Here is a 50,378-nt window from a genome sequence, read left to right as displayed (position 1 = left end):
GGCCTGGCCCGGCGTGCTCTCTGCCTTCGTCCTCACCTTCGCCCACACCATGGGCGAGTTCGGAGTCGTGTTGATGGTCGGCGGCGCCATCCCCGGCGAAACCCGCACCATGGCCATCGCCATCTACGACCGCACCCAGGCCTTCGACACCACCGCCGCCGGCGCCATGGCCGCCCTGCTGCTCGCCGTCTCCATCGCCGCAATCGTCATCGCCTATGGCCTCACCGGCCATGTCGGCCGCCGCCGTGGCTGATCCCGCCGGCCTCACCGTCACCATCGCGCAGGATGGCCCGATTCCGCTCAACCTCAGCCTCACCTGCGCGCCGGGCGAGCTGCTGGCGCTGGTCGGCCCCTCGGGCGCCGGCAAGACCAGCCTGCTCCGCGCCGTCGCCGGTCTCCACCGCCCCGCCGCCGGCCAGATCCATTGCGCCGGCGAGCCCTGGTTCGACAGTGCCATCGGCATCGACCGCCCGCCCCACCGCCGCCGCGTCGGCCTCGTCTTCCAGTCCTATGCGCTGTTCCCGCACATGACCGCGCTGGCCAATATCGAGGCCGCGCTCGGCGACACCCCCGCCGCGCAGCGCCGGGACCGCGCCCACGCCCTGCTCGCCCTCGTCCACCTCGCCGGACTGGAAAACCGCCGCCCCGCCGAACTCTCCGGCGGCCAACAGCAACGCGTCGCACTGGCCCGGGCGCTGGCCCGCGATCCCCAGGTCCTGCTGCTCGACGAGCCCTTTTCGGCCGTGGACCGCCGCACCCGCCGCGCGCTGCGCGAAGAGCTGGCCAGCCTCCGCGCCACGCTGACCATCCCGATCCTGCTCGTCACCCATGATCTGGACGAAGCCGCCGCCATGGCCGACACCCTCGCCGTCCTCTATCACGGCCGCCTTCTCCAGCAAGGCCCCCCCGCCGAAGTCCTCGCCACCCCCGCCTCCCCCCAGGTCCGCGCCGCCCTCGACCTCCCCTGAATCACAGATCGCCCGCCGGTTACCCCAAACCCCAGGGCCCACACCGTTCGCACCTACCTCGCCGCCATGGCCGCCACCGATCTCGAAACCATGCGCCACGGCCTCACCCCCGAAGGCAAGATCAGCGCCCCCGTCTCCGGCGGCGTCCCCGTCGCCGACTTCTACCGCCACCTCGTCGCCGACACCGCCAGCGCCACCGTCCATCTCCACACCATATACGAGACCCAGGACAAACTCGCCGCCCCCTTCACCTACCACTGGGAACTCAAATCCGGCCCCCGCACCACCACCGACCTCGTCGACATCTTCGACTTCGCCCCCAACACAACCCAGATCACCCACCTCCAGATAATCTTCGACACCGCCAAAATCGGGAAGGCCTAAGAGGAAGAAGGAAGAAGCCTCCGGCGGCTGGGGGCGACGCCCCCAGCCGCCGGAAATGGCGCGATTTGGACGGCAATGGCTAACAATCTGCCTTTCAGTTATTGACCCCGACGCTGTCATCAGCCGTATCACGACGATTGCGGTCATGGGCGGAGCGTAGCGATACCAGTGCGTTAGGCAGCCAAAGCCTGCAGAGGCAGAGGCGCGGCTTCTAGGGCCCAGCGATCAATTCTATAATGATCAGATTGACATTTTTTCGTTAAATTTCTAATTTCGAGGTGATTGGATATGGCTATGCTTTATCGCCTCGAACTTGAGAACTTTTACTCTGTCCGCGACACGCAGGTACTCGACCTCTCGATTCCGCCCAATGTTCCAGAGGGGGGTAATCGCTTCGCAGCACTGTTTCCAGGCTCGCCTTACCGGGCGCCGAAGGTAGTTGCGATCTATGGTGCCAACGCATCAGGCAAGACTACCATACTCAAGGCCCTAAACTTCCTTTTCAGCTTCGCTAGGGAAAGTGTCCAGCGAACCGTCCCGGGCTTCGCCGGTCTTGAGCGCTTCAACGATACGGTATCCATGTCTCGCCCGATCCGCCTTGCAGTTGAGCTCGGCGGCATCATGGACCTCACCCCCGACGCCATGAAGCGGATCGAAGCAGGTGAAGTGCCGGCCTATGGCCTGCTTCGCTACGAGCTTGAAATCGAGGTGAAGGATGGTGCCGCTATCCGCGTCACCACTGAGGCGCTTCGCCAACGTCCCGACGGCAAGGGGAAGTGGCAGCGTGTCTTCGAGCGGGATGAGCAAGGCGATGTCAAGGGAAGCACCAGCTTTCCGATTACGGGCTACCGTCATCTTCTCAATACGTTGCAGCCGAACGTCTCGGTCATTTCCTCTTTCGCGATGTTTCAGCATCCGCTCCTTGTAGAGCAGTTGTCCCATGTGATTTCCAATCTTGGATGGGACATCACTCCGAATGATCGGGCGGTGGTCAATTTCCTCGCATCGAACAGCAGCCTCGTCGACGCCCTCAATGCCGATCTTCGCCGCATTGATATTGGGGTGGAAGCCATGCGCATCGATCATGGACCGGACGGGCCCTTTCCGATGTTCAAGCACGAGGGGCTCGAGCTTGAAATGCCATGGCAGCTCGAAAGCGGCGGGACGCGTGCCTTCATCCGCATCTTCCCCCTACTCTCGCTTACCCTCGCGCGGGGCGGGATCGCTATCATCGACGAGTTCGATCTCATGATCCACCCGCTTGTGCTCCCGGAAATCCTTGCCTGGTTTCACGGCACCGAGACGCGCAACCCGCGCAATGCGCAGCTCTGGATCACCTGCCACTCCGCTTCGCTGCTGGATGATCTGGCAAAGGAGGAAATCGTGTTTGCCGAGAAGGATAGCGGGGGCCGGACCTCGATCTACAGCCTCATGGACATCAAAGCGGTTCGGCGCGGCGACAATATTTACAGCAAATACCTCTCCGGTGCCTATGGCGCGGTCCCGCACATCGGATGAGCCGTCGCCGCCCGTTTCGGCCCCAGCGCGTTCCGATCTTCATCGGGTGCGAAGGCGAGAGCGAACGCGGCTATGTCGCGTTTCTTAGCCGTCTCGTCGAGGAGGCAGGGCTCGCAGTACATCTAGACCCAGTGGTGTTGCAGCCAGGCGGCGGTGATCCCCTCGCCATTGTTGAGCGTGCACGGAAGCGGCTATCCGAGGGCAGGCGCAAGCAGACAGCCTACGCGGCGAAATTCGTGATGCTCGACCGCGACAAATTGGGGCAAGCACCGGCTCGTGATGCGCAAGTCGCCGCTGTCGCTGCGGGCGCAGGACTGTCGCTAATCTGGCAAGACCCCTGCCACGAGGCAATGTTACTTCGTCACCTCGAAGCCTGTGCTACGCTGCGTCCGCGAACGACACCATTGGCAGAGTCCGCGCTCATTCAACGCTGGCCGGCCTATTCCAAGCCAATGGACGGAGCCGGGCTATCGCGGCGGCTTGACCACGCGGCATTGCTGCGCGCCATTGCCGTCGAACCGGAGCTCGCCTTGATGGTCAAGGCGATAGGGCTGGACACTTAATCACCTCGTGCTCGTGCTTCGATCATAAGCGGACATTGCTGCCGAACAGCGGCTATGACCACTTTCGGTACGCGCAAACGTCTCGCCACTTGACCGAAATGGCGGCGCAAAGCAGCCTCCCCCTACTTCGAAGTCGTAGACTTAATCGTCAGCTGCTCCAAATAAATCCTATATTCCGCGGATCATAGTAAAACTTCTCGATCGCCGGCTTGTCGTCCGGTCGCAGCACCAGCGCATAGCTCTGCTCATGAAACTGCACATCATGCTGGAACCCGCTCGCCACTTGGTCATGCAAAACCGGCCCGCGTTCAACGTGGCGCCGATCCACACACCCTTCCTTCGTCCCCGCAGCACCATTACCACACAACCCGCCACCCCGCCCTTGCGGATCAAGCCGCGCCGTGGCTGATTGGAACCATACGGCGCACCAAGCCCCGACCAAGCAAACACCGCCGCCACCCCGCGAGCAATCACGGAGAACCGCGATGACCGACTGGCCCGCCATCCCCTTCGAGCCCTGGAAGGCCAGTTGCACCGCCCTGCACCTGCAAACCCAGATCGTCGGCAAATATCGGCTCGCCCACACCCCATGGCTCAACCACTCATGGCACGCGACGCTGTACGTCACCGCCGATGGCCTCACCACCGGGCTGGTCCCGGACGGTCCCGGCATCACCGTCCAATTCGATCTGCAGCGCCAGCGCCTCGTCGCCTCCTCCTCCACCGGACAAAGCGAAAGCGTCGCGCTCGAACCCATGTCCGTCGCGGCCTTCGACCAGCGCTTCAAGGCCCTCATCACCGCGCTCGGCGGCTCACCCCGCTACCACGGCGCCCCCAACGAAGTCCCCGAAGCCATCCCCTTCACCGAGGACACCGCCCCCCGGCCATGGGATGGCGATGCCGTCGCCCGCTTCCACCGCGCGCTGGTCCGCATCGACGCCGTCTTCAGCCGCTTCCGCACCGGCTTTCTCGGCAAGGCCAGCCCGGTCCATCTGTTCTGGGGCAGCTTCGACCTCGCCGTCACCCGCTTCTCGGGCAAAGCAGCCCCGCCGCACCCCGGCGGCATCCCCAACCTGCCCGACGCCGTGACCCGCGAAGCATACAGCCACGAGGTCAGTTCCGCCGGCTTCTGGCCCGGCGGCGGCGGCATCGATGAACCCTGCTTCTATTCCTATGCCTACCCCACGCCGCCCGGCTTCGCCGATCAACCCGTCCGCCCGTCAGCGGCAAGGTTCGACAGCACCCTCGGCGAATTCGTGCTTCCCTATGAAGCCGTCCGCACCGCGCCGCAGCCCGCGGAGGTGCTGCTGGAATTTCTGCAATCCACCTTCGACGCAGCAGCAACACTCGGCCACTGGGACAGGAGCCTGACCTGCGAAATCGGCCGCAACGGCTTGCCGCGGCCTATTCCAAAGTCGGATATTTGATCCCCAGCTGCTCCAAATAAGTCCCATATTTCTTCGGCTGATAATAGAATTTCTCCATCGCCGGCCGATATTTCGCCATCAGTTCGTCGTTCAGCTCGATCGCCGGCTTGTCGTCCGGTCCCAGCACCGGCGCATAGCTCTGCTCGGCAAACTGAACGTCATGCTGAAAGGCCCGCGCCGCCTGCACCAGCGCCGGGTCCGTCACCAGGTCGAGCACCGTCTGCGCCACGACCTTCGCCCCCGCAAGCGCCCCCTTGTGCGCAATCGGCGTCGCCATCGCCATCGCCGACAAGGCATTATGCCCGATCAGATTGGGAATATTCGCCGGATAGGAAAACCGCACCGTCGGCGCATTCCACATCACATCGCCGATATCGTCCGAAGTCCCGTTGGCGGACGCATCGAAATCGTCCGGCCCCGAAAGCTTGCCCACCTCGCTCCGCAGCGGCTGCAGCTTGCGCCCGTTCTTCTCCTGCACGGCCTTCGCAAAAGCCTGGTCGTCAGCGCTCCACTGCGGCATCCCCACGGCCTGCATGTTCGCATAAAGCGCCTCCGCCAGCGGCTTGTTGTTATAGTTCGGCGCCGCATACCCCAATATCCGGTGGGAAACCTTGGTCCCCGTCGCCAGCGCCCCGGCCTGCGCAATCTCCTGCCCGATCTTGTAAAGCTCCTGTACGCCCGTGAACCTCTGCCCCCGGAAATAATACCAGACGCTCGCCTCGCCGGGCACCACATTGGGCTGCTCGCCGCCATTGGTGATCACCGAATGCGAGCGGTGCGAGGTCGGCAGATGCTCGCGGCGGAAATTCCACGCCACATCCATCACCTCCACCGCATCGAGCGCGCTGTTCCCCTCCCAGGGCTGCCCGCCCGCATGCGCCGTCTTGCCGGTAAAATTGAACTCCACCGAAACCAGCCCAGGCCGCAGCGGATCGCCCCACCCGGTCGAAAATTCATTCCCCACATGCCCGAACAACACCGCGTCCACCCGCCGGAACATCCCCGCGCGCACATAATGCGCCTTTGCTCCCAGCAGTTCCTCGGCCACGCCCGGCCACACCATCAGCCGCCCCGGCATCTTGTTTTTCGCCATCACCTCTTTCGCCGCAATTGCCGCCGCAATCATCATCGGAACGCCCGAATTATGCCCCTCGCCGTGCCCCGGCGCCCCCTTCACCATGGGCTTCAGCGTCGGAATCCCCGGATATTGGGATAGCCCGCGCGGACAATCCTCGTCGCTTCCCAGCGCAATCAGCGGGCCATCGCTGCCCCAGGTCGCCGTCCACGCCGTCGGAATCCCCGCCACACCGCGCGTGATCGTAAACCCATTTTTCTCAAGTATCCCCGTCAGATACTCCATCGTCAGATATTCTTGAAACCCCGGCTCGGCAAAGCTGAAAACAGAGTCCACCATCTCCTGCACCAGCTTCGCCTGCGCCTCGACCTTCGCCGACGCCTCCGCCTTCAGCGCCGCATCCGCCGCCGCAAATGCCGCCCCCGGCCACAACGCCACCGCCAGCGCCGCCGAACAGCCCAAAACCTTCATCATGACCGATCCCCCATATCCCGGCGGTCATCCTATCGGCAGCATTTGCCGCTGTCACCCGCCGCTCATCCCACCGAAAACCCCGCCGCCCCCAGCCCGTCCGCCTCCACCCGCACCGCCACACCGGGCCGCAGCGCTTCCGCCGCCGTCGCCGCCCCGGCCAGCACGATATCCCCCGGCTCCAGCGCACCGCCATTCGCCCCCGCCAGCCGCGCCGCCGCCACCAGCGCCTCCAGCGGATCGCCCAATATCGCCTCGCTGCTCCCCGCCTGCACCACCGCCCCGTCGAACAGCAGCCGCATCGGCATATGGTTCAGATCGCCGAAATCCGTCCGCCACGCCCCGATCACCAGCGCCGCCGAAGACGAATTGTCCGCCACCACATCGGCCAGGCTGAACTTGAACGCCGCATAGCGCGAGTCGATGATCTCCATCGCCGGCGCCACCGCCTCGATAGCCGCCCGCGCCTCGTCCACCGTCACCAGCCCGCCCAGCCGCCGGCCCAGCCGAAACACGATCTCCGGCTCCACCCGCGGGTGAATGAACCGCGCCATCTCCAGCGTGCCCCCGTCGGCCACCAGCATCGCATCGGTCAGCGTCCCCCAGATCAGGTCGTCCACCCCCATCTGGATCATCTTGGCCTTGCTGGTGAAGCCCAGCTTCATCCCCACCCGCCGCTCGCCGCGCGCATAGCGCCGCGCCATCAGCGCCTTCTGCACACGGTAGGCAGTATCCAGATCGAGCGCCTCGCCGAACTGCGGCACGGCCCGCGCCTCGCACGCCGCCCGGTCCAGCGCCCCGGCCGCCGCCATCACGTCAAAATTCATAGCGCCAAGCACACATTGCGCGTCTCCGAATAAAAATCGAATGAATGCCGCCCGCCCTCGCGCCCGATGCCCGACAGCCCCGAGCCGCCGAACGGCGTCCGCAAATCCCGCAAAAACCAGCAATTTACCCAGGTCAGCCCCACCTTCACCTGCCCCGCCACCCGCGCCGCCCGGCCGACATCGCGCGTCCAGATCGACGCCGCCAGCCCGAACTTCGTGTCATTGGCCAGCGCCACCGCCTCGTCCTCGCCGTCGAACGGCATCACATGGCAGACCGGCCCGAACACCTCCTCCTGCAAGATCCGCGCGGAATTGGAGAGCCCCGCCCACACCGTCGGCAACACATAAGCCCCGGCAAGATCCGGCACCCCGCCCCCGGTCAGCACCTCGGCCCCCTCGCCGCGCGCCACCTCGAAATAGCCCAGCACCCGCGTCCGGTGCGTCTCGGAGGTCAACGGCCCCATCGTCGTCGCCCGGTCGAGCGGATCGCCGATCACATACGCGTCCACCGCCCGCACCAGTGCCGCGACGAACTGCTCGTAAATCCCCCGCTCCACATACACCCGCTCGGTGCACAGACAGACCTGCCCGCTATTGAAGAACGAGGACCGCGCCACCCCCGCCACCGCCGCCTCGAAGTCGCAATCGGCAAAGACGATCGCCGGGTTCTTCCCCCCCAGCTCGAACGACACCGGCCGCACGCCCTTGGCGGCTTGGCGCATGATCGCCTCCCCGGTCGCCGTCTCCCCGGTAAAGCTGATCGCGTCCACTTGGCTGTGCGCGGTCATGAATCCGCCCGCCGACCCCTCGCCGAAGCCATGCACCAGGTTGAACACCCCGTCGGGCACGCCGACGCTTGCCATAACCTCGGCCAGCAACGTCGCCGTCGCCGGCGTCTCCTCGGACGGCTTGGCCACCACGGCATTGCCGCATGCCAGCGCCGGCGCCACCTTCCAGCTCATCGACAGCAGCGGCAGATTCCACGGGCAGATCGCCGCCACCACCCCCAGCGGCCGCCGGATCGAATAATTCACCGCCCCGCGTGGGTTCACCCCGCCGCCCGGCGTCTCGAAGCTCTCGCCCCCCTCAGCCCGCGCCATCGCCGCAAAGGCCCGGAAGTTCGCCGCCCCGCGCGCCACATCGAGCGCCTCGGCCACGGCGATGGGCCGCCCGGTATCCGCCACCTCGGCCGCCACGAACTCGTCCGCCCGCGCCTCGATGCCGTCGGCGATCCGCTCCATCATCCGCGCCCGCGCTTCGGCATGGGACTGCCCCCAGTCCCCGTCCATCGCCGCCCGCGCCGCCGACACCGCCGCGTCGACAATTTCCGCATCGGCCTCGCACACCTCGGCGATCACCGCGCCCGTCGCCGGATTCACATCCTCGAACCGCGCGCCGCCATCGACAAACCGCCCACCGATGAAGTTACGCAACACCGCCATCGTCAGAGCCGGAATTCGACCACCGCCGCCCCCGCGCCATAGGTGGCGCCATAACCATGCACGACGGCGCCCGAAAACCCGCCGGTCGCCCCGAACACCCATGCCAGATGCTTCATCCCGAAGTCGGCCTTCGCCGCCCCGGCATAGTCCCCCACCGCCGCCCGTGCCGCATCGGCTCCCTGCGTCAGCGCCTCCAGGAACGCACGGTTCGCCGCATCATCCGCCTCGTGCCGGACATGGTCGGTGGCGATATCGATGGTCCTGTCGAAATAGGCCCCGGACAGCCCGCCAACGGCCACCACGGCCACCCTTTTGCCCTGCGCGTCAGCGATCGCCGCCGCCATCGCCGCCAGCTTCTCGGTCGTCGCAAAGTCATGGTAGACATTGTTGGCTGCAATCACCACCGGCACCCGCTCCGGGTTGAGCAACGTGTCCGCCACGATCGTCCCGGTATCGATCGGAAAATCCTCATAATCCACCGGCTTGGCGCTCACCCCCACGCCCGCGCACCCCGCCACACAGGCCTCGGCCAGCGCCACATCGGCCCTGATGTCGAACGGCAGATCGCCAAACTCATACCAGTTCTCGTCGACATGCACGCCCACCGACCGCGCGCGCACCTGCCACAGCTCATCAAGCACCGCGATCCACTGCGTCGAATAGACCAGCAGCACATCGGGCTTCGATGCCACCAGTGCGTCGCGCGCCCGCCCGAACCCCGTCGCCAGCCCCGCCCAGGCCGGATTCTCCGGCTTCAGCATCGGCAACGGCGAGCCGCTCACCAGAAAGGCAGACACCACCGCCATATATCAGGCCCCCACCCGTTCGAGATTCCATTCCATCACCGCATTGCCGGTGCCGATCACCGTCCCATAGCCATGCAGCTCGGCCGGCGACTTGGGAAAGCCCATCGCCGACAGCATCCAGGGGAACGCCCCGGACTTCACCTCGGCAAAAGCCTCCTCCACCCAGTTCGGGAACAGCCGCATGACCTCGTCCACCTCGCCGCGGCGCAGCAGTTCGATGATCCGCATGTCCCATTTGTAGCCGACATAGCTCTGCGGATGCTCCCGAGTCATATCCTCGGGCAGCGCCGGCTCCTCATGGAAATGCCAGTGCGAAAAGGTGTTCGAGCACAAAAGCACCGCCCGTTTGCCGCTTTTCTCGATCGCCCGCCGCGTCGTCTCGCCCAGCGTCACCATCTCGTCGATGCCTTCGTCGAGCGTCAGGAAATAGGGCGAGTTGTTTGCCGAGATCCCCACCACCGGGATGTCCCACTGGGGCCGGATCATGTGCAGCGTGGTGATCGTCCCGTAATCGACCCGGAACCCCGGGTTGCGCATCATCCGCGAGTCCAGGCCCGCCGCCTGCGCCTCCGCACAGCACGCCTCGGCCAGTTCTACATCGACATTCAAGTCGAACTTGTAGCGAAACAAGTTCGGAAAGATCGGATCGACCGACTTCCCCGAAAGCTTCTCCACGCCCAGGAAATGATGCCCCACCAATGTCTGCCAATGCGGCGAATGCACGAGCAGCACATCGGGCTTCAGCTCGTCGAGAGACTTGCGCGCCCGCTCATAAGCCCAGCGCAACTGCTCCCACCCGCCCTCGGAACGCGGCTCGTTCTGCGGCGGGTTCTCGGCATAGACGAGATGCGGCGGATGCGGCGCAATGAAGCCGGCAACGATCTTACCTTCAGCCATATCGACCTCCTAAAAGATAGCCATCGGCCGCACCGGAGACCCCGTGGCCCCCTTGAACGGCACCGGCCCCACCGAAAAAGCAAACACCCAGGCCTTCTTCTCGATCAGCCCGGAAAACTTCATGTTCTCCATCACATAAATGCCGTTCTCAATCAGGAACTTCTGGTGATTCGCGGCAAACAGCCGCCCGCCCTTGTCCGGAATCGCCTCCACCGCCCAATTGTCGGAGCCGACCAGCACTACCTTCTTCTTCACCAGCCAGTCCCCCGCCGCCGGGGACAGCCCCGCCGTCCCCGAGTTGAACTTGGCATTGTCCTTTTTCCAGTACAGGTCCCAGCCGGTCCGGACGAACACCGCATCGCCCTCGCGGATATCGTCCAGCCCCAGCCCCTGCTTCTTCAGCGCCATCTCCAGATCGGCGACCTCGATCATGTCCCCCACGTCGAGCACGCGCGGCAAAATCGCCGTCGCCACATCGATAAGCACGCCGCGCGTGAAGATCGGCGGCACATTCTCCACCCCCAGCTTCTTGAAGCCATGGCCGTCGCCGATCTCGGACTGCTTGTGCCCATTGTAATAGCGAACCTCGCTGGTCCCGTCCTCGTCGCGCCACACAGTCCCCATGTGCATCAGCGAGTCGAACTGGGTGCCGTTCTGCCCAAGCTCCCCCGAAATATGGTCCTCGTTCCACACCAGCTTGTTCTCGCCCATCGGGCCGTAGGTGGGCGCCCCCGGAATCGTCAGCCGATAGGTCCGCTTGTACGGCGTCAGCGCGAACAGCGGCATGTCCTCCTCATAGGTCTGCGTCAGATCCACCACCGTCCCGGTCCGGATCAGCCCCGCCGCCTCCACCACCTTCGCCGGCGTCAGCCGATTGGCCGCGCCAATGACATCATCCTTGCCGAACTCCGACGGCCACCATTTCGGCCGCTCCAGCGATCCCTGCCCACTCGCCGGCACCGCCATCAGCACCCCAAGCGCCACCCCCAGCAAAAACCGCATGCCCGTCTCCCATATCCCCTAGCATAGTCCGGCCCCCGCCCCCGCATGGCAAGAGCGGGGCGGCGAAGCAGTCTCACAATATGAGAGGAAGTAAGAGGGCCTCCGGCGGGCAGGGCTTGCCCCCTGCACCCCATTTGATGGGTCCGTGACAAAGCAGCGGCGGTAGTCGCAGCAGGAGTGCCACTCTTCATGGGGTGCAGGGGGCAAGCCCCCTGCCCGCCGGAGGCAAAATTCCTGCCCTCACCCCCGCCCGCGATACCCCGGCACCCCCTGGTCCGGCAGCCACAGCCCCTCCGGCGGCGGCCCGGACTGCCAGAACACATCGATCGGGATCCCCCCGCGCGGGTACCAATAGCCGCCGATCCGCAGCCAGCGCGGCCGCATCTCGGTGGCCAGCCGCACGCCGATGCCGACGGTCACGTCCTCATGGAAGCCGGCATGGTTGCGGAACGAGCCGAGGAACAGCTTCAGCGATTTCGATTCGACGATGCGGGCGTCGGGCACATAGTCGATGACCAGGTGGGCGAAGTCCGGCGCCCCGGTCACCGGGCACAGCGAGGTGAATTCGGGCACGGCGAAGCGTACGAGGTAAACCAGCCCGGCGCGCGGGTTCGGCACATAGTCGAGCACGGCGTCGTCCGGTGATTCCGGCAGCGTCGTGCTCTTTCCCAGATGCAATGTCTCGCTCATCCGCCTATCCATCTGCTCAAGCGCTTCAACAGGTGGTGACATGGCGCGTCGTCGCACCTATGTCACCCCTCCAAAGCCCAATGCGTCATACGGGGAGTATCTCATGAACCTTCTGGTCAGCACCGAATGGCTCGCCGCCGAGCTCGGCAAGTCGGACCTGCGCGTCATCGATGCCAGCCTTTTCCTGCCGGCGCACAACCGCAACGCCCGCGCCGAGTTCGAGGCCGCCCACATCCCCGGCGCCGTGTTCTTCGACATCGAGGAAGTGTCGGATTCGTCCTCGCCCTTCCCGCACATGCTGCCCTCGGCCGAAAAATTCGCCAGCCGCATGCAGGCGCTGGGCCTCGGCGACGGCAGCCGCGTCGTCGTCTATGATAATTCCCCCATCAAGTCATCGGCCCGCGCCTGGTGGATGCTGACGCTGTTCGGCGCCCATCAGGTTGCCATCCTCGATGGCGGCTTCGCCAAGTGGCAGGCGGAAGGCCGCGCCATCGAGAGCGGCATTCCCGTGGTCCGCCACCGTCACTTCACCGTCTGGGCCGACAAGGCGCTGGTCCGCGACAAGGCGCAGATCACCGAGAATCTGCGCACCCATGCCGAGCAGGTCGTCGACGCCCGGCCGGAGGCCCGCTTCACCGGCGCCGAGCCGGAGGCGCGGCCGAACCTGCGCCGCGGTCATATCCCCGGTTCGCGCAACATTCCGATCGATCGGCTGTTCAACGAAGACGGCACCTGGCGCCCGCTCGACGATATCCGCGCCGAATTCACCAGCGCCGGTCTCGACCTGTCGAAGCCGATCGTCGCGACCTGCGGCTCGGGCATCACCGCCGCCGTGCTGGCCTTCGCCGGCGCCCTGCTTGGCCACCCCGGCGTCGCCATCTATGACGGCGCCTGGTCGGAATGGGGCGCCTCGCCGACCACCCCGATCGTCACCGGTCCCGCCGTCTGATGAGGATCGCAGCGGCATGACCAGCCGCCGGCCCCGCCCGGAGGCGACCGGCAGCCTGTCCACCCGCGTCATCACCGGCGGTCGCGGCGACGGCCTGCCCTTCGTCAACCCGCCGGTGGCGCGCGCCAGCACCATCCTCTTCCCCAATCTGGCCGCCCTCGATGCCGCCATCGCCGCCCCCGATGCCGGCCTTTATTACGGCCGGCGCGGCACCCCCACCCATTGGGCGCTCGAAGACGCGCTGGCCGGCCTCGAACCCGAGGCCAAGGGCTGCAAGCTCTACCCTTCCGGCGTCGCCGCCATCACCACGGCGCTGCTCAGCGTGCTCAAGGCCGGCGACGAACTGCTCATCACCGACAGCGCCTATGAGCCGTCGCGCCAGTTCGCCGACCAATTCCTCGCCCGCTTCGGCGTCACCACCCGCTACATCGATCCGCGCGCCGACCTCGACCCGCTGATCGGCCCGAGCACCCGCGCTGTCCTCCTCGAATCACCCGGGTCGCTGAGCTTCGAAATCCAGGACCTCCCGAAAATCGCCGCCACCGCCCGCGCCCATGGCCTCGTCACCCTCATCGACAACACCTGGGCCACGCCGCTGCGCCTGCAGCCGCTGGCGCTGGGCATCGACATCAGCATCCAGTCGCTGACCAAATATGTCGCCGGCCATTCGGACGTGATGATGGGCGCCGTCACCACCACCGCCGCCCATTGGCCCGCACTCTGCCGCACCCATTACCGCCTCGGCCACAGCGTCTCCGCCGACGATGCGGCGCTGGCGCTGCGCGGCCTGCGCACCCTCGCCGTCCGCCTTGATCGCCACGAGCAGAGCGCGCTGCAGATCGCCCGCTGGCTGGAGACGCACCCCGCTGTCTCGCAAGTTCTTCACCCGGCGCTGCCCAGCCACCCCGACCATGCGCTGTTCACCCGCGATTTCGCCGGCGCCACCGGCCTGTTCGCCGTCGCCCTCACCGCCGGCACCCGCGCCGACACCGCGCGCCTGCTCGACAATCTCCACCATTTCGGCCTCGGCTTCAGCTGGGGCGGGTTCGAATCGCTGGCGCTGCCGGTCGATTTCCACGGCAACCGTACCGCCACCGCCCCGGCCTTCGCCGGCCCGCTGATTCGCCTCAGCATCGGCCTCGAAGACCCGGCCGACCTCATCGCCGACCTCGAAGCCGGCCTCGCCCGCTACCTGGCTGCATAAAAAACGCCGGCCCGCAGCAGCAGGCCGGCGTCATCATGCCTCGAAATCGTGGACTCAGGCCAGCGCCGCCGCCCGCCGCCGCCGTAGGCTCGCGCCCACCAGGCCAAAGCCGGCGATCATCAGCGCCCAGCTCTCCGGCTCCGGCACCGCGCCGCCACCAGCACCGGGACCGGGCAGCGGCACCAGATCACCGCCATCGGTCAGCGCCAGCGTCGGCTGAAAGCCCAATGCCGTTGTCGTCGTGCCCGATCCAACGGTCACGCTCGAGCTTGCGGTGCCGGTCGCCGCCACGGTGTCGCTCAATATCCAGCTCTGCAGGCCGATGCCCCCAGTAGCGAAGCTGAAGGTGGCGCGATAGGTGCCACCCGCCGTAAAGCTGATCGGACGATAGTCGAACAATGCTTCCAGGTTGGTCATGTTGGTGCCGAACGGCGCATCAACCTCGACAATCCTGCCAAAAGGCAGCCCATTGGCCTGCAATTGCAGCGAGCCGATCGCGGTGCCCGTACCGGTCAGCGTGTCGACCTCGGCGATCGACAGGAATATCCGTTGGGCGAACGGCGCGTTCACCTGCTGGAACGCCGTAATCGCCCGGTCGGCAACGAAGCTGGTGCCCACGGTAAAATCGAAAGATGCCGAATAGAAGGGAAAGCCGCCGGCCACGGCCGACCCCACCCCGACCAGAGTTGAGCCATTGGCATATGTCTCGACCGGCGTGCGCTCGACCGTTGGCCAGGCCCCTCCGGTTGTCCGCTCTTCAACGGTTCCCACATCGAAGTTCGACCAGAAAATGGTCGCGTTTGCCGGTGCTGCGGCGACCATCGCCGCAGTCAGAAGAAGATAACGCATGACACCCTTTCAGATTGAACGCACCGCCCCATACGATCCGCTTAATCCGACGTTAACAACGCCTTTAGCGTCGGGCAACCCCGTAAGCCACGAATAATGTTCTCATTTGCGAAGTGAACAGGGCAGAATATGCTTCGGCCAAGCGCGCCATTGCCGTTCATACCAGCCATCGTGTCTGCGTCTGACACCGATCTGTCACAATTCCGTTGCCCCCATACACAAGCCTCGCCTATGGCCGCACCAGATCGAACGTCACCAAACCCTCGACCAGCCCTGACGGAAATTCCATGGCCCCTGGCTTCAGATACCTTGCCAGCGCCACGCTGTTGCTCGCCTCCCCGGCCCAGGCGCAGACGGTCGAAGAGCTGCAGCGCCAGATCGACGAGTTGAAGGCGATGGTTGCCGAACTCCGTGCTGAGCGCCAGCAAGCCCTCCAGGCCGCACCCCCCGCACACCCGGCACCCGCGGCCGCCCCGCAGGTCGCGGCAGCCCCCGCCCCGCCCCCCGTCAGGACCGTCAAAACCATCGAGACCGCCGACACCGCCCCTATCGTCCGCAGCAAGCGCTGGTTCGAGCGTCTGTCGCTGCGCGGCTATACCCAGCTCCGCGTCAACGAGATCGTCTCCGGAGACGCCACCGCCCCGCCCGGCCAGTCGCGGCTGCGCTCGGTGGCCGATGGCGGCATCACCGACGAGAATAATTTCAGCTTCCGCCGCGTCCGCCTCGTGCTGGAGGGCGACATCACCGACAATATCTCGCTCTATTTCCAGCCCGATTTCGCCACCAGCGTCTCCGGCCAGTCGGCCGGCGAACGCCGCGAAGGCTTCGGCCAGCTCCGCGACGCCTATGTCGATGTCTTCCTCGATGCCGACAAGCGTTTCCGTGTCCGCTTCGGCCAGTCGAAGGTCCCCTTCGGCTGGGAGAACCTCCAGTCCTCTTCGAACCGCGCCCCGCTCGACCGTTCGGACGCCGTCAACAGCGGCGTCATCGGCGAGCGCGATCTTGGCGTCGTCGCCTATTACACCCCGGCCCCGGTCCAACGGATCTGGGACCGGCTGGAGGCCGATGGCCAGAAACTTTTCGGCAATTACGGCGCCTTCGGTGTCGGCCTGTACAATGGCCAGGGCACCAACCGCACCGAGGCCAACAACAATCTGATGACTGTCGCCATGGCGACCTGGCCGTTCGAGATCGGCGATCAGGTCGTCGAGGTCGGCGGCTCGGTGATGTTCAACCGCTTCCAGCCCGAAACCCGCACCGGCCTCAGCCCGCTGTCGTACAAGGACAATCGCGCCGTCGTCCACGCCATCCTCTATCCCCAGCCGTTCGGCGTACAGGCCGAATGGACCTGGGGCACCGGCCCGGAATTCGATACCGCCACCCGGTCGATCCAGGAAAAGCCGCTCCAGGGCGGTTATGTCCAGGCCATGCTCCGCGTCCGCCAGTCACCGCTCGGTCCATTCATGCCCTATGCCCGCTGGCAGCATTTCCGCGGCGGCTGGAAGGCCGCGATCAACACGCCGCGCCTCGAAACCGACGATCTCGAATTGGGCATCGAGTTCCAGCCGATGAGCGCGCTGGAACTGACCCTCAGCTATGCCCGCGCCAGCCGCCGCGAAGCCGATGAACGCCGCAGCGGCCGCGCCGAAGGCGACCTGCTGCGCGCCCAGCTCCAGTGGAACTACTGAGCGGCGTCACCCCTGGAGATCGCGCTTGTAAACGTCCGCCTGCCGCTGCAGTCCCGCCTTGCCCGGCGCGCGCGTAAAATAACTGATATAGACCGGCACCGGTACCGGCAGCGGGAGGGTCTCGTCCACCCCTGCCCCCTCCAGCGGACCGGTGCCATCGAACAGCCATTCCGCCAGCCGTTCCGCATCAGCCACCCGCACGCACCCGGAGCTCAGCGCCCGCCGGGACAATTTGAACAGCCCCCGGTCGGGCGTATCGTGCAGATAGATGCCCAGATCGTTGGGCAGCATGAATTTCACCCGCCCCATCATGTTGCGCGGTCCCGGCCGCTGCCGCACCCGCAGCGGCACGGTCCCCGCCGCCACCGCTTTCCAGTCCACCGCCTTCGGATCGACCGGCACCGCATCGGGTTCCCAGCCGGACATGATCTCCATGTCCCGCGCCGCCACATGCTTGACGCCGTTGCGCAGCACGGCGCGCGCCACCACGTCACGCGCCAGATCCTCGGGCACGTTCCAATAAGGCCGCGCCACCACATGGCGAATTACTCCGGACATCAGCGGCGTCGCCTGCGACGCCTTGCCGACCACCACCACCATCGAGCCGACCTCGCGTCGCCCCTCATACATCCACAGCCGCGCCCCGGCCGCGTCGACCACCACATGCTTGCCCTCGGGCCGTGCCGGCAGCGCCCGCGCCCGTTCGAGGTTCAGCCGCCGCACCCGCGCCTCGGCGGGCGTCGCCGCCGGCGCCGCCGCCATCGCATCGGCCATCGCTTCGTAGAGCGGATGCCGCTGCTGCAGCGCCGCCAGATACCCCGCCAGGTCGTCCGCCTTCGCTGCCGCGCGGACCAGCGCGCCGGCCTCCAAAGACGTTACCGCCGCAGGATCGGTCACCACCGGTGCCACCCCCGCCGGCTCGTCGAGATCCCGCGCCCAGGCGAGAAAGGCCAGCACCAGCGCCGCATCGGCCCGCCGCAACGCCGCTTCGTCGCCGCCGGCCGCATCCGCCACCGCCGCCTCCAGACCCGGTGTCCGATAGGCGGCGGGATCGCGCCCATGCCGCCCGCTCGCCGAAAATGCCGTCAGCAAAAGTCCCGGCCGATCGCCCAGCGCCTCACGCCCGGTAAACACCGGCTCGAAGCGCGCCGGCCGTACGGCCTCGCGCCCCGCCGACACCGTCCGCACGCCTTCCCTCTCGGCCACCGGCTGGCACGCGGCCGTCATCAACAGTGCCGCTGCCCAGACAGCGTAACGGCGGCGCCCGAAGGCGCCGCCGATCCGTTCAACCGACATCAGGCTCAGCCGCGCTCGCCGGCCCGCTGCGTGTCGGAGCCCCAGCTGCCACCGCCGGAGCCACTCGTCCCCGTCGTGCCGCCCGAGCCCATCGTGCCGGACTGGCCGCCCGAACCCATGGTCCCGGACTGGCCGGTCGAACCCATGTTCCCGGACTGACCCGTGGTTCCCATCGTTCCGGACTGACCGGTCGTGCCCATGGTGCCGGACTGGCCCGTGGTGCCGGTGCCGCTGCGCGCGGTACCTGTCCCGGTCGTCGTGCCGGTTGTGCCCATCGTGCCTTGCACGGACGTGCCGGACCCGGTGGTCCCCGAACCGGTGGTGCCGGTCGTTCCGGTCGTGCCACGGGCGCCGGTCGAGCCGCTCATCCCGCTCCCGGTGGTCCCGGTCGTCCCCTGGGTGGTGCCGGAAGCCCCGGCACCGGCCCCGGCGCCACCTGACGTCTGCGCCACGGCCATCGAGCCCATCAGCAAGGCAGCGGCCGCGCCGCCAATCATCATCTTCGTCTTCATCGTCGTCCTCCTCAGACCGACATGGTCGAAGGATCAACGGAACGCGCGACGCCCGGTTCCCGACAAAAATACGCCAGGTTATGAACTAGTCGACGTCCTCGACATCGACCTTGTCGCCGGTCACCTTCTGCGAAAGCGCCGCTGCCATGAACGGATCGAGGTCGCCGTTCAGCACATCGTCGGGCGCCGTCGAGGTCACCCCGGTGCGCAGATCCTTCACCAATTGATAGGGTTGCAGCACATAGCTGCGGATCTGGTGTCCCCAGCCGATATCGCTCTTGCCGGCCTCCACATCCGCCGCCGCCGCTTCCCGGATCGCCAGCTCGCGCTCATAGAGCCGCGCCTTCAGCATCTTCATCGCGGTGGCCTTGTTCTTGTGCTGCGACCGCTCGTTCTGGCACGCCACGATCACCCCGGTCGGCACATGGGTGATGCGCACCGCCGAGTCGGTGGTGTTGATATGCTGCCCGCCGGCACCCGACGCCCGATAGGTATCGATCTTCAGGTCGCTTTCCTTGATGTCGATCTCGATATCGTCATCAATCTGCGGATACACCCACACGCTCGCGAAGCTCGTATGCCGCCGCGCCGCCGAATCATACGGGCTGATCCGCACCAGCCGGTGCACGCCGCTCTCGGTCTTGGCCCAGCCATAGGCCTGGCCGCCCTTGATCAGCATGGTGGCGTTCTTGATCCCGGCCTGCTCGCCGGAATTATAGTCGATCAGCTCCACCTTGTAGCCGCGCCCCTCGGCCCAGCGCTGGTACATGCGCTGCAGCATCTGCGCCCAGTCCTGGCTCTCGGTGCCACCGGCGCCCGAGTTGATCTCGATATAGGTGTCGTTCTCGTCCGCCTCGCCGGAGAGCAGCGCCGCCACCTTGTCGCGCTCGGCCCGCTCGGCCAGCGCCTTCAGGGCAGCGGTGCCTTCCACTGCCATATCCTCGTCGCCCTCGTCCTCGGCCATGCCGATCAACTCGGAGGTCTCGGATAGTTCGCGCTCGATCGCCCGCGTCGCCGAGATCGCCTCGTCCAGCCGCCGGCGCTCGGTCATCACCACCTGCGCCGCCTTCGGATTATCCCACAGCTTCGGGTCCTCGACCCGCGCGTTCAGTTCGTCGAGCCGCCGGAGTGCACGATCCCAGTCAAAGAAACCTCCTCAGCAGGTCGAGCGCCTGCTTGATCTGGAGGGCATGGCTTTCCGCCTCGGCACGCATCGAAACATCCTCAATCAAAACCGAACGGCGTTCCTAGTAGATACCGCCGCTATTATCCAGAAACTCCGCGTCGGACCGCACCCGCCCGCCGATCGCCCGCGTCGTCGTGCTCGCACCCACCCGCCGCGGCTCGCTCTCGGGCTTGAACGCCTCCCAGATCACCGCCGCCTTGGGCTCGTCGCCGGTCGGCCAGCCGCCGAACACCCGCTTGCCCGATCGCCGGTCCACCCGCACCATCCGCACGCCGGGCGGAATCACGAACGGCCGCTTCTCCACATCCTTCAGCGCCACCTTGGCAAAGTCCAGCCAGATCGGCCCGGCGGTATTGCCGCCCTGCACATAGCCGCCCAGATTGCGCGGCGTGTCATAGCCCAGGTACAGCCCGGCCACGAGGTCCTGCGTCCCGCCAACGAACCAGGCGTCCTTCGGCCCGCTGGTCGTCCCGGTCTTGCCGGCCAGCGGCCGATCGAGCACCCGCAGCCTTGTCGCCGTACCCCGCGTCACCACGCCTTCCATCAGATGCACGGTCTGATAGGCCGTGCGCGCGTCCATCACCTGCCGCACCGCACCGCCGGGACGCGGCATCGGCCCGCCGTCCCATTCCTCGGCCTGGCAGTTCGGGCACGAGCGCGTATCGCGCCGGTAGATCACCTTGCCGTCGCGGTCCTGCACCATGTCGATCAGGCTCGGGTCGAGCGCCCGGCCGGCATTGAAGATCTGGGCATAGGCATTGGTCAGCTTGAGCACCGTCGTCTCGCCCGCCCCCAGCGCCACCGCCAGGTTCGGCGCATAATCGCCCACCCCCAGCGCCTTGGCCTGCGCCACCACCTTGTCCATACCGGTATTGAAGCCCAGCCGCACGGTCATAAGATTGCGGCTCTGCTCCAGCCCCCAGCGCAGCGTCTGCGGCCCGGCATTGCGCCCGCCGAAATTGCGGAAGCATTTCTGCCCCAGCCGCCGCCCCTGATAGACACAGAACGGCCCGTCCACCACGATCGACGAGGGCGTGAAACCATTGTCCATCGCGGTCGCATAGACGATCGGCTTGAACGTCGATCCCGGCTGCCGCTGCGCCTGCGAGGCCCGGTTGAAGCTCTGCGCCCGTGCATCGAAGCCGCCGACCATCGCATAAATTCGCCCGCTATGCGGGTCCTCGGCAACGAACCCGCCCGATATCTCGGGCGCCTGCCGCAATGCCCAGGCACCCCCCGCCCGCGTCACCACGATCACATCACCCGGCTTCATCGCCTGCGCCGCGGACATTTCGGTCCCCGCCCGCTTCACTGCCGCATTCGATGCCGGCAGCCGCCCCTCGCTGCCATCCTCGAAACCGATGCGCAGCCCGCCGCCGTCGCGCGCCAGCACCACCGCCCGCCGCCACGTCGGATAGCCAACCGCCACCACGGCACCCGCCAGCCGCCCGGTCCAGCCCTCGCCCAGCTCGATCGTCGCCGCCGGCCCGCGCCAGGCCCGGCCGCGCTCGAACCGCGTCAGCCCGTCGCGCATCGCCGCCTCGGCCGCCTCCTGCATCGCCGGGTCGAGCGAGGTGCGAATCCACAGCCCGCCGCCATAGACGCTGTTGCGCCCGCCGCCGATCTGGGTGTCCGAATCCTCGCCGAAGCGCTCGATCAGCTGGCGCCGCACATCCTCGATGAAATAGTCGCCGCTGCGACGCGTCCGCGGCGCCCGGTTCGGCACCGCCACCAGCGGCTCGGCGGCGGCGGCCGCGCGCTGCGCCTCGGTGATATGCCCGTCCTCGCGCATCCGCCCCAGCACATAGGCCCGCCTGGCCAGCGCCCGGGCCTGCTGCGTCACCGGGCTGTAGGTCGAAGGTGCCTTGGGCAGGATCGCCAGATAGGCCATCTGCGCCAGGTCGAGGTCCTTGGCGGTCTTGCCGAAATAGGCCTGCGCCGCCGCCTCAACGCCATAGGCGTTGCGCCCGAGGAAAATCTGGTTGAGGTATATTTCGAGAATCTGCTGCTTGGAGAACACCGCCTCCAGCCGCCGCGCCACCACCAGTTCGCGCAGCTTGCGGGTCAGCGTCACCTCGTTGCCGACCAGGCTCTTGGCCAGCTGCTGGGTGATCGTCGAGGCGCCGATCGGCCGCTTGCCGCTGAACTTCGCCTCGATGTTGACGAACACCGCATTGACCAGCCCGGCATAATCGACCCCGCCATGGCTGAAGAAATTCTTGTCCTCGGCCGACACATAGGCCTGGGCCAGCAGCGGCGGGATTTCATCATAGGGCAGATAGATGCGCCGCTCGCGCATGTAGCTGGCCACCACCTCGCCGTTGACGTCACGCACCGTGGACGGCAGCGCCGGGGCAAAGCGCGCCAGCGCCGCCTCGTCGGGCAGGTCGGCCGTCACATCGGTCCACACCAGCCACGCCAGCCCGGCCACCACCAGCAGTCCGACACCCGAAAAGATCAGCCAACGCCGCATCACCCCGCTCTAGCCCGACCGGCGCCAAAAGGCCAAGCCCCGTGGATTTTCATTCGTCTCATCATTCGCCGAGCAGATGCCGCTCGATCGCCCGCGCAATCCCCTGCGCCACTGTCCGCTGCCCCTGCGTCGAGAACAGAAAGTCGCTGTCCTCGCCGTTCGAGACATAGCCGGTCTCCAGCAGCACCGACGGCACATCGGGCGCCTTCAGCACCCGGAAGCCGGCGAAATGATGAAACTGCGAGCGAAACCGTATCCGCGACGACAATTCCTCCTGGAGCATCTCGGCAAAGCTCACCGAGACATTGCCGGTCGCCCGCCGCGACAGTTCGATCATGATGTCGCCCACCTCCGGCGCATCGATGCCGAGGTTGAGCCCGCCGATGATGTCCGCCTTGTTCTCGCGCGCCGCCAGCTGCGCCGCCACCGCATCGGACGCCACCGCCGACAGCGTATAGACGCTGGCCCCCCTCGCTTCCTGGTTCAGCGCCGCATCGGCATGGATCGACACGAACAGGTCGGCGCGGGCGTCGCGGGCAATCTGCACCCGCCCGCCCAGCGGAATGAACCGGTCGTCCTCGCGCGTCAGCCGCACCCGCACCCGCCCGCGCGCCTTCAGCTGCCGGGCCGTCTCGCGCGCGATCGCCAGCGTCACCGCCTTCTCATAACCACCCCGGACCGAGATCGCCCCTACGTCCTTGCCGCCATGGCCGGCATCGAGCACCACCAGCGGGGTGCTGCCCGAGCGCGGCTTGACCCCCGGCCCCCGCCCCTGCCGCCGCAGCGGCGTCGGATCGGGCACAGGTTCGGCGGCCGGCGGCCGCGGCTGCACCGGCGTCGACGCATCGGGCAGCGCCGCCCCGGCCTCGGTCTGCGCGCCGCCCGTCGCCCCCGCCCCCGCTACCGCCACCGCTCCCGCCGGCACCACCGGCGCCCCGGCCGCCGCCGCCGCAACCACCGCCTCGGGCAGCTTGGGCGGCGCCGGTGCCGCCGCAGGTGCAGGGACCGACGCAGGTGGGGATGCCGCAACAGGCGCCGGCGCCAGCGCCACATCCAGCCGCCCCGGCGCCCGCCGCACGAACATCGGCCGCCGCCCGGCCTTCACGGCGTTGCCAAATTCCGCCGCCGTCGCCCGCCGCAGCGTCAGCACCAGCTGCCGCTCGCTCGCCTCCGCCGCCACCAGCACCACCGGCGCGCTCAGGTCCATCACCAGCCGCGCCACGCCCGGCTGAAACGCCGCCAGCCGTAGCTGCTGCACCGAGGCAACTCCGGCCACCGTCGTCGGCCCGCTCACCACCGCCGGCAGGTCGATCACCAGCCGGTCCGGCGCCGCCAGCGCCAGCGTCCAGCCGCCGGCCACCGGCCCGTCGGTGCGGATCGTCACCGTGCCGGGCACGATCGACACCTCGAGCAGCGCCGCCGCCCGAGCGGCCCCCACCAGCCAGAACGCCGCCAGCAGGAATGCGGCTAACGGGGCCAGAACCGTGGCGCGAAGCGTCACCGCCGCATCAGCACCGCCGCCCCGGCATAACGCGCGCTGCTCCCCAGCTCTTCCTCGATGCGGATCAGCTGGTTGTACTTGGCCAGCCGGTCGGACCGCGCCAGGCTGCCGGTCTTGATCTGGCCGCAGCCGCAGGCGACCGCCAGGTCGGCAATCGTCGAATCCTCGGTCTCGCCCGAGCGATGGCTCATCACCGTCCGATAGCCGGCGCGGTGGGCGATATCGACCGCCTCCAGCGTCTCGGACAGCGTACCGACCTGGTTGACCTTGACCAGCAGCGCATTGGCCAGCCCCTCGTCGATGCCGTCGCGCAGCCGCGCCGGATTGGTCACGAACAGATCGTCGCCGACCAGCTGCACCCGGTCGCCAAGCCGCTCGGTCAGCAGCTTCCAGCCCGCCCGGTCCTCCTCGTCCATCCCATCCTCGATCGACAGGATCGGATACTCGTCGGCCAGCTTGACCAGATACTCGGCCATCCCGGCGCCATCGAGCTTCAGCCCCTCGCCGGCCAGATGATAGATGCCGTCATGGCAGAATTCGGTCGCCGCCGCGTCGAGCGCCAGCCACACATCCTCGCCGGCCTTGAACCCGGCCTCGTCGATCGCCGCCATCACGAAGTCGAGCGCGGCGCGCGTACCGTTGAGGTCGGGGGCAAAGCCGCCCTCGTCGCCCACGGCGGTGGCCAGCCCGGCCGCCTTCAGCTTGGCCTTCAGCACATGGAAGATCTCCGCCCCCCAGCGCACCGCCTCGCGGATCGATCCGGCCTGCACCGGCATGATCATGAATTCCTGGATATCGATCGGGTTGTCGGCATGCGCGCCGCCGTTGATGATGTTCATCATCGGCACCGGCAGCAGGCTCGCCGACACCCCGCCGACATAGCGGTGCAGCGGCAGCCCGCGCGCATCGGCCGCCGCGCGCGCCACCGCAAGGCTGACGCCGAGGATCGCATTGGCCCCCAGCCGGCCCTTGTTGGCGGTCCCGTCCAGCTCGATCAGCGCCGCATCGACCTCGCCCTGCTCCTCGGCGTCCATGCCGGACAGCGCATCGAGGATCTCTCCATTGACGGCTTCCACCGCCTGCAGCACGCCCTTGCCGCCATAGCGCCGCTTGTCGCCATCGCGCTTCTCCACCGCTTCATGCGCCCCGGTCGACGCGCCGGACGGCACGGCGGCACGGCCGAGCGAGCCATCCTCCAGCACCACATCGACCTCCACCGTCGGGTTGCCCCGGCTGTCGATGATTTCGCGTCCGATGATGTCGATGATGGCGGTCATACTGGCTCCTGAATCTTCGGCGCATCCTCATGCAACCGGGGCACAATCGCCGTTTCCGATGGTTGCACACATGCGCGTCCCGGGCCATCTATCGGTTGCGACCCGCCGCCGCAACGCCCCCTAAGCTGTCGGAGACGATGATGACCGCCGATAACACCCCGCCAAACTCGATCGATACCCGTCGTCCGGCCGCCGGCTTCTTCGATGCTGCCGAGTCCCGCCTGCTCGATATCGCCACCGACACCAAGACCGGGCTGGTCCGCTCGATGGACGGCCTGGTCATCGCCGCCCACCGCATCGCCGCGGACATCGACACGCTCGCCGGCCCCTCGGTCGGCGACCTCGCCCGCTCCGCCGCCGATGTGCTCGGCAACATCCAGCGCGGCCTCGACGAAAAGTCGCTGAACGAGCTGATTGACGAAGGCCAGGACCTGATTCGCCGCCAGCCGGTGCTGGCGCTCGGCGTCGCCGTGGTCAGCGGCTATGCCATTGCCCGCCTTGCCCGCACCGTCGCCAACCCCGCGGACGACAACACATGAGCGATGAAACCAGGGCAGCCCCGAAGGAACCCTCGCTGGTCGGTCTGATCCTCGGCGTCATCACCGATATCCGCACGCTGTTCAGCACCGAGATTCAGCTCGCCACCGCCGAGGTCCGTTTCAATATCGGCCGCCTCGCCGTCGCCTTCGCCATCATCCTTGCCGGCGGCATCATCTTCGGCGTTGCCGGCATCGCGCTGCTCGGCGCGCTGGTCGCGGCGCTCTCGCCCAGCTTCGGCCCGGTGATCGGCTCGCTGATCACCGCCGCCGTCGCCGCGATCACCGGTGGCGGCCTGCTGGCCATCGGAATCACAAAAATGCGCACCGGCCCGCTTGCGCCGCGCCGCGCACTTGCCAATCTCAGGACATACGCCGACTCGGTCGGCAAGAAGCAGGAGCTCCGGGATGACCACCCCTGATATCGATCGCCTCGACGACAAGGCCCGAGCCGCTCGCAGCCGGATCAGCAGCGGCGTCGCCACGCTGCGCGAGCGCACCGATCCACAGCGCCTCGCCGATGAAGCGATGGCGCTGGCCAGCAGCCAGGGGGAGGCGCTCACCGCCCGCGCCAAATCGATGGCCAGCAACCACCCGCTGGTGCTCGGCGCCGGCGTCGCCGCCATCGGGCTGGCGCTGCTCACCCGCCACAAGCTCAGTCAGGCTCGCGTCGATCTCGGCGATTCCGCCGACTATACCGATTATGACGACAGCTTCGGCCCCGCCCCCAGCGTGCTGACGTTCCGGACCATGCCGTCGAGCGAAGCGAGCAACCCGGACGACACCGCGTCGGGATCGGGCCGCAACCCCTTCACCTCGATCCTGCTCGGCCTCGCCGCCGGCGCGCTGATCGGTGCCCTGATGCCCGGCAGCCAACCCGATAACGAATAGGACGACGAACAGGGCTTTCAGCGCAGGTTCACCCGCGCCCGTTCATAAACGGCGCAAGATCAATCATTCCGGAGCCTTTCATGCGCCTGTTTCTCGCTGCCACCCTCGCCCTTGCGCCGCTCGCGGCCGCAACCCTGCCTGTCGCCGCCCATGCCCAGGCGGCGCCTGCGGCCGATCCCGCCGCCAGCAAGTTCATCGAGGGCCTCGCCAGCAACGCCTTCTCCACGCTCCGTGACCCGGCGCTGAGCCAGGCAGACCGCATCAGCCGCTTCCGTGCATTGCTCAAGGAAAACGTCGCCCTCGATGCGATCGGCAACCGCCTGATCCGCCGCCAGCGCGCCGAGATCACCGATGCCCAGTACAAGGCCTATCAGGCTGCCTTCCCCGAGTTCATTCTCAACACCTATGCCGACCGTCTGCAGGACTATAAGGACGCCAGCCTGAAGACCATGCGCACGGTGGCGCGCGGCCCGTTCACCGAGGTCCACACCCGCGTCAGCCTTCCCGGTTCGCAGCCGGTTGATGCCATCTGGCAGGTCCGCAAGTCGCCCGCCGGCAAATATCAGATCAATAATCTGACCGTCTCGAACATCAACCTGTCGATCACCCAGGAAGCCGATTTCGCCAACTACATCAAGACCAACGGCTTCGATGCGCTGGTCAGCTTCCTGAAGTCGGCGAATGCCAAGGCCGCCAGCGGCCGAACCGCATGACAAACCGGCCCGGCGACGCTAAGTCACCCGACATGAGCAAGCTACATCTCGTTTTCGGTGGCCGCGTCGCCAATCCGCAGGGCCAGGATTTCATCGAGCCCGACAAGCTGCATGTCGTCGGGATCTACCCGGACTATGCCAGCGCCGTCATCGCCTGGCGCGCGCAGGCGCAGCGCACGGTGGACGACGCGACGATGAAGTACGTCGTCGTCCACCTGCACCGGATGCTCGAGCCGCAATAAGCGGCCCGGAAACAAGCGGTTCGGGCGCCGTCTTACTTGGAACCGAGCCCGAAGCCCGAGAAGCGCTTGTTGAAGCGCGCCACCTGGCCACCGGCATCGAGCATCTTGCCAGCCCCGCCGACCCAGGCCGGGTGCGAGCTGGGATCGATGTCGAGCGCCAGCGTGTCGCCTTCCTTGCCGTAGGTCGAACGCGTCTGATATTCGCTGCCATCGGTCATCTTGACGGTGATGGTGTGATAGTCCGGGTGAATGCCGCTCTTCATGATGCTCATCCTCGATGTGGCTGGTGCCGACCAGCCTGAAAGCAAGCGCGCGTCCTAGCCGCCTTCGCCCCGCCCCGCAAGCCCACCCGATTTCTTCGCTTATCGAAGGAGTTTTCGATCGCGTCGTGGAGACACGCCGAATCGGCTGTCAAAAACCACCCAGAAATGACCCCAAACCGGACAATTTCCACCCCAAACCGTACCGGAACAGCCCTTGGCCGGCACTTGCCGTCGACGCGACGCCGCGCCAGAGTGCGCCTCGGGCGACCCCCCGCACCAAAGGCGCAGACAAATGGCCAGGACCAAGCCCCCCGCGCTCGATGACGCGCTGCGCACCGAGATTGCCAGCCTGCTGCTCGCCGGCCAGGCGCCGGACCGGATTGCCGCCCGCATCGCCAGCCGCGGCATCCCCGGACCGCTCGCCGCCGCCGAGGTGGCGCGCGCCGAAAAGAGCCCCTATCTGGCCGGCGCCCGCCCGCTGCAGGCGCGGCTGGCCAAGCGGGACTGGCTGCTGGCCAATGCGGCGAGGCTGCAGCGCCTCGCCGGCGATACTGTACCGACCATCCACGCCCTTGATGCGCAACGCTTTTTCACCGAATTCTATATCGCCAACCTGCCGGTCAAGGTCTCCGGACTGGTCGATCACTGGCCGGCGCGGCGCTGGAGCTTCGCGGGGCTGGCGCAAGCGCTGGGGGGGGTGATGGTCGATGTCCAGCACAACCGCGAGACCAACCGCAACTATGAGATCGACAAGGACCGCCACACCGCCCGCCAACCCTTTGGGCCGTTGCTCCGCCGGATCGTCGAGGACGGCCCGAGCAATGACTTCTATGTAACCGCTTATAACAGTGGCCATAACAAGCAGGCGCTGGCCTCGCTGTGGAACGATGTCGGCGACATTCCGGGCTGGCTGACGCCGCAGGAAGCACGCGACGGCTTTGTCTGGATCGGCCCGGCAGGCACCATCACCCCCTTCCATCATGATCTCACCAACAACCTGCTCGTCCAGTTTGTCGGCGAGAAGCGGGTCAAGCTGGTGTCGGCGGCGGAAACCCCGCGGATGCGCAACCATTTGCATTGCTTCAGCGATTGGCGCGGCGAGGACCTGCCGACCGGGCCCGGCGATGCGTCGAAGCCGCCGGTGATGGAGGTGACATTGCACCCCGGCGAGGCGCTGTTCCTGCCGGTCGGCTGGTGGCATCATGTCGAAGGGCTCAGCCCGACAATCGGCATGAGCTTCATCAACTTCGCCCGCGACAATGATTTCTACAGCCATTACGCCAGCTACGGACCTCTTTAAATTTCAAAGGTTTGTGCGCATGTCCTCACCGCACTTCATCGAGTACAGCGGGTGATTATCCTGGGCGCCATCCTTGCCGGGGGCCAGTCGCGCCGCTTCGGCAGTGACAAGGCGCTGGCGCCGCTGCATGGCCAGCCGCTGATCAGCCACGCTATCCGCGCGCTGCACGCCGAGACCCCCAATGTCGTCGTCTGCGGCCGTGCCTGGCCCGGCCATGTCGGCCTCAGCGACCGCATCCCCGGCGCCGGGCCTTTGGCCGGGCTGTGCGCGGCGCTCGAACATGCGCATTCAAAGGGTTACAGTCATGTGCTGATCGCGCCCTGCGATATGGCGATCTTCCCGCCGAGGCTGGCGTCCGCCCTCGCCCCAGCCCCAGCCGTCGCCGCCAGCCAGCCAACGCTGGGGCTGTGGCCCGCCCCCCTGGCGCCGCGCCTGTTCGCCCATCTCGCCGCCGGCCACCGTTCGCTGATGAGCTGGGTGGAAGCCAGCGGCGCCCGTACCGTTCACCTCGGGTTGCTGACCAACATCAACACGCCGGCCGACCTCGCCGCCCTGCACCGATGACGCCAAGGGGCTGGGCATTGCTGCAATGCACGCTGGGCATCGGCGCGCTCTGCGTCATGGATGCGCTGGTCAAGTTGCTGAGCCTGCGCCATCCGGTCGAGCTGGTGACGCTGATGCGCTTCGCCACCGGCGGCCTGCTGGCGCTCGCGGTGTGGCGGGCCAAGGGCGCGCCGCCTATCCGGCGGGACATGTGGGGGCCGCACCTGCTGCGCGGCGCCATCGGCGCGGCGCTGGCGCTGGCCTTCTTCTGGGGCATCACCCAGGTGCCGCTGGCGGAAGCCATCACCATCGTCTTCATCGCGCCGCTGATGGTGCCGCTGATGGCGCGGCTGATCCTCGGCGAGGCGCTGCACCCGCGCGCGCTGCTTGCCGGGGCAATCGGCTTTGCCGGCGTGCTGGTGAGCGTGCAGGGCGCGCCGGACGCCGGGCCGACACGCATCTGGGCGATCGCGGCGCTGCTGTTTTCTGCCGTCGCCTATGCGGTATCTGTGATCATCCTGCGCGCCCGCGCCGGCAAGGACGGCGCGGTGAGCATCACGCTGCTGGCCAATCTGGTCCCGGCGGTGCTGCTCAGCCCGGTGGTGCTGGGGCATGACGCGTCCTGGATCGACGATCTCGGCTGGTTCCTGCTGGTCGGCATCCTCAGCAATATCGGCGTGCATCTGCTGGCGCGCGCCTATGTGCATCTGGAAGCGCAGACCAGCGCGGCGATGGAATTCACCGCCCTGCCCTGGGCAGCGCTGGTCGGCTATGTGTTTCTGGCCGAAGCCGTGCGGCCGCAGATCTGGGCGGGCGCGGCGTTGATCTTCGCCGGGGTCTGGCTGGTCTCCCGGCCTATTTCGGCGGATCGGCGATCATCGCCGTGAAGCTGGCCTCGGCGGCGAGCTTGCCGCCGATCTCGGCACGGCCTTCGAACTTGCTGATCTTGCCGCGATTCTGGGTGAAGCGGACCTTCAGATCGAGGATGCAGCCGGGCTCCACCGGCATGCGGAACTTGGCCTGCTCGATCGCCATGAAATAGACCAGCTTGCCGATCCCTTCCGGCCCCAGCGTGTGCATCGCCAGCACGCCGGCGGTCTGCGCCAGCGCCTCGACGATCAGCACGCCGGGCATGATCGGCCGGCCCGGGAAATGGCCGGCGAAGAACGGCTCGTTGATCGTCACCGCCTTGATGCCGCGCGCCGAGACGCCGGCGACGATGTCCTCGACACGGTCGACAAGCAGCATCGGATAGCGATGCGGCAGCATCGCCATCACGGCCCTGATGTCGGCCGTCGCGCCCGGCTGCTCGCTCAACGCGGAGCCGGGGCAGCGGCGGGAGCGGCCGCGGCCGGGGCGGCCGGCGGCGTGGTGGAGACGCGCGGCAGCGCCTTGTCGATGCGGGCGATGATGTCCGCCGTCACGTCGAGCGAGGCCGAATTCTGCAGCGTGGCCCCCTGCGCCAGCGCGATCGAGGCGCCGCGCTCGCGCATCACTGCGGTGATGATCGGCTGGGCGGCATCGTTGATCTGCTTGAGCACATATTGGCGGGCGGCCTGGAAATCCTGCTCGCGCTTCTGCACTTCCTGCTCGGCCTGGGTCTTGCGGGCGGTGAAGTCACGCGCCTTGGTTTCCCAGGCGGTCAGCGCCGGGCCGGCGGCCTGCGGGCGGCTCTGGCCGAGCTGCTGCTCCTCGGTGCCGAGCGACTGGCGCAGCTGGGTGACGCGGGCCTGGATAGCATCGAGCTTGGCCTTGAGCTCGGTCTGCGCCTGCTTGCCGGCGGCCGAATTGGCGAACACCTGGTCCATGTCGACGACGATGACGACGGCAGCCGGCAGCGTCTGGGCAGCGGCGGGCGCGAGCACCGGCGCGATCAGGGCGGACGTACCAAGCACCAATGAAATCAGAAGTTTCTTCATCAGAATTGAGTCCCTACGTTGAACTGGAAAAGCTGGGTGTCATCGCCGGGCTGGGTCTTCAGCGCCTTGGCGAGATCGAAGCGGAACGGCCCGAACGGCGAGTTCCACGAAACACCGATACCCACAGACACGCGCGGGCTCGGCGAATTGCCGAGGAACACTTCCTCGAAGCCCGATGACGGATTGTTGACGTCATAGGCGATACAGTCGGGTCGCGCCGTCGTCGGGCCGTTGGTGCAGGTCAGGACCGGCGTCTTGACGCTCCACACCGCGCCGACATCGGCAAAGATCGACGGCCGCAGCCCCAGCTCGGCGCCGCCGGCGCCCAGCGGGATCTGGATTTCCGCCTTGGCGAAATAATAGGCCTTGCCGCCGAGCGCATCGTCCAGCACCGAATTGCGGTCGGTGATCGGCACGCCATTGGCATCGAACGGCCGGCGCAGCACGCGCGGCCCGACGCCGCGGATGCGGAAGCCGCGCATCTGCGGCTCGCCGAGGAAGAAGCGGTCGGTCAGCAGAACGTCCGAGCCGCCGTAGCCGGTAATGTAACCGCCTTCGCCGGCCAGCTGGAGGATGAAGCCCGAGCCGAAAAGCGCATGATAGCGATCGTAGTTGGCGCGGGTGCGGACATATTTGACGCCGCCGGGAATACCAGCGAGATCCTGGCTCAGCGAGAAGCGCTGGCCGGCGGTGGGGCGGATATTGTTGTTAAGATTGTTGAAAATCAGGCTGTAACCGACGGACGACACGGTGCGCTTGCCGAGTGCCTCGCAGAGGAAGCGGCCGGCGAGCAGCGGCGAACAGACCCCGTTCTGGAAGAACAGGTCACGGTCCAGGTCGATCTTTTCGAGCGACAGGCCGTAGCGCATCGACATCGCCCAATATTCGGTGATCGGGAAACCGACGCGGACCTGGAAACCGGTCGACACCTGAGTGTAGGTGGTGTCGCGGGTGTTGTTCGCGGTGAAGCGGAACGAGCGGAAATCGCGGGTGAAGATGTCGACGCCGAGCGCCAGGTTCCGGCCGAACAGATAGGGCTCGGTAAAGCCGGCCTCGACCGACCGCGAGAAGTTGGACAGATTGGCCGAGAGCCGCAATTCCTGGCCACGGCCGCGGAAGTTGCGCTGACGAACCGAGAGCGACAGGATGAACCGCTCGAGGCTGGAGAAGCCGGCCGAGACCTGAAGCTCGCCGGTCGGCCGCTCCTCGACATTGGCCTCAAGGATGATCCGGTCAGGGGCGCTGCCGGGCTTCTGCTCGATCTCCAGACGCTCCTGGAAATAGCCGAGGCTCTTGATACGGTCGCTCGACCGCTTGACCTTCAACGAATTGAAGGCGTCACCCTCGGCGAGGCGAAACTCGCGGCGGATGACATCGTCGACGGTGATGGTGTTACCGGCGATCTGCACCCGCTCGACATAGACGCGCGGCACCTCGCCGATGGCGAAGGTGACGTTCATCTCCAGCTTGTCCTTGTCCCGGTCGAACTGGGGACGGACATCGGCAAAGGCATAGCCAAGCAGGCCGGCGGTCTCGCTCAGCGTCTCGACGGTGTTCTCGATCAACTGGGCATTGTACCAGTCGCCCGTCTCGATCTTGATCAGCTCCTTGAACTCTTCCGCCTTGATGTCGCGGATTTCGCTCTGCAGGTCGATCTCGCCGAACTTGTAGCGCTCGCCTTCATCAAGGACATAGGTGACGACGAAATCCTGCTTGTCCGGCATCAGCTCGGCGACCGAGGAGACGACGCGGAAATCGGCATAGCCCTGGGTCAGATAATATTGGCGGAGCTTCTGCTGGTCATAGGCCAGCCGATCCGGATCATAGGTGTCGTTCGAGGTGAAAAAGCGCCACGGCCGAGCCTGTTTGGTGGCCATCTGGCCACGGACCTTCTTGTCCTTGAACTTGGTGTTGCCGAGGATGTTGATCTGCTTGACCTTGGACTTGGGTCCTTCGGTCATCTCGAAGATGACATCGACACGGTTCTGCTCGAGCTGGATGATCTTGGGCTCGACGGCGGCGGCGAAGCGGCCCGAACGGCGGTACAGTTCGAGGATGCGGCCGACATCGGCGCGGGTCTTGGAGCGGGTGAAGATCTGGCGCGGGGCGAGGCGGATTTCCTCGCGGACCTTGTCCTCCTTCACGCGCTTGGCGCCCTCGATGATGATCCGGTTGATCACGGGGTTCTCGCGGACCTCGATGGTCAGCGCGCCATTCTCGTCACGGATGGTGGCATCGGAGAACAGCTCGGAGGCATAGAGCGCCTTCAGCGCCTGGTCGGTGCGGTTGCGGTCGTAACTGTCCCCGACCGAAAGGTTGAGATAGGAGCGCACGGTCTCGGGCTCGAGCCGCTCGGTGCCGCGCACGGTGATCGAGCGGACGACGCCCTCCCCGGTGCCGACGATCTGGACCTGCGGCTCGGTGCCCGGCGGGGTCAGCGGCGCGGGCGCGGCGGCCGGTGCCGGCTGCTGGTCTGCCGGCTGAGGGGCGGCTTCCTGGGCAAAGGTCGGCATCGCCAGCGCGCTGCCGAGCATGAGGACGGGCAGCACGCGCTGACGCACGGGACGGGTCTTGATCACCATGTTTTCCGACTGCCTATCAAGCGTCATAACCCTTTGCCCGTCGCTTCAGCCGAGCCAGCCGGCAAGTTGCGTCCAGACTCCAACCGAAGACAGATCATTCCAGGTGAGCACCACCATGAGCGACATGATCGCCGCAAACCCCGACATGAAAGCCCATTGCTGGGTTTTCTCGCCCAGCGGCCTGCGCCGGAGAGCCTCGACCGCGTAAAGGAGAAGATGGCCGCCGTCCAGCATCGGGATGGGGATGAGATTGATGAAACCGAGGTTTATCGAAAAGAACGCCATGAATGCGACGAATGACGAGAAGCCGAGCGCCGCCTGCTGGCCTGTCACCTGGCCGGTGCGGATCGGGCCGCCGAGATCGTCGAGCGAGCGTTCGCCCATCACCACCTGGCGCATGGTGCGGCCGATGGTGACGATGATGTCGCCGGTATCGGTGACCCCATAGGCCAGCGCGGCCAGCGGGCCGACCGGCTCGACGACCTGCGCGCCCCGCGCGATGCCGAGGCGGGGGTGGCGCATGACATTGCCGAAGCGGTCCTGCGTCTCGACCATCTTCGGCACCATGGTCAGGCTGCGGGTGGCGCCATCGCGCTCGACGATCATCGTCACCGGGTCGCCGGTGCCGCTGATGACGATGTTGATGACATCCTCGAAGCGCTCGATGCGGGCGCCGTCGATCTCGGTGATCCGGTCCCCGGGCTGAAGGCCGGCGGCGGCGGCGGCGCTGCCGGGCATCACCGCCGACACCAGAGGCGGCGTGGTCGGGTGGCCGAGCGTGACGTAGAAGCCGGCGAGGATCAGGATGGCGAAGACGAAATTGATCAGCGGTCCGGCGGCGACGATGATGGCGCGCTGCCAGAGCGGCTTGAAGGCGAACAGCTGGCCGCGCTCGGCAGGCGGCAGCTTGAGGATTTCGGGATCGGTCTGGCTGGCCTCGTTCATGTCGCCGGTAAAGCGGACATAGCCGCCGAGCGGGACGGCGTTGATCTTCCAGCGGACGCCCTTGCGGTCGGTCCAGCCGAACAGCTCGCGGCCGAAGCCGAAAGCAAACGCATCGACCTTGGTGTCGAACAGGCGGCCGGCGAGGAAATGGCCGCCCTCATGGACGACGACGAGCACGGCGATCATGGCGATGAAGGCGGCGAGGCTGAAGACCAGCCCGGGCTGGGGCAGCAGCTCGGTCAACGTGCGGCGACCAGGGCGGTGGCGATCTCGCGCGCCAGCCGGTCGGCTTCGAGCACGGCGTCGAGACCGTCGAGAGGGCCGGAGCCGGTTTTGTCGAGGGTGCGGGAGACCACATCGGCTATATCGAGGAAGCCGACTTTCCCGGCGATGAATGCCGCGACAGCAATCTCGTTGGCAGCGTTGAGCACGCAGGGCGCCGAGCCGCCTGCGCGGAGCGCTTCCCAGGCCAGGGCGAGGGCGGGGAATCGTTCCAGATCAGGGGCTTCGAAGCTGAGGTTGACGATTCTAGCGAGGTCGAGCCGGGCGCAGGGGGTCTCGATCCGCTCGGGCCAGGCCAGCGCATAGGCGATGGGAATGCGCATGTCCGGGGTCCCCATCTGGGCGAGCACCGAGCCATCGACATATTCGACCATCGAATGGATCACCGACTGGGGGTGGACGATGACATCGAGGCGGGCGTGGCCGACGGCGAACAGCTGCTCGGCCTCGATCAGCTCGAGGCCCTTGTTCATCAGCGTGGCGGAGTCGATCGAGATCTTGGCGCCCATCGACCAGACCGGATGGGCACAGGCATCCTTGACGCTGACATGGCGCATCGCCTCGCGGCTGAAGGTGCGGAACGGGCCGCCGCTGGCGGTGAGAATGACCTTGCGGACGCGCTCGGGGGCGGCATGGTCGAAGACCTGGAAGATGGCGTTGTGCTCGCTGTCCACTGGCAGCAGCGTGGCACCCGAGGCGCGGGCCAGCGCGGTGACGACCGGGCCGGCGCAGACCAGCGTCTCCTTGTTGGCGATGGCCAGCGTGGCGCCGCGCTTGACCGCCGCCAGCGTCGGCGGCAGGCCGGCGGCGCCGACGATGGCGGTGAGCACGATCTCGGCCGGGCGGGCGCCGGCCTCCCGCACCGCCTCCGCACCGGCGGCGACCTCGATGCCGGTGCCGGCGAGCGCCGCCTTGAGCGCCGGATAGGCGGCTTCGTCGCCGATGGCGACATAGCGGGCATTGCAGGCGCGGGCAGCGGCGGCGAGGCCGTCGACATCGCTGTTCGCCGTCAGCGCCTCGACCTGCCAGCGGCCGGGATTGCGCGCGACGAGATCGAGCGTCTGCTTGCCGACCGAGCCGGTGGCGCCGAGGATGGTCAGGCTGGTGCCGGCGGTGGCGCTGCGCAGCGTGCGTTCGGCCTGGACGACGCTCATCCGGCCCATCCCGTCGACCAGAACAGCAGCGCGCCGGCGACCGAGACCGGGACGACGCCGTCCAGCCGGTCCATGACGCCGCCATGGCCGGGGAGCAGGCGGCCCGAATCCTTGACGCCGGCGTGGCGCTTGAGGCCGCTCTCGAACAGGTCCCCGAGCACCGACAGGACAGCGAGGGCGCCGGCGACGCTGGCGAGGTTGAGCGCCCAGCCGCCGAGGCCGCTGGGCAGATAGACGGCGGCCATCGCTGCCGAAATGACCATGGCGCTGATGATGCCGCCGATGGCGCCGGACCAGGTCTTGGCCGGGCTGATGCGCGGCGCCAGCTTGGGGCCGCGCAGCGAACGGCCGACGAAAAAGGCGCCGATATCGGCGGCCCAGACGATGACGAGGACGAAGATGGTGGCGGCGAGCCCCTCGGGGCGCTCCCGCAGCCAGAGCAACGCCAGCGCCGGCAGGCCGCAATAGAGCAGGCCCGACGCCGTCCAGAAGCCGGCACCCTTTTTCATCGAGCGCGCGAACAGGCCCATCAGCCCGGCGCCGCCGGCCAGCGCCACCAGCGCCTCGGGCGTCGGGACGATGACGGTCAGCGCCATGACGCCGGCGAGCAGCAGCAGGCCGACGCGGCGGATGCCGAGGCCAAGCCGCAGCATCGCCGCCCATTCCGCCCACATCAGCAGCGTGGCTGCCGCGACCAGCGCCTGGAACACCGGGCCGCCGAGCCACAGCGCCGCCAGCGCGACGGCGACCAGTGCCAGCCCGGTGATCCAGCGCAGCTGCAGGGTGCGGTCCATGGCCAGGGCCTCAGCGACCGCCAAAGCGGCGCTCCCGCTTGCCGAATTCGTCCAGCACCGCCATCAGATGGGCGGCGTTGAAATCGGGCCACAGGGTTTCGGTGACGACGATCTCGGCATAGGCGGCCTGCCAGAGCAGGAAATTCGACAGGCGCATCTCGCCCGAGGTGCGCAGCACGACATCGGGCGGCGGCAGGCCGGCGGTATCGAGCCGCCCGGCCAGGGCGGCGACGTCGATCGCCGCCGGATCGATCCGGCCGGCGGCGGCGTCGGCGGCGAGTGCGCGGGCGGCGCGGACGATTTCGTCCTGCCCGCCATAGTTGAGCGCCATCACCATCGTCAGCCGTGTGTTGCCGCCGGTGAGCGCGCGCGCCTCCTCGATCAGCGACACCAGATCGGGCTTCAGCGCCTGCCAGTTGCCGATGAAATCGAGGCGGACGCCATTCTCGTTCAGCGACTTCACTTCCGAGCGGATATAGTGGCGGAGCAGCCCCATCAGGTCAGAGACCTCTTCGGCCGGACGCTTCCAGTTCTCGGAGCTGAAGGCATAAAGGGTCAGCACCTCGATGCCGAGCCGGGGCGCGGCCTCGACCACGCGGCGCAGTGCCTCGACGCCGGCGCGGTGGCCGGCGAGGCGCGGCAGCCGGTTGCGCGCCGCCCAGCGGCCGTTGCCGTCCATGATGATCGCCAGATGGCGCAGGACGGCCGCGCCGTCGCCGTCATCGGGGCGTGCAGGCGCCGGCAGATTCACTTGCCCAGGATTTCCTTTTCCTTGGCGGCGGCCGCCACATCGATGTCGGCAACGGCCTTGTCGGTGATCTTCTGGACCTCGGCCTCGTATTTCTTCTGCTCGTCCTGGCTGATCTTGCCCTTCTTCTCGGCCGCCTTCAGCGCCTCCATGCCATCGCGGCGGACGTTACGCGCCGCGATCTTGGCCTTTTCGGCATAGGTGGAGGCGAGCTTGGCCATTTCCTTGCGGCGCTCCTCGGTCATGTCCGGGATCGGCAGGCGCAGGGTCTGGCCATCGACGATCGGATTGAGGCCAAGGCCGGCCGAGCGGATCGCCTTGTCGACGGGGGTGACGTTGCTCTTGTCCCAGACCTGGACGTTGAGCATCCGCGGCTCGGGGACGGTGACCGTGGCCAACTGGCTGAGCGGCATCGCCGAGCCATAGACCTCGACCGTCACCGGATCGAGCAGGCTGGTGTTGGCCCGGCCGGTGCGCAGGCCGGCGAGATCGGATTTCAGCGCCTCGACGGCGCCAGTGCTGCGGCGCTCGAGATCGGTCCGCCAAGGACCTGCTTCAAATTCAGCCAAAGCTTTGCTCCTCGCTTGTCACCATTGTCGAAGTCCCCTCACCGCGCAACACCGCCGCCAGCGTGCCGGGCTCGCGGATGTTGAAGACGATGATCGGTATGTTGTTGTCCCGGCACATGGCCACAGCGCTGGCGTCCATCACCTTGAGATTATCGGCCAGCACCTTGCCGTAGCTCAACCGGTCATAGCGTTTGGCACCGGGCACGGTCTTGGGGTCGGCGTCATAGACGCCGTCAACCGAGGTGCCCTTGAGCAGCGCGTCGCAATTCATCTCGGCGGCGCGCAGCGCAGCACCGGTATCGGTGGTGAAGAACGGGTTGCCGGTGCCGGCGGCGAAGATCACCACCCGCCCCTTCTCGAGATGCCGTTCGGCGCGGCGGCGGATATAGGGCTCGCAGACGCTCGGCATCGGAATGGCCGACTGAACGCGGGTGGAGATGCCGATGTTCTCCAGCGCATTCTGCACGGCCAGCGCGTTCATCACCGTGGCCAGCATGCCCATGTAATCGGCCGAGCCGCGATCGAAGCCCTTGGCGGCGGCGGCGAGGCCGCGGAAGATGTTGCCGCCACCGACGACGAGGCACAGCTCATAGCCCGCCGCGACGGCGGCCTTGACCTCTTCGGCGATGCGGGCGGTCTCCAGCGGATCGATGCCATAGGGAGCGCTGCCCATCAGCGCCTCGCCCGACAGTTTCAACAGGATGCGCTTGAAACCGGCTGTGGCCATAGACAAATCCCGAAAAACACCCGCCTGATCGCGCGTGGCGCGCACCGCCACCCCGCGCTTGGCGCGCACCCTAGTCAGCCGGCCGGTCGCTGCCAAGCAGATAGCATCGCGGCGCGCGCGCCCTGACCCGCGCGACGGGCGGCTCGACGCCGCCCGTCGCTTTTCCTCGCTACCGGCCTCAGATGCCGGCGGCAGCCGCCACTTCGGCGGCAAAGTCCTTCTCTTCGCGCTCGATGCCTTCACCGAGCTGGATGCGAACGAAGGACGAGACGGTGATCGGCGCGCCGGCGGCCTTGGCGGCGGCGGCGACGATGTCGCCGACCTTCGACTTGCCATCGATGACGAACACCTGGGTCAGCAGCGCATTCTCCTGGGCGAACTTGCGGACGCCGCCCTCGATCATCTTGTCGATGATGTCGGCGGGCTTGCCCGACGTGGCGGCCTTCTCGCGGGCGATGGCGCGCTCACGCTCGACCAGCGCCGGATCGAGGCCATCGGCATCGAGCGCCAGCGGGTTGGCGGCGGCGATGTGCATCGCCAGCTGCTTGCCCAGCGGCTCGAGGACATCGGCACCGGCCGAGGATTCGAGGCCGACAAGAACGCCGATCTTGCCCATGCCCGGCACGGTGGCGTTGTGGACATAAGAGGTGACCGCCCCCTGCCCGACCGACACCGAAGTGACGCGGCGCAGCGACTGGTGCTCGCCGATGGTGGCGATATTGTGGGTCAGCTGGTCCTGCACGCTGCCGAGGCCGCCCGGATAGGGCGTGGCGAGCAGCGCCGGCACATCGGCAGCGCCGGCCAGCGCCAGCTCGGTGACGGTGCGGACGAAGCCCTGGAAGGTCTCGTTCTTGGCGACGAAATCGGTTTCGGAATTGACCTCGACGACGGCGCCGGACAGGCCGGAGACGGAGACGCCGACCAGGCCCTCGGCGGCGGTGCGGCCGGCCTTCTTGGCGGCGGCGGCAAGCCCCTTGGTGCGCAGCCAGTCAACGGCGGCTTCCATGTCGCCATTGGTTTCGCCGAGCGCCTTCTTGCAATCCATCATGCCCGCACCGGTGCGGTCGCGCAGGTCTTTCACCATGCTCGCGGTGACGTCCGCCATGTTCCATTCCCTTCAAAAGTTAGGCGAAGGCCGGTTGCCCGGCCTTCATTACGTCCTGATGACGAACCCCGGCCCTCAGGCCTGGGCTTCGCCTTCCGCCACAACCTCGGCCTCGGGGGCAGATGCCTCGGCGGGCACTTCGATCGGGGCTTCGAGGGCTGCTTCAACGGGCGCTTCGACCGGGGCTTCGGCCAGCACCGGCTCGGCGACCGGCTCGTCCATGGCGCCCAGATCATAGCCGCTGTCGGCCATGCGGCCCTGGCGGGCCTCGATCACCGTGTCGGCGATGGCGTTGACATAGAGCAGGATGGCGCGGCTGGCGTCATCATTGCCCGGCACCGGGAAGGCGATGCCGCCCGGATCGGTGTTGGTGTCGAGCACCGCGACGACCGGGATGCCGAGCACATTGGCTTCCTTGACGGCCAGCTCTTCCTTGTTGACGTCGATGATGAAGATGACGTCCGGCAGGCCGCCCATGTCGCGGATGCCGCCGAGCGACAGCTCGAACTTGTCGCGCTCGCGGGTCAGCTTGAGCACTTCCTTCTTGGTCAGGCCGGTGGTGTCGCCCGAAAGCTGCTCTTCGAGCTGCTTGAACTTCTTGATGGAGCCCGAGATGGTCTTCCAGTTGGTCAGCATGCCGCCGAGCCAGCGATGGTTGACATAATGCTGGCCGGAACGGCGCGCGGCCTCGGCGATCGGCTCCTGCGCCTGGCGCTTGGTGCCGACGAACAGGACCTTGCCGCCCGACTGGACGGTGCCGCGAACGAAGTCGAGCGCACGCGCAAACAGCGGCACGGTCTGCGACAGGTCGATGATGTGAACGCCGTTGCGGTCACCGAAGATGTAGGGCTTCATCTTCGGGTTCCAGCGATGGGTCTGGTGTCCGAAGTGCGCGCCAGCTTCCAGAAGCTGCGCCATCGAGACGACGGGTGCCGCCATAATCTTATCTCCTCGTTCCGGTTGGTCCGCCGCAGGGGATGTTCGGGATGGCCCGACACCGGATGGGTTGCCCCTGCGTGTGGTTTGGTGGGTTGCGTGGCCGGCATTGCTGCCGGTGACAGGCGCATAGCGATGCGCTCCCTTGCGGTCAAGCAAGAGCGCTTGGGGGACGGCTAACGGCTAATGCGGGGTCGCCCCAGAAAATCCGGCTTGGCGAGCGGCACGCCGCCGTGCCGGGCGATCGCATAGAGCATCGAAGCGTGGAAAAAGAAGTTGGGCTGGCTGAACGACAGCAGGAAATCGTGGCCGGTGAACGCCATCTGGCGCTCGCCGGCGCTGAAATGCATGGGCTTTGCCGCCAGCGCCTCCATCTCCTCGGGGCTGACGGCGGCGAGCGCTGCCTCCGCCGAGGCGAGCATGGCCTGCAGCGCCACGAAATCCAGCCCGGGCTCGGGCCGGGCCGGCGAGAAGACGCCTGCCCGCAGCCCGGCAAGGGCACCGGCTGTATGATGCATCATCGAAAAGGCCTGGAACGGCAGCGCCAGCATGTCCGGGGCCAGGCGAAGTTCGAGCAGGGCCTCGGGCGGCTGGCCGGTGCTGGCGCAGTGCGCCTCGGCCTTGTCCAGCACGTGCCGGCCGGCGGCGAGGATCTGCAGCGCGGTCGGGACAAAGGCGTCATGGAGTTGCACGGGGCGCTTCCTTCAACATGGTAACACCGGCATATCGACCCGCAGGCCATCGAGCAACGGCGAGGCCTTGATCTGGCAGGCCAGCCGGCTGGCGCCGGGACGGAAGCCCCTGGCCATTTCCAGCATCGCCAGCTCGATGTCGTCGGCCGGGCCGGCTGCGGCGCGCCAGACCGGGGGAACATGGACATGGCAGGTGGCGCAGGCGGCGTTGCCGCCACAGTCCCCGCCGATGCCGGGAATGCCGGCGGCGACGGCGGCATGCATCAGCGAGACTCCGTCCGGCACATCGAGCGTGCGGGCGGTGCCGTCCGGCGCGTGGAAAGTGATGCGGGGCATGGCGGGCGTCTAGGACGGGCCGGGGCGAATGTCATGCCCTTGCCGGGCGGTCGGAAGCGCCGCACAGTCAGGCCATGCTCGATACGCTGATCGCCGATATTGCCGCCCGCATGGCGACGGCGCCCGACCGTGGCCAGGTGGCGCGCTACATCCCAGAGCTGGCCAAGGTGTCGCCGGCGCATTTCGGCATTGCCGTGGTCACCGCCGACGGGCGCGAGCATGTGGCGGGGGACGCCGACCTGTCCTTCTCGATCCAGTCGGTGAGCAAGGTGTTCGCGCTGGTCGAGGCGTTGCAGGCGCATGGCGAGCGTGTGTGGCAGCGGGTGGGGCGCGAGCCCTCGGGCAGCGCCTTCAACTCGATCATCCAGCTCGAACTGGAGCAGGGGCGGCCGCGCAATCCGTTCATCAACGCCGGCGCCATCGCCGTGACCGACCTGATCGCCGAAGGCAACGAGCCGCGCGAGGGGATCGGGGCGATCCTGCGGCTGGTGCGCAGCCTGGCCGGGGACGACACGATCAATGTCGATGGCGCGGTGGCCTATTCGGAAGCGGCGACGGGGTTTCGCAACGCCGCGCTGGCCAATTACATGCGGTCGTTCGGGATGATCGCCGGGCCGGTGGAGACGACGCTGCAGGTGTATTTCCACCAGTGCGCGATCGCCATGAGCTGCCGACAGCTGGCGCGGGCCGGGCGCTTCCTGATGCACGCCGGGCGCTGCCCGACCAGCGGCAAGCCCATCGTCAGCCCCGAGCGTGCCCGGCGCATCGCCGCGCTGATGCTGACCTGCGGCCATTATGATGCGTCGGGAGAGTTCGCCTTCGAGGTCGGCCTGCCGGCGAAGTCCGGCGTCGGCGGCGGCATCCTCGCCATCGCGCCGGGGCGGGCCAGCATCGCGGTCTGGTCGCCGGGGCTGAGCCCGCAGGGGAATTCACTGCTGGGGACGAAGGCGCTGGAGGAACTGTCGCGGGCGATGGGGTGGAATGTGTTCAACCCGCCGCCGGCCTGTTGAGCCTCCGGCGGCTGGGGGCTTGCCCCCAGACCCCTTGAAGGGGGTTCACCCAAAGCAACGACGGTGATCGCCTCGGGAAAACCAACTATTGGGGTCCGGGGGCAAGCCCCCGGCCGCCGGAGCCCCCCCCTTTACCTCACCACCGACAGCCGCGGCGGCTCGGCGCGGGTGCGGCCGGGGCCTAGCCAGCGGGTGACGGCGGCCTGCATCTCGTGGTCGATGAGATAGTCCTTGCCGAGCGCGAGGCGGGCGGTGCCGACGGGGGTTTCGACCTCGGCGATGACCTCGCCGCGGCCGTGGCTGCGGGCGGAGGTGAGCAGGTCGGCGAGGCGGTCGATATCGTGGGGGGCGGTGATGCGGACGACGAGGCGGCCAGGCGCGCGGCGAGTGGGGTGACGCCGTGGATGCGGATGCGGACGACGTCCTCGCCCTCGCGCCAGGCGAGCTCGACCTGGAGGAGGACGGCGGGGTTTTCGGTGGCAAGGCGTTCGAGGCGTTCCTGGGTCTCGGGGGCGGAGCAGGTGGCGCGATACTGGCCGGAGCGGTCCGAGAGGGTGACCTGCATGTAGCGGTCATCGCCGCCGCGCCGGCGGGGGCCGCCGTTGTTCTGAAACGTGCGCCACTGCACCTCCTCGATGAGCCCGGCCATGGTGACGGCGAGCTTGCCGCCGCCGGCGGGGGCCGGGAGCGCCGAACAATCGGCGAAGGTGCGGGCTTCCTGCGCTTCGGCGACGGCGCGCCAGGCGTCGACCGGATGGCCGGAGAAATAAAAACCGAAGGCGTCCTTCTCCTGCGCCATGGTCTCGGCGAGCGACCAGCCGCCCTGCGGGACGATCATGCCGAGCGCCGGCTCGTGCTTCTCGCTGAACAGCGCGGCCTGGGCGCTCTCGCGGGCGGCGGCCGCCGCCTGGGCGGTGCCGAGCAGTGCGGCGGCGAGCTGGTGGACGCCGCCGCGATTGGCCTCGATGGCATCGAAGGCACCGGCGGCGATCAGGCTTTCGAGCTGCCGCTTGTTGAGCTGGCGGGCATCGACGCGGCCGGCGAAATCGGACAGGCTGGTGAAGGGCTTGCTGCCGCGCGCCTCGACGATCGCTGCCATCGCCTTTTCGCCGACGCCCTTCAATGCCGCGAGACCATAGCGAACCTGGCCGTCGATGACGGTAAAATCGGCCTCGGAGCGGTTGATGCAGGGCGGCAGCACGATGGTTCGGGCGCGGCGGGCATCCTCGGCGAAGGCGGCGAGGCGATCGGTGTTGTCGATGTCATAGGCCATCGAGGCGGCGTAGAATTCGGCGCGGTGATGGGTCTTGAGCCAGGCGGTCTGGTAGCTGACCAGCGCATAGGCGGCGGCGTGACTCTTGTTGAAGCCGTAGTTGGCGAACTTGAGGATCAGGTCGAAGATGGCGCTGGCGGTGTCCTTCTCGATGGCGTTGCGGGCGGCGCCCTCGGCGAAGCGCTCCTTCTGGGCGACCATCTCGGCATGGATCTTCTTGCCCATGGCACGGCGCAGCAGGTCGGCCTCGCCGAGGCTGTAGCCGGCCAGTTCGCGGGCCAGGCTCATCACCTGCTCCTGGTAGACGATGATGCCGTTGGTCTCGCGCAGGATCGGCTCCATCGCCGGGTGCAGCAGCTCGACCGCCTCGCGGCCGTGCTTGCGCAGCGCATAGCTGGGGATGTTGTCCATCGGGCCGGGGCGATAGAGGGCGCCGAGCGCGATGATATCGGCGAAACAGTCCGGCCGGACCTGGGTGAGGGCTCGGCGCATGCCCTCCGATTCGAACTGGAAGACGCCGACGGTGTCCCCGTCCGCCATCAGCTTGTAGACCTGCGGGTCGTCGATCGGCAGGCGGTTCCAGTCGACCGCGATGCCGCGCGCGGCGAGCAGTTCGGCGGCGCGCGCGAGCACCGACAGCGTTTTCAGGCCCAGAAAATCGAACTTGACCAGCCCGGCCTTCTCGACCGCCTTCATCTCGAACTGGGTGACCGGCATGTCCGAGCGGGGATCGCGATACATCGGCACCAGCTCGGACAGCGGGCGGTCGCCGATGACGACGCCGGCGGCGTGGGTGGAGCTGTGGCGCGGCAGGCCTTCGAGCTGGAGCGCCACCTCGATCAGCCGGCGGACCTTGGGATCACGGTCCCGCTCGGCGATGATCTCGGGGACGCCGGGCTGCTTGTCGCCCTTGCTATCGCGCGCCAGGCCGAGGGTGCGGGCCAGCGTCCACGGGTCGGTCGGGTGGTTGGGCACCAGCTTGGCGAGCCGGTCGATCTGGCCATAGGGCATCTGCAGGACGCGGCCGACGTCCTTGAGCACGGCGCGCGCCTTCATCTTGCCGAAGGTGATGATTTGGGCGACCTGGGCGCGGCCGTACTTCTCCTGGACGTGGCGGATGACGCGGTCCCGCCGGGTTTCGCAGAAATCGATGTCGAAATCCGGCATCGAGACGCGGTCCGGGTTGAGGAAGCGCTCGAACAGCAGGCCATGCTCGAGCGGATCGAGATCGGTGATGGTCAGCGCCCAGGCGACGACCGAGCCGGCGCCCGAACCACGACCGGGGCCGACCGGGATCCCCTCCCCTTTTGCCCATTGGATGAATTCGGCGACGATGAGGAAATAGCCGGAGAAGCCCATCGAACGGATGACGCCGAGCTCGAACGCCAGCCGTTCCTGATAGGGGGTGGCGGCGGCGCCGGCCTTGCCGGCATCGGCGAGACGCGCCGCCAGCCCGGCCTCGGCCTCGCGGACCAGCGCCACCTCCTCGTCCTCGCCGTCCATGTGCGGCAGGATCGGCTTGCGCGACGGCGCCATCACCGCGCAGCGCTGGGCGACGACGAGCGTGTTGGCGATGGCCTCGGGCAGGTCGGCGAACAGCGCCCGCATCGCCTCGGCGGATTTGAGCCAATGCTCGGGGTTGGAGCGGCGGCGCTCCTCGGCGTCGACATAGGTCGAATCGGCGATGCAGAGCAGCACGTCATGGGCGGCATGGCCATCGGCCTTGAGGAAGCGCACCGGGTTGGTGGCAACCAGCGGCAGGCCGTGCGCCTCGGCCATCGCCAGCAGCACCGGCTCGGCCTGGGCCTCGACCGCGTCGCCGGTGCGACTGATCTCGATGTAGAGCCTGCCGGGGAACAGTCGGTCGAGCGTCTGCAACGCGGCGTCGAGCGGCTGTTCCTCGGCGGCGAGGCGCGTCAGCCAGCCATCGACGCCGCCGCTGAGCGCGATCAGCCCGTCGGTCTGGCCTTCGAGCTGGGCCAGCGACAGCAAAGGCGCCTCGCTGGCCTCGGCATCGAGATGGGCGGCGCTGACCAGGCGCACGAGATTGTGATAGCCGGCCATGTCCTGGGCATAGAGCGGCAGCCAGTCGACGATCGGCCGGGCATGGGCGGTGCGGCTGTTCGGCCGCTCGATGGGCAGCAGCGCCGCCATGATCGGCTGGACGCCGGCATCCTTGGCGGCGGCGGAAAAATCCATGGCGGCAAACATGTTGCCGCGATCGGTGAGCGCTGCGGCGGGGAAGCCGGCGGCGCGGCAGGCCTTGGCCAGCGCATCCGGCTGCACCGCCGATTCGAGCATCGAATAGGCGCTGTGAAGGCGAAGGGGCACGAATCCGGAATGGGTCATGGCGGGACTATGGCGGCGGGGCGGCAGCGGGGCCAGTCGTCGGGGGGAATTTGTTGGGGATAAGGGGCGGGGCGACGACCAGCCGCCGCTTCCGGATTCAGGCGAGGCGGCCTTCGTGGAGGCGGACGACGCGGTCCATGCGGGCGGCCAGCGCCTCATTGTGGGTGGCGACAAGGGCGGAACTGCCCTGCTCGCGGACCAGGGTCAGGAATTCGGCGAGGACCTTGGCGGCGGTGGCTTCGTCGAGATTGCCGGTCGGCTCGTCGGCGAGGACCAGCAGCGGCTTGTTGGCCAGCGCGCGGCCGACCGCGACGCGCTGCTGCTCGCCGCCGGACAGTTGCGAGGGGCGGTGGGTCAACCGGGCACCGAGGCCCATGGCGGTGAGCAGCTGGTCGGCGCGGGCGCCGGCCTCGGCATCGCTCTTGCCGGCCACCAGGCCGGCGAGGATGACATTCTCCCGCGCCGAGAAATCGGGCAGCAGATGGTGGAACTGGTAGACGAAGCCGAGACGGTCCCGCCGGACGCGGGTGCGGCCCTGGTTGTCGAGGGTCTCGACCCGCTCGCCGCCGATCGAGATGCGGCCCTGGAAACCGCCCTCGAGCAGCCCGACCGCCTGCAGCAGCGTCGACTTGCCCGAGCCCGACGGGCCGAGCAGCGCGACGATCTCGCCCGGCGCGATGGTGAGGTCGACGCCCTTCAGCACATCGATGCGGACGCCGCCCTGCTCGAAGGCGCGGGCCAGGCCTTCGACCTTGAGGACCGGTTCACTCATAGCGCAGCACCTGGACGGGATCGGTATTGGCCGCCTTCCACGCCGGATACAGGGTGGCGAGGAAGGACAGCAGCACGGCCAGCGCGACGATGCCGATGACCTCGACCGGATCGGTCCGGCTGGGCAGATCGGTAAGGTAGCGTACCGACGGGTCCCAGAGGTTGGTGCCGGTGAGGCGGCCGACGGTGGCGACGATGGTCTGGCGGAACTGCAGGACCGAGAAGCCGAGGATCAGCCCGAGCCCGGTGCCGAGCGTGCCGATCAGAGTGCCGACGGTCATGAACACCCGCATCAAGGCGGCGCGGCCGGCGCCCATGGTGCGCAGGATGGCGATGTCCCGCGTCTTGGCGCGCACCAGCATGATCAAAGACGACAGGATGTTGAAGACGGCGACGAGGATGATGATCGACAGCACCCAGAACATCACCGTCCGCTCGACGACCAGCGCCGAGAACAGCGCGGCATTGGTGGTCTTCCAGTCGGCGATGACGCCGTCCTGGCGAATGCGGTCGGCCAGCGGCGCCATGATCTCGGTGACCCGATCGGGATCATTGGTCTCGACCTCGATCATGCCGACGGCATCGTCGAGGCGCATCAGCAGCTGCGCATCCTCGATCGGCATGACCACGAAGGCCTTGTCATATTCGAAGATGCCGACCTCGAAGATGGCGCCGATCCTGTAGGCGACGATGCGCGGCACGGTGCCGAACGGCGTCGATTCGCCGGCCGGGTTGATCAGCGAGATATCGTCCCCGACCCGGGCGCCGAGCGCCTCGGCGAGCCGGGCGCCGATGGCGACGACGCCGGCGCCGGGCTGCAGCCGGTCCAGCGAGCCCGACAGGACATTGCCGGCCATCACCGGGTTGCCCTTGATGTCGGCCATCCGCTGGCCGCGCACCAGCACGCCCTCGACGCGGCCCTGGAAGCTGCCCATCAGCGGTTGCTCGATCAGCGGCACGGCGCTGGTGACGCCGGGTAGTGAGATCACCTGCTTCTGGATCGCCTGCCAATTCTCCAGCCGGCCGCCATAGCCCTGGACGACGGCATGGCCGTTGAGCCCGAGGATGCGGTCGAACAGCTCGGCGCGGAAGCCGTTCATGACGCTCATCACCGAGATCAGCGCAGCGACGCCGAGCGCCACGGCGACAAGGCTGATCGTGGCGACGAGGAAAATGAAGCCCTCGCCGCGGCCCGGCAGCAGGTAGCGCCGGGCGATCATCCGCTCGTACCGGGTGATCATGCCGTCAATCGCGCCAGCGCCGCCTCGACCGTCATTTCCTGCTTCTCGCCGGTGCGGCGGCGCTTCAATTCGACCACGCCTTGCGCGATGCCCTTGGGGCCGACGACGAGCTGCCAGGGCAGGCCGATCAGATCGGCGGTGGCGAACTTGGCGCCGCCGCGCTCGTCGCGGTCGTCATAGAGCACCTCGACGCCAGCGGCGCTCAGCTCGGCATACAGGCCCTCGCAGGCGGCCGAGCAGGCGGCATCGTCGGCGCGCAAATTGATCAGCGCCACCTTGAACGGCGCCACCGCGTCCGGCCAGATGATGCCGGCGGTGTCATGCGAGGCCTCGATGATGGCGCCGACCAGGCGCGACACGCCGATGCCATAGCTGCCCATCAGCGGGGTGACGGGCGCACCGTCCGGCCCCTGGACGCTGACGCCCATGGCCTTGGTGTATTTGTCGCCGAAGTAGAAGACCTGGCCAACCTCGATGCCCTTGGACTGGCGCAGCGCCGGGCCTGCAGCGGCTTCTGCGTCGAGATCGCGCTTCTCGTCAGTGGCGGCATAATCCTGGTTGAGCCCGGCGATGAAGTCCTCGAGCGCGGCGGGGTCGTCGGCGTCGATGCCGTCGGTGTCGCGCGGGTGGAGCCAGTTCTCATGATAGAAGACATCGCTCTCGCCGGTCGGCGCCAGCACGATGAACTCGTGGCTGAGGTCGCCGCCAATCGGTCCGGTGTCGGCCTGCATCGGTATCGCATCGAGTCCCATGCGGGCGAACGTGCGCATATAGGCGATGAACATGCGATTATAGCTGTGGCGGGCGCCGGCCATGTCGAGATCGAAGCTGTAGGCGTCCTTCATCAGGAACTCGCGCCCGCGCAGCACGCCGAAGCGCGGGCGGACCTCGTCGCGGAACTTCCACTGGATCTGGTAGAGGTTGCGCGGGAGATCGCGGTAGCTCTTGGCGCCGTTCTGGAAAATGACGGTGAACAGTTCCTCGGCGGTGGGGCTGAACAGCATCTCGCGGTCCTGCCGGTCCTTGATGCGGAGCATCTCGGGGCCATAGGCCTCATAGCGGCCGGACTGGCGCCAGAGCTCGGCCGACTGGATGGTCGGCATCAGCACCTCGATGGCGCAGGCGCGGTCCTGCTCCTCGCGTACGATCTGCTCGATTCGGGCCAGCACCCGCTTGCCGAGCGGCAGCCAGGCATAGATTCCGGCCGCCGTCTGGCGGACCATGCCGGCGCGCAGCATCAGCTGGTGGCTGATCACCTGCGCCTCGCCCGGCGTCTCCTTCAGAACCGGCAGAAAATATCGGGACAGACGCACGGTGTAACCCTTTGGCGAGAACAAAAGCTGCCGACGCCCTTGGCATGCCCTCTGTCCCCACGCAACGCCTGCAGCAGCGCACGCCGATTGTGGCAGATGCGCAACACCTGACCGACAAGTTAAGACAGACGATGACAAC

At 67.4% G+C, this 50,378-nt stretch carries 49 protein-coding genes and 2 pseudogenes; 18 read left to right on the top strand and 33 right to left on the bottom strand.

Translation table 11 applies throughout. The features are described 5' to 3' along the window. From ACTIFJ_RS03685 to ACTIFJ_RS03665, 5 genes and pseudogenes are all read left to right on the top strand, one after another. Positions 1 to 253 (top strand): annotated as a pseudogene (locus ACTIFJ_RS03685) (molybdate ABC transporter permease subunit); the annotation flags it as partial. Beyond that, on the top strand, positions 231 to 968 hold the full coding sequence (locus ACTIFJ_RS03680) for an ABC transporter ATP-binding protein (RefSeq protein ID WP_439532729.1): 738 nt from the start codon (positions 231 to 233) through the stop codon (positions 966 to 968). The pseudogene ACTIFJ_RS03685 and the gene ACTIFJ_RS03680, both read left to right, overlap by 23 nt. After that, positions 969 to 1,352 (top strand): nuclear transport factor 2 family protein, encoded by a 384-nt coding sequence (locus ACTIFJ_RS03675; RefSeq protein ID WP_439532736.1) that lies wholly within the window; start codon positions 969 to 971, stop codon positions 1,350 to 1,352. It begins immediately after the preceding gene. 294 nt (positions 1,353 to 1,646) lie between these two features. Next, on the top strand, positions 1,647 to 2,870 hold the full coding sequence (locus ACTIFJ_RS03670) for an AAA family ATPase (protein ID WP_439532728.1): 1,224 nt from the start codon (positions 1,647 to 1,649) through the stop codon (positions 2,868 to 2,870). After that, positions 2,867 to 3,433, top strand: coding sequence for an RloB domain-containing protein (locus ACTIFJ_RS03665; protein WP_439532727.1), 567 nt, complete (start codon positions 2,867 to 2,869; stop codon positions 3,431 to 3,433). The genes ACTIFJ_RS03670 and ACTIFJ_RS03665 overlap by 4 nt, the downstream gene beginning before the upstream one ends. A 148-nt stretch (positions 3,434 to 3,581) precedes the next feature. Here ACTIFJ_RS03665 and ACTIFJ_RS03660 read toward each other — a convergent pair whose 3' ends face one another. After that, on the bottom strand, positions 3,582 to 3,761 hold the full coding sequence (locus tag ACTIFJ_RS03660) for a hypothetical protein (RefSeq protein WP_439532726.1): 180 nt from the start codon (positions 3,759 to 3,761) through the stop codon (positions 3,582 to 3,584). Positions 3,762 to 3,918: 157 nt separating this feature from the next. Here ACTIFJ_RS03660 and ACTIFJ_RS03655 point away from each other — a divergent pair, with 157 nt between their 5' ends. Beyond that, a complete protein-coding gene (locus ACTIFJ_RS03655; RefSeq protein WP_439532725.1) occupies positions 3,919 to 4,860 on the top strand; it encodes a DUF5996 family protein in 942 nt (313 codons plus the stop codon). On the opposite strand, the gene ACTIFJ_RS03650 is transcribed toward ACTIFJ_RS03655, so the two are convergent. The 7 genes from ACTIFJ_RS03650 to queF all read right to left on the bottom strand — a co-directional run bounded on the left by ACTIFJ_RS03650 (position 4,838) and on the right by queF (position 12,070). Further along, positions 4,838 to 6,406 carry a peptidase dimerization domain-containing protein gene (locus ACTIFJ_RS03650; RefSeq protein ID WP_439532735.1) on the bottom strand — a complete coding sequence of 523 codons (1,569 nt, stop codon included), beginning with the start codon at positions 6,404 to 6,406 and terminating at the stop codon, positions 4,838 to 4,840. The genes ACTIFJ_RS03655 and ACTIFJ_RS03650 overlap by 23 nt on opposite strands. A gap of 65 nt (positions 6,407 to 6,471) precedes the next feature. Further along, positions 6,472 to 7,233, bottom strand: coding sequence for a 2-keto-4-pentenoate hydratase (locus tag ACTIFJ_RS03645; RefSeq protein ID WP_439532724.1), 762 nt, complete (start codon positions 7,231 to 7,233; stop codon positions 6,472 to 6,474). Beyond that, positions 7,230 to 8,675, bottom strand: coding sequence for a 2-hydroxymuconic semialdehyde dehydrogenase (locus ACTIFJ_RS03640; protein WP_439532723.1), 1,446 nt, complete (start codon positions 8,673 to 8,675; stop codon positions 7,230 to 7,232). The genes ACTIFJ_RS03645 and ACTIFJ_RS03640 overlap by 4 nt, the downstream gene beginning before the upstream one ends. A 2-nt stretch (positions 8,676 to 8,677) precedes the next feature. Further along, a complete protein-coding gene (locus tag ACTIFJ_RS03635) occupies positions 8,678 to 9,481 on the bottom strand; it encodes a hypothetical protein (RefSeq protein ID WP_439532722.1) in 804 nt (267 codons plus the stop codon). 3 nt (positions 9,482 to 9,484) lie between these two features. Beyond that, on the bottom strand, positions 9,485 to 10,378 hold the full coding sequence (locus tag ACTIFJ_RS03630; protein ID WP_439532721.1) for a hypothetical protein: 894 nt from the start codon (positions 10,376 to 10,378) through the stop codon (positions 9,485 to 9,487). A gap of 9 nt (positions 10,379 to 10,387) precedes the next feature. Then, a complete protein-coding gene (locus ACTIFJ_RS03625; protein WP_439532720.1) occupies positions 10,388 to 11,380 on the bottom strand; it encodes a cyclase family protein in 993 nt (330 codons plus the stop codon). A gap of 240 nt (positions 11,381 to 11,620) precedes the next feature. Then, positions 11,621 to 12,070 carry a preQ(1) synthase gene (gene queF / locus ACTIFJ_RS03620; protein WP_439532719.1) on the bottom strand — a complete coding sequence of 150 codons (450 nt, stop codon included), beginning with the start codon at positions 12,068 to 12,070 and terminating at the stop codon, positions 11,621 to 11,623. A gap of 103 nt (positions 12,071 to 12,173) precedes the next feature. Here queF and sseA point away from each other — a divergent pair, with 103 nt between their 5' ends. Together sseA and metC are read left to right on the top strand one after the other, a co-directional pair. After that, a complete protein-coding gene (gene sseA / locus ACTIFJ_RS03615) occupies positions 12,174 to 13,019 on the top strand; it encodes a 3-mercaptopyruvate sulfurtransferase (protein WP_439532718.1) in 846 nt (281 codons plus the stop codon). A 16-nt stretch (positions 13,020 to 13,035) separates the two neighbouring features. Continuing rightward, a complete protein-coding gene (metC, locus tag ACTIFJ_RS03610; protein ID WP_439532717.1) occupies positions 13,036 to 14,223 on the top strand; it encodes a cystathionine beta-lyase in 1,188 nt (395 codons plus the stop codon). A gap of 54 nt (positions 14,224 to 14,277) precedes the next feature. Here the strand turns inward: metC and ACTIFJ_RS03605 are convergent, their stop codons facing one another. Beyond that, complete coding sequence (locus ACTIFJ_RS03605; protein ID WP_439532716.1) at positions 14,278 to 15,072, bottom strand: PEPxxWA-CTERM sorting domain-containing protein; 795 nt, start codon at positions 15,070 to 15,072, stop codon at positions 14,278 to 14,280. A 287-nt stretch (positions 15,073 to 15,359) separates the two neighbouring features. On the opposite strand from ACTIFJ_RS03605, the gene ACTIFJ_RS03600 reads away from it, so the two are divergent. After that, positions 15,360 to 16,760: a porin gene (locus ACTIFJ_RS03600; protein WP_439532715.1), complete on the top strand. Its 1,401-nt coding sequence runs from the start codon at positions 15,360 to 15,362 to the stop codon at positions 16,758 to 16,760. A gap of 6 nt (positions 16,761 to 16,766) precedes the next feature. Here ACTIFJ_RS03600 and ACTIFJ_RS03595 read toward each other — a convergent pair whose 3' ends face one another. The 6 genes from ACTIFJ_RS03595 to eno form a co-directional block, all read right to left on the bottom strand. Further along, entirely contained in the window at positions 16,767 to 18,056 is a 1,290-nt protein-coding gene (locus ACTIFJ_RS03595; protein ID WP_439532714.1) for a L,D-transpeptidase family protein, read from the bottom strand. A 5-nt stretch (positions 18,057 to 18,061) separates the two neighbouring features. Continuing rightward, entirely contained in the window at positions 18,062 to 18,568 is a 507-nt protein-coding gene (locus ACTIFJ_RS03590) for a hypothetical protein (protein WP_439532713.1), read from the bottom strand. A gap of 85 nt (positions 18,569 to 18,653) precedes the next feature. Beyond that, positions 18,654 to 19,782, bottom strand: a protein-coding gene (gene prfB, locus ACTIFJ_RS03585) for a peptide chain release factor 2 (protein WP_439532712.1) whose coding sequence is annotated in 2 segments (ribosomal slippage) — positions 18,654 to 19,712 and positions 19,714 to 19,782 — 1,128 coding nt in all. Because the reading frame shifts where the segments join, the coding sequence is not laid out codon by codon here. A 33-nt stretch (positions 19,783 to 19,815) separates the two neighbouring features. Continuing rightward, positions 19,816 to 22,227, bottom strand: a complete 2,412-nt coding sequence (locus ACTIFJ_RS03580) for a penicillin-binding protein 1A (protein WP_439532711.1) — start codon at positions 22,225 to 22,227, stop codon at positions 19,816 to 19,818. Positions 22,228 to 22,288: 61 nt separating this feature from the next. Next, on the bottom strand, positions 22,289 to 23,728 hold the full coding sequence (locus tag ACTIFJ_RS03575; protein WP_439532710.1) for an N-acetylmuramoyl-L-alanine amidase: 1,440 nt from the start codon (positions 23,726 to 23,728) through the stop codon (positions 22,289 to 22,291). Continuing rightward, entirely contained in the window at positions 23,725 to 25,005 is a 1,281-nt protein-coding gene (eno, locus tag ACTIFJ_RS03570) for a phosphopyruvate hydratase (RefSeq protein ID WP_439532709.1), read from the bottom strand. Before eno ends, ACTIFJ_RS03575 begins: the two co-directional genes overlap by 4 nt. A gap of 140 nt (positions 25,006 to 25,145) precedes the next feature. Between eno and ACTIFJ_RS03565 the strand changes: the two genes are divergently transcribed. From ACTIFJ_RS03565 to ACTIFJ_RS03545, 5 genes are all read left to right on the top strand, one after another. After that, positions 25,146 to 25,544 carry a hypothetical protein gene (locus tag ACTIFJ_RS03565; RefSeq protein WP_439532708.1) on the top strand — a complete coding sequence of 133 codons (399 nt, stop codon included), beginning with the start codon at positions 25,146 to 25,148 and terminating at the stop codon, positions 25,542 to 25,544. After that, a complete protein-coding gene (locus ACTIFJ_RS03560) occupies positions 25,541 to 25,963 on the top strand; it encodes a phage holin family protein (protein ID WP_439532707.1) in 423 nt (140 codons plus the stop codon). The genes ACTIFJ_RS03565 and ACTIFJ_RS03560 overlap by 4 nt, the downstream gene beginning before the upstream one ends. After that, entirely contained in the window at positions 25,950 to 26,432 is a 483-nt protein-coding gene (locus ACTIFJ_RS03555) for a hypothetical protein (protein ID WP_439532706.1), read from the top strand. Before ACTIFJ_RS03560 ends, ACTIFJ_RS03555 begins: the two co-directional genes overlap by 14 nt. 80 nt (positions 26,433 to 26,512) lie before the next feature. Then, the gene (locus ACTIFJ_RS03550) at positions 26,513 to 27,145 is read left to right on the top strand and encodes an MlaC/ttg2D family ABC transporter substrate-binding protein (RefSeq protein ID WP_439532705.1); all 633 of its coding nucleotides are present in this window, start codon (positions 26,513 to 26,515) and stop codon (positions 27,143 to 27,145) included. 32 nt (positions 27,146 to 27,177) lie between these two features. After that, complete coding sequence (locus ACTIFJ_RS03545; RefSeq protein WP_439532704.1) at positions 27,178 to 27,387, top strand: DUF4170 domain-containing protein; 210 nt, start codon at positions 27,178 to 27,180, stop codon at positions 27,385 to 27,387. A gap of 32 nt (positions 27,388 to 27,419) precedes the next feature. Here ACTIFJ_RS03545 and rpmE read toward each other — a convergent pair whose 3' ends face one another. Continuing rightward, entirely contained in the window at positions 27,420 to 27,650 is a 231-nt protein-coding gene (gene rpmE / locus ACTIFJ_RS03540) for a 50S ribosomal protein L31 (RefSeq protein WP_439532734.1), read from the bottom strand. Between the two features lie 292 nt (positions 27,651 to 27,942). On the opposite strand from rpmE, the gene ACTIFJ_RS03535 reads away from it, so the two are divergent. The 3 genes from ACTIFJ_RS03535 to ACTIFJ_RS03525 are packed head-to-tail and all read left to right on the top strand — an operon-like array spanning position 27,943 to position 30,380. Continuing rightward, positions 27,943 to 28,950 (top strand): cupin-like domain-containing protein, encoded by a 1,008-nt coding sequence (locus ACTIFJ_RS03535; RefSeq protein WP_439532703.1) that lies wholly within the window; start codon positions 27,943 to 27,945, stop codon positions 28,948 to 28,950. A gap of 51 nt (positions 28,951 to 29,001) precedes the next feature. Then, a complete protein-coding gene (gene mobA / locus ACTIFJ_RS03530) occupies positions 29,002 to 29,514 on the top strand; it encodes a molybdenum cofactor guanylyltransferase (RefSeq protein ID WP_439532702.1) in 513 nt (170 codons plus the stop codon). After that, positions 29,511 to 30,380, top strand: a complete 870-nt coding sequence (locus ACTIFJ_RS03525) for a DMT family transporter (protein ID WP_439532701.1) — start codon at positions 29,511 to 29,513, stop codon at positions 30,378 to 30,380. Before mobA ends, ACTIFJ_RS03525 begins: the two co-directional genes overlap by 4 nt. Here ACTIFJ_RS03525 and fabZ read toward each other — a convergent pair. The 13 genes from fabZ to ACTIFJ_RS03460 form a co-directional block, all read right to left on the bottom strand. Continuing rightward, a complete protein-coding gene (gene fabZ, locus ACTIFJ_RS03520) occupies positions 30,349 to 30,768 on the bottom strand; it encodes a 3-hydroxyacyl-ACP dehydratase FabZ (protein WP_439532733.1) in 420 nt (139 codons plus the stop codon). The genes ACTIFJ_RS03525 and fabZ overlap by 32 nt on opposite strands. A 38-nt stretch (positions 30,769 to 30,806) precedes the next feature. Next, complete coding sequence (locus tag ACTIFJ_RS03515) at positions 30,807 to 31,412, bottom strand: OmpH family outer membrane protein (RefSeq protein WP_439532700.1); 606 nt, start codon at positions 31,410 to 31,412, stop codon at positions 30,807 to 30,809. Further along, the gene (gene bamA, locus ACTIFJ_RS03510) at positions 31,412 to 33,994 is read right to left on the bottom strand and encodes an outer membrane protein assembly factor BamA (RefSeq protein ID WP_439532699.1); all 2,583 of its coding nucleotides are present in this window, start codon (positions 33,992 to 33,994) and stop codon (positions 31,412 to 31,414) included. The genes ACTIFJ_RS03515 and bamA overlap by 1 nt, the downstream gene beginning before the upstream one ends. Positions 33,995 to 34,039: 45 nt before the next feature. After that, positions 34,040 to 35,173, bottom strand: coding sequence for an RIP metalloprotease RseP (gene rseP, locus ACTIFJ_RS03505; RefSeq protein ID WP_439532732.1), 1,134 nt, complete (start codon positions 35,171 to 35,173; stop codon positions 34,040 to 34,042). A gap of 5 nt (positions 35,174 to 35,178) precedes the next feature. Next, entirely contained in the window at positions 35,179 to 36,375 is a 1,197-nt protein-coding gene (locus ACTIFJ_RS03500) for a 1-deoxy-D-xylulose-5-phosphate reductoisomerase (RefSeq protein WP_439532698.1), read from the bottom strand. Next, complete coding sequence (locus ACTIFJ_RS03495) at positions 36,372 to 37,169, bottom strand: phosphatidate cytidylyltransferase (protein ID WP_439532697.1); 798 nt, start codon at positions 37,167 to 37,169, stop codon at positions 36,372 to 36,374. Before ACTIFJ_RS03495 ends, ACTIFJ_RS03500 begins: the two co-directional genes overlap by 4 nt. A gap of 10 nt (positions 37,170 to 37,179) precedes the next feature. Continuing rightward, a complete protein-coding gene (locus tag ACTIFJ_RS03490) occupies positions 37,180 to 37,914 on the bottom strand; it encodes an isoprenyl transferase (protein WP_439532731.1) in 735 nt (244 codons plus the stop codon). Between the two features lie 2 nt (positions 37,915 to 37,916). Next, positions 37,917 to 38,486, bottom strand: coding sequence for a ribosome recycling factor (gene frr, locus ACTIFJ_RS03485; protein WP_439532696.1), 570 nt, complete (start codon positions 38,484 to 38,486; stop codon positions 37,917 to 37,919). Continuing rightward, positions 38,479 to 39,213: a UMP kinase gene (gene pyrH, locus ACTIFJ_RS03480; protein WP_439532695.1), complete on the bottom strand. Its 735-nt coding sequence runs from the start codon at positions 39,211 to 39,213 to the stop codon at positions 38,479 to 38,481. The genes frr and pyrH overlap by 8 nt, the downstream gene beginning before the upstream one ends. Positions 39,214 to 39,391: 178 nt before the next feature. Continuing rightward, positions 39,392 to 40,318: a translation elongation factor Ts gene (gene tsf, locus ACTIFJ_RS03475; protein ID WP_439532694.1), complete on the bottom strand. Its 927-nt coding sequence runs from the start codon at positions 40,316 to 40,318 to the stop codon at positions 39,392 to 39,394. A gap of 75 nt (positions 40,319 to 40,393) precedes the next feature. Next, positions 40,394 to 41,257: a 30S ribosomal protein S2 gene (rpsB, locus tag ACTIFJ_RS03470; RefSeq protein ID WP_439532693.1), complete on the bottom strand. Its 864-nt coding sequence runs from the start codon at positions 41,255 to 41,257 to the stop codon at positions 40,394 to 40,396. Between the two features lie 173 nt (positions 41,258 to 41,430). Beyond that, on the bottom strand, positions 41,431 to 41,946 hold the full coding sequence (locus tag ACTIFJ_RS03465) for a DUF1993 family protein (RefSeq protein WP_439532692.1): 516 nt from the start codon (positions 41,944 to 41,946) through the stop codon (positions 41,431 to 41,433). Between the two features lie 12 nt (positions 41,947 to 41,958). Beyond that, positions 41,959 to 42,282: a 2Fe-2S iron-sulfur cluster-binding protein gene (locus tag ACTIFJ_RS03460; protein ID WP_439532691.1), complete on the bottom strand. Its 324-nt coding sequence runs from the start codon at positions 42,280 to 42,282 to the stop codon at positions 41,959 to 41,961. A gap of 74 nt (positions 42,283 to 42,356) precedes the next feature. On the opposite strand from ACTIFJ_RS03460, the gene ACTIFJ_RS03455 reads away from it, so the two are divergent. Continuing rightward, a complete protein-coding gene (locus ACTIFJ_RS03455) occupies positions 42,357 to 43,292 on the top strand; it encodes a glutaminase (protein WP_439532690.1) in 936 nt (311 codons plus the stop codon). 131 nt (positions 43,293 to 43,423) lie between these two features. On the opposite strand, the pseudogene dnaE reads toward ACTIFJ_RS03455, so the two are convergent. The 4 genes and pseudogenes from dnaE to proS all read right to left on the bottom strand — a co-directional run bounded on the left by dnaE (position 43,424) and on the right by proS (position 50,239). Beyond that, positions 43,424 to 46,914 (bottom strand): annotated as a pseudogene (gene dnaE, locus ACTIFJ_RS03450) (DNA polymerase III subunit alpha). A gap of 97 nt (positions 46,915 to 47,011) precedes the next feature. Further along, positions 47,012 to 47,686: an ABC transporter ATP-binding protein gene (locus tag ACTIFJ_RS03445; protein ID WP_439532689.1), complete on the bottom strand. Its 675-nt coding sequence runs from the start codon at positions 47,684 to 47,686 to the stop codon at positions 47,012 to 47,014. Next, positions 47,679 to 48,905 (bottom strand): lipoprotein-releasing ABC transporter permease subunit, encoded by a 1,227-nt coding sequence (locus ACTIFJ_RS03440; RefSeq protein WP_439532730.1) that lies wholly within the window; start codon positions 48,903 to 48,905, stop codon positions 47,679 to 47,681. The genes ACTIFJ_RS03445 and ACTIFJ_RS03440 overlap by 8 nt, the downstream gene beginning before the upstream one ends. A 17-nt stretch (positions 48,906 to 48,922) precedes the next feature. After that, complete coding sequence (gene proS, locus ACTIFJ_RS03435) at positions 48,923 to 50,239, bottom strand: proline--tRNA ligase (RefSeq protein WP_439532688.1); 1,317 nt, start codon at positions 50,237 to 50,239, stop codon at positions 48,923 to 48,925. Positions 50,240 to 50,378: the final 139 nt, after the last annotated feature.

The organism is Polymorphobacter sp., assembly GCF_051860865.1.
Taxonomy (GTDB): Bacteria; Pseudomonadota; Alphaproteobacteria; order Sphingomonadales; family Sphingomonadaceae; genus Sandarakinorhabdus.
Note: the sequence above shows the minus strand (reverse complement) of the source record. Positions and strands in the feature narration are given on the sequence as shown.

Bases quoted from the DNA above. Each gene is read 5' to 3' on its own strand.
- ACTIFJ_RS03545 (WP_439532704.1), top strand. From the start codon at position 27,178: ATGAGCAAGCTACATCTCGTTTTCGGTGGCCGCGTCGCCAATCCGCAG.
- ACTIFJ_RS03555 (WP_439532706.1), top strand. From the start codon at position 25,950: ATGACCACCCCTGATATCGATCGCCTCGACGACAAGGCCCGAGCCGCT.
- metC (WP_439532717.1), top strand. From the start codon at position 13,036: ATGACCAGCCGCCGGCCCCGCCCGGAGGCGACCGGCAGCCTGTCCACC.
- ACTIFJ_RS03525 (WP_439532701.1), top strand. From the start codon at position 29,511: ATGACGCCAAGGGGCTGGGCATTGCTGCAATGCACGCTGGGCATCGGC.
- ACTIFJ_RS03670 (WP_439532728.1), top strand. From the start codon at position 1,647: ATGCTTTATCGCCTCGAACTTGAGAACTTTTACTCTGTCCGCGACACG.
- ACTIFJ_RS03445 (WP_439532689.1), bottom strand. From the start codon at position 47,686: ATGAGTGAACCGGTCCTCAAGGTCGAAGGCCTGGCCCGCGCCTTCGAG.
- eno (WP_439532709.1), bottom strand. From the start codon at position 25,005: ATGACCGCCATCATCGACATCATCGGACGCGAAATCATCGACAGCCGG.
- ACTIFJ_RS03665 (WP_439532727.1), top strand. From the start codon at position 2,867: ATGAGCCGTCGCCGCCCGTTTCGGCCCCAGCGCGTTCCGATCTTCATC.
- queF (WP_439532719.1), bottom strand. From the start codon at position 12,070: ATGAGCGAGACATTGCATCTGGGAAAGAGCACGACGCTGCCGGAATCA.
- ACTIFJ_RS03605 (WP_439532716.1), bottom strand. From the start codon at position 15,072: ATGCGTTATCTTCTTCTGACTGCGGCGATGGTCGCCGCAGCACCGGCA.
- ACTIFJ_RS03600 (WP_439532715.1), top strand. From the start codon at position 15,360: ATGGCCCCTGGCTTCAGATACCTTGCCAGCGCCACGCTGTTGCTCGCC.
- ACTIFJ_RS03495 (WP_439532697.1), bottom strand. From the start codon at position 37,169: ATGGACCGCACCCTGCAGCTGCGCTGGATCACCGGGCTGGCACTGGTC.
- ACTIFJ_RS03595 (WP_439532714.1), bottom strand. From the start codon at position 18,056: ATGTCGGTTGAACGGATCGGCGGCGCCTTCGGGCGCCGCCGTTACGCT.
- ACTIFJ_RS03565 (WP_439532708.1), top strand. From the start codon at position 25,146: ATGACCGCCGATAACACCCCGCCAAACTCGATCGATACCCGTCGTCCG.
- ACTIFJ_RS03460 (WP_439532691.1), bottom strand. From the start codon at position 42,282: ATGCCCCGCATCACTTTCCACGCGCCGGACGGCACCGCCCGCACGCTC.
- ACTIFJ_RS03680 (WP_439532729.1), top strand. From the start codon at position 231: ATGTCGGCCGCCGCCGTGGCTGATCCCGCCGGCCTCACCGTCACCATC.
- ACTIFJ_RS03560 (WP_439532707.1), top strand. From the start codon at position 25,541: ATGAGCGATGAAACCAGGGCAGCCCCGAAGGAACCCTCGCTGGTCGGT.
- sseA (WP_439532718.1), top strand. From the start codon at position 12,174: ATGAACCTTCTGGTCAGCACCGAATGGCTCGCCGCCGAGCTCGGCAAG.
- ACTIFJ_RS03550 (WP_439532705.1), top strand. From the start codon at position 26,513: ATGCGCCTGTTTCTCGCTGCCACCCTCGCCCTTGCGCCGCTCGCGGCC.
- ACTIFJ_RS03440 (WP_439532730.1), bottom strand. From the start codon at position 48,905: ATGATCGCCCGGCGCTACCTGCTGCCGGGCCGCGGCGAGGGCTTCATT.
- rpsB (WP_439532693.1), bottom strand. From the start codon at position 41,257: ATGGCGGCACCCGTCGTCTCGATGGCGCAGCTTCTGGAAGCTGGCGCG.
- rpmE (WP_439532734.1), bottom strand. From the start codon at position 27,650: ATGAAGAGCGGCATTCACCCGGACTATCACACCATCACCGTCAAGATG.
- ACTIFJ_RS03640 (WP_439532723.1), bottom strand. From the start codon at position 8,675: ATGGCGGTGTTGCGTAACTTCATCGGTGGGCGGTTTGTCGATGGCGGC.
- ACTIFJ_RS03635 (WP_439532722.1), bottom strand. From the start codon at position 9,481: ATGGCGGTGGTGTCTGCCTTTCTGGTGAGCGGCTCGCCGTTGCCGATG.
- ACTIFJ_RS03580 (WP_439532711.1), bottom strand. From the start codon at position 22,227: ATGCGGCGTTGGCTGATCTTTTCGGGTGTCGGACTGCTGGTGGTGGCC.
- ACTIFJ_RS03630 (WP_439532721.1), bottom strand. From the start codon at position 10,378: ATGGCTGAAGGTAAGATCGTTGCCGGCTTCATTGCGCCGCATCCGCCG.
- fabZ (WP_439532733.1), bottom strand. From the start codon at position 30,768: ATGGCGATGCTGCCGCATCGCTATCCGATGCTGCTTGTCGACCGTGTC.
- ACTIFJ_RS03645 (WP_439532724.1), bottom strand. From the start codon at position 7,233: ATGAATTTTGACGTGATGGCGGCGGCCGGGGCGCTGGACCGGGCGGCG.
- pyrH (WP_439532695.1), bottom strand. From the start codon at position 39,213: ATGGCCACAGCCGGTTTCAAGCGCATCCTGTTGAAACTGTCGGGCGAG.
- ACTIFJ_RS03515 (WP_439532700.1), bottom strand. From the start codon at position 31,412: ATGAAGAAACTTCTGATTTCATTGGTGCTTGGTACGTCCGCCCTGATC.
- ACTIFJ_RS03650 (WP_439532735.1), bottom strand. From the start codon at position 6,406: ATGAAGGTTTTGGGCTGTTCGGCGGCGCTGGCGGTGGCGTTGTGGCCG.
- ACTIFJ_RS03625 (WP_439532720.1), bottom strand. From the start codon at position 11,380: ATGCGGTTTTTGCTGGGGGTGGCGCTTGGGGTGCTGATGGCGGTGCCG.
- ACTIFJ_RS03535 (WP_439532703.1), top strand. From the start codon at position 27,943: ATGGCCAGGACCAAGCCCCCCGCGCTCGATGACGCGCTGCGCACCGAG.
- tsf (WP_439532694.1), bottom strand. From the start codon at position 40,318: ATGGCGGACGTCACCGCGAGCATGGTGAAAGACCTGCGCGACCGCACC.
- ACTIFJ_RS03500 (WP_439532698.1), bottom strand. From the start codon at position 36,375: ATGAGCGTCGTCCAGGCCGAACGCACGCTGCGCAGCGCCACCGCCGGC.
- ACTIFJ_RS03590 (WP_439532713.1), bottom strand. From the start codon at position 18,568: ATGAAGACGAAGATGATGATTGGCGGCGCGGCCGCTGCCTTGCTGATG.
- ACTIFJ_RS03455 (WP_439532690.1), top strand. From the start codon at position 42,357: ATGCTCGATACGCTGATCGCCGATATTGCCGCCCGCATGGCGACGGCG.
- ACTIFJ_RS03655 (WP_439532725.1), top strand. From the start codon at position 3,919: ATGACCGACTGGCCCGCCATCCCCTTCGAGCCCTGGAAGGCCAGTTGC.
- bamA (WP_439532699.1), bottom strand. From the start codon at position 33,994: ATGGTGATCAAGACCCGTCCCGTGCGTCAGCGCGTGCTGCCCGTCCTC.